Source organism: Acinetobacter oleivorans DR1, from assembly GCF_000196795.1.
GTDB classification, from domain to species: domain Bacteria; phylum Pseudomonadota; class Gammaproteobacteria; order Pseudomonadales; family Moraxellaceae; genus Acinetobacter; species Acinetobacter oleivorans.
This window is the reverse complement of the sequence record NC_014259.1, coordinates 4092821-4150491: the sequence shown is the minus strand read 5'-3', so window position 1 is coordinate 4150491 and position 57671 is coordinate 4092821. Positions and strand designations below refer to the sequence as shown.

Here is a 57671-nt window from a genome sequence, read left to right as displayed (position 1 = left end):
GCTAATTTCTCAGAAGAAAAAGTAAATACTGAAGCGAAAGGTGGATGGGTTGCGATTGTTCAGCATTATTTTGTAAGTGCTTGGATTCCTGGGAATCTTAAACTGACTCAAGCAAATGGTCAGCCTTATGTAGCTAAACTTGAATCTCGTCAATCTGCTGATCATATGAATATCATTGGTTTTACCTCACCAGTGATTAATGTTCCAGCAGGCACTTCAATGGAAGTGGACGCAAAACTTTATTCAGGCCCGAAAGTACAATCTGAATTAAAAGATTTAGCGGTTGGCTTAAATCAGACTGTCGATTATGGCTGGTTATGGCCGATTGCCAAGTTATTGTTCTTAGGTCTTCAATTCTTCCATAGCATTGTGGGCAACTGGGGATGGTCAATCATCTTACTTACCGTGATGGTGAAGATGATTTTATGGCCTTTATCTTCAAAAAGTTATCGTTCTATGGCGAAAATGCGTGTGATTGCACCAGAAATGCAACGCATGAAAGAAGAGTTCGGTGAAGACCGTATGCGCTTCTCGCAAGAAATGATGGCTTTATACAAACGTGAACAAGTGAATCCACTTTCAGGTTGTTTACCATTGTTGCTACAAATGCCAATTTTCCTTGCCTTGTATTGGGTACTCATGGAAAGTGTGGAATTACGTCACGCACCGTGGTTAGGCTGGATTCAAGACTTGTCAGCAATGGATCCTTGGTTCATCTTGCCGTTAATCATGGGTGCTACCATGTTTGCACAGCAAATGTTGAACCCGCAACCCGCTGATCCTATGCAGGCAAAAGTGTTCCGCATTATGCCGATTATGTTCACGGTATTTATGTTGTTCTTCCCAGCAGGTCTCGTGCTGTACTGGATTGTGAACAACAGTATTACCATTTTACAGCAGTCGTTTATTAATAAGAGCGTTGAAAAAAGTCGTATAAATAAGACTGAATCAGCTTCTTAATCGTTGAACTTTTGCTGAATAAATCCGCTTAAGATGGTAATCTTAGGCGGATTTTTCTTTGGCTGGATTTTAGGTTTTTAGGTGAATAATATGCAAAGTCAAACCACGATTGCCGCAATTGCAACGCCACCAGGGCGTGGTGGTGTGGGCGTGATTCGCTTATCGGGACCTAAAGCTTATGAGATTGCTCAAAACCTGACACAGAAAAACTTGCCTGAAGCACGTATGGCAGGTTTTCGTAAGTTTTATGATGCTGATGGCAGCATTATGGATGAAGGGATTGTTCTATGCTTTCCCAATCCCTACTCGTTTACAGGTGAAGATGTTGTAGAGCTACAAGGTCACGGTGGTCCAGTCATTCAAAATGCATTGCTTGGTCGTCTATTTGAGCTGGGTGCAATTGCTGCAAAAGCTGGTGAATTCTCCATGCGCGCTTTTGAAAATGGCAAGATGGACTTGGTACAAGCAGAAGCAATTGCCGACTTGATTGATGCGACTTCACAAGCTGCAGCACGTTCTGCCGTTCGTTCTTTACAAGGTGCTTTTTCAACAAAAATTAATACGGTTTTAGAAAAACTGATCCATTTACGCTTACATGTTGAAGCTGCAATTGATTTTCCTGAAGAAGAAATCGATTTCTTAGCAGACGGTAAGATTTTAGCTTTACTTGAAGATGTTCAGCAGTCAGTACATGCAGTTCAAACATCTGCACGACAAGGTCAATTACTACGTGAAGGATTACAAGTCGTTATTGCGGGTAAACCAAATGCAGGTAAGTCGAGCTTGTTGAATGCGCTAGCTGGCGTTGAGCGCGCAATTGTGACCGATATTGCTGGTACAACTCGCGATGTTTTACATGAAAAAATTAGCTTAAATGGCCTACCAATCACCTTAACAGACACAGCTGGCCTACGTGAAACAGGTGACATTGTTGAAAAAGAAGGGATTCGCAGAGCAATTAAAGAAATTGAACAAGCTGATTTGTTATTGCTGGTTTATGATTTAAATCAAGGTGATGACCCATTAAAACTTGCTCAAGAATATTTTGCTGAACACATCGAACCTCGTCGCCTAATGTTAATTGGCAATAAATGCGATTTAACAGGTCAATTAGCTGAAATAAACGATTTTCAAGGGTTCCGTCATATAACCGTTTCTGCAAAACAAGAGATGGGCGTACAAGGCCTCGTAGAGGCGATTACAGCGCATGCAGGCTTCCACCCTGAGGAAGACACCTTTATTGCAAGAACACGTCATTTAGACGCAATGAAGCGCACACAGCTCTATCTTTCAGAAGCACGCGAGCAACTTGTTGTGTTTAACGCAGGTGAACTGGTTGCTGAATCATTACGCCTTGCTCAAAATGCTTTAGGTGAAATTACCGGTGACTTTAGCGCCGATGACCTATTAGGCAAAATCTTTGGTTCGTTTTGTATTGGAAAATAATTAAAAAATTCTGAATGATGCACATGGCTGTGTCATTCAGTCACCTCGTTAACCGTATCTTTTTAGAACCTTTAAAAACTCATCTAACTCATTCTGATCAACTTGTGCTTCTTTGAGCACATGGTGATGTAAGTGTTGTTCCATCAATTCACTCATCAAACCGTTTATCGCACCTTTAATGGCAGCAACTTGTTGCAGTATTTCTATGCATGAAATATCAGGCTGTTCAACGGCATACTCAATACTATTAATTTGCCCTTTTAGTCGTTTTACACGATTAACTATTTTTTTATCCTGACCAATGTGACTCATCTGTGTTCTCTTGTATAATTCAATATACTGGTAGGGAGTATATTGGGTTTAAATTTTATGCAGGATTATAGTGTATCACGTCATCATCAACATCAGTTTGATGAAGGAAATCCACTTGCACAAAAACGTATTTTGATTGCAACGATTTTAACGGCATCCATGATGGTGTTAGAAATATTCGGTGGATGGTTTTTTAATTCGATGGCGCTTCTGGCTGATGGTTGGCATATGAGTTCACATATGTTGGCACTCGGTTTAGCCTATTTTGCTTATCGTGCAGCTCGTCATTATTCCAAAGATCATCGCTTTAGTTTTGGAACTTGGAAAATCGAGATTTTAGCGGGTTATAGCAGTGCAATTTTGCTAATGGTTGTTGCCATTTTTATGGCTTTTCAGTCGATACAACGTTTATTTAATCCAGTTGAGATTTTTTATAATGAAGCGATTCCTATTGCAATTTTAGGTTTGGTCATTAACTTGATTTGCGCATGGTTACTTCACGATGATGGGCACCATCACCATCACCATCACCATCACCATCACGAGCATGATCATGGGCATCATCACCACGATTTAAACCAAAAAGCTGCATTTTTACATGTGGTTGCAGATGCAGTAACTTCTGTTTTTGCAATTATTGCGCTTTTCGCAGGTAAGTATTTCGGTTGGGATTTTTTAGATGCGCTTTTAGGGATTTTAGGCGCTATTTTGGTTGCAAAATGGTCTCTTGGGTTAATGAAAGAGACAGGAAAAACCCTTTTAGATGCTGAAATGGATCATCCTGTGGTTGAAGAAATTCGTGAAGTGATTGCTAAATTTCCTAAAAATATTGAAATTACGGATATTCATGTCTGGAAAGTCGCAAAAGGTAAGTTTTCTTGTATTTTAGCGCTCGAAACTGATGATATTTCTTTAACCGCGGATCAGATTCGTCAGGCTTTATCAATTCATGATGAAATTGTGCATATATCGGTAGAAATTAATACTCTAAAACCTGCTTATGTTCCACGTGAAACATTGGCATAAATGAGTGGGAGTTTGGTTATAACTCGGTAATCAGTTCTGTTTTCAAAAGCTGAACTGATTAAAATGATCTCCTCTCCTACCTATGAGTTGGTTTTATGCTTAAAAAATTAGGAATATTGGCGTTATTTAGCTTAACTGCAAGTATGAGTTTCGCTAATGTGGATACTGTTAGGGAAAATATTAAGAAACAATATCCTAATTTGAAAATTAGCAATATTCAGAAAACCGAAATGTCAGGGCTATATAGCGCTAATCTCGATCAGCAAATCATTTATGTTGGCGAAGATGGGCAGCATATGCTTGTTGGTTCTATGATTCGATTAAAAGATCAGAAGAATTTGACCAAAGATCTGGTGTTAGGACAGAACTCAATTGATTGGAAACAATTACCTTTAAAAGATGCAATTAAAACGGTTAAAGGTAATGGACAGCATGTTCTAGCCGTATTTTCTGATCCAAACTGCCCTTATTGCAAACAACTTGAACCTGAACTCGATAAGCTGAAAGATGTGACCATTTACACGTTCATCTATCCTTTAAAACCTCAGTCTATTGTTGTTTCTAGACAGGTTTGGTGTGCACCAAATCAATCCTATTCATGGAAAAAACTGATTCAGCAAGGTGTTAAACCAACAGTTGCAAGCTGTGCTAATCCAATTGACCGTAATTTAGAGCTTGGAAAGAAACTAGGTTTTAATGGTACCCCTACCTTAATTTTTGCAAATGGATTTAAACTGGTAGGCGCTCGATCTGCCGAAGAAATTCAGGCAGTGTGGAAAGAATTAGGTCTATAAAATGAATTAAAAAAAGCACCATCAGGTGCTTTTTTATTGCCTAAAAGTCATTAACTTTTTCGTGCAATTAAATTGTAAATAAAGAGAATAATGACTGCACCAATTACAGATGCGATAAAGCCCGCAGCTGAATTTTCTCCATAAAGGCCAAGTAAACGTCCACCATAAGTGGCTAGAAGCGAACCTGCAATACCAATTAGGGTAGTTACAATGAAACCTGCTTTATCATCCCCTGGATGTAAGGCACGAGCGATTAAGCCAGCAAAGAAACCAACTACAATAGCGACAATGAGTGACCACATATTTGTTCTCCAGTTGTTTTTTTGATGAAGTTAATGATTTTGCTTCATATTCTATCGTGCGGCAGAGTCATCTATTTTGTCTGTAGCAGATTGCGACTTTTTGTGTCTTTTTTGTTCGAAGCTAAAGTTTTATATAAAAAAATAGCACCTCGCGGTGCTATTTTTTTGAAATTTATAAACCAATTTCGCCAATAAATGGTAAGTGGCGATATTTTTGATCGTAGTCTAATCCATAACCCACAATAAACTTGTCTTCAACTTCAAAACCTAAGAATTTCACTTCGAGATCAATTTCACGGCGAGATGGTTTACTCACTAACGTACACAATTGAATCGAATTTGGTTCGCGAGTTTGCAGCATTTCCATAACTTTGCTTAAGGTATTACCTGAGTCGATAATATCTTCAACGACCAGTACATCTTTACCGCGAATTTCACCATCAAGATCTTTTAAGATTTTAACATCTCGACTTGAAGTCGTACCGCCGCCGTAGCTAGACACTGTCATAAAGTCGAGTTCATGCGGTTTGGTAATCGTTCGGCACAAGTCTGCCATGAAAATAACAGAACCACGCAGTAGCCCAATCAGGACTAACTCTTTGTCGCTATTTGCATAGTGAGCGTTAATTTGCTCGCCGAGCTCTTTGACTTTTGCTTGAATTTCTTCGGTTGAAATCATGATGCTCATTGCAACAGTCATGTCAGATTCCTACAAGATATAAAAGAAAAAATAAAAAAGGTGTTGACCTGCAACACCTCTAAAATCTGAGTTAATGGTAAAATTTTAAAGCAAAATGATGTTTCATGCACCCTTTGATGACTCTGAAGTTTTATCATTTTGAGCAATATGTCGATCCCGCTTTAAAACAAGAGCACATATTCCAAATAATAACAAAAACTTAACGGCCCGATTTTTATTAGGCTGTTTCTTTTTGATAAGCACGGTTTCCATAAATATAAGTCGCCTCAATATTACGGTCATCACCTAAAGTGAATAATGCAAACAACGAATCTTCAACAGATTTGGATTTAGACTGACGAAGTTGCTGTAGTGCAGTTGGCTTAAGGTTGAGTACCACAAAGTCTGCTTCTTTACCGACATTGAAGTTGCCTAACTTGTCCTGCAAATCAAGCGCTTTTGCTCCGCCTAACGTCGCATGATAAAGTGCTTCATAAGCTGAAAGCTTATCACCCTGTAACTGTTGGACCTTATAAGCCTCGTTAACAGTTTGCAGCAAACTAAATGATGTACCAGCACCGATATCTGTCCCCAAACCTACTTTCACTTGTTTTTCCCAAGTTTTTTTCAATGGGAATAAACCACTACCTAAGAACAGGTTTGAAGTTGGGCAAAATGCGATAGCCGACTGCGTATCATGCATACATTGCCATTCTTCATCTTCTAAGTGAACACAATGAGCAAAAACAGAACGTTTACCAGTTAGGCCATAATGTTGATAAACATCTAAATAGCCCGCTTGTTCTGGAAATAAAGATTTCACCCAAGCAATTTCATCTTTGTTTTCGCTTAAATGGGTATGTACATACACATCTGGAAACTCTTGTTTTAACTGCCCTGCTCTTTCTAATTGTTCAGGTGTAGACGTTGGTGCGAAACGTGGTGTAATCGCATACAGAGCACGACCCTTGCCATGCCATTTTTCAATGAGTGCCTTGGTGTCACTGTAAGCCGTTTCAGGTGTGTCACAAAGCGCTTCAGGGGCATTGCGGTCCATGAGTACCTTACCAGCGATTAAACGCATCTGAACGTGTTCTGCGGCTTCAAATAAGGCATCAACAGACTCAGGATGAACCGTACAGAAAACGAGGGCCGTCGTTGTACCGTGCTTTAAGAGTTCCTGAACAAAGAACTGGGCAATTTCATTTGCATATGCTTTGTCTTGAAACTGGATTTCAGTGGGAAAAGTATAGGTATTGAGCCAGCTTAAAAGTTGTTCGCCGTAAGCTCCCACCATTTCAGTTTGCGGAAAATGAATATGGGTATCAATAAAGCCAGGTACAATCAATTGTTCTGGATAATGTTGAACCTCAACTCCAGTAGGAAGATGTGCTTGAGCTTCTTCCCATGCACCAAACCATTTGATTTTTCCATGTTCACTAATCAATACACCATCTTCTAAATAACGCACTTGATTTGGAATATCAGTTGGCTCAGAGACGGTTTGCTGGATATCTAAAAAACGACCACGCACAACGGTGGTATTTGCGATCAATGACATGGAAAGCCTTTATATTTTCACTTTTTTCGATTGATTGTACCCCACTTAGCCAATATTTAAACGGTATAACGTTTACTTAGTCCCCATTCAGCCAAAATCCGTCGATAAGTCGTTGATGAACGGTCTGCTTCAAAATGTGCTTCCATCATTAAATCAAGCGGAAGGTCTTCTGGTTTTTGTGATTCGACCATATCTTGGTCTTCAGCAAAAATTTGCGCATTGAATGCATATACTTTTTCTAAATCTCCTGTTTGGTCAAAGTTACGGGTGAGTGGAACAAATAAACGGGTTTTATTGCTTGAGATAGGACAGCAGGCATTTAAGATTTTTAAGACCCCATCTTCTGGGAAATTTACCGTAAGCACAGCTGAAAAAGGTGGATAAACATCAAAGGTGCGCTTCCACAAAAAGCCTTCTGGTTCGAGATGTTTTAGTTCGTGTGGATAGTTACTGACATTGCTGATATAGACTGTTTTGAGGCCATATTTGGTACGTTCAGTATGGTATTTAGGGACAATGGGATTATCGCGACTGGCAAAGGCATTGTGATGTACCCAGGCAAAATGTGCGACATCGATAAACCCTTCAAGTTGACGTCCGCTAGAACCGCCAATATCGACAAAAGGCGGTAAAATTGATTGATGTTCTGCATGCTCCCAAGTATCTAATACTGGAATATTAGCTCGAGTAACATCCCGACTGTGAATACTGGTCCAAATCAAGCCATATCGTTCAACAACTGGAAATTTGGTAAGAGAAAAACGATCAGAAATTTTGGTTAACTCAGGTTGAGCTGGTATTTGGGTGCACTTCCCTTCAGTGTTATAGCGTAGACCATGATAGGGACACACAATTTCCTCACCATCCACCCAACCTTTGGTTAAAGGAACCCCACGATGTGGGCAAATGTCTCGAACTAAGTGAATTTCGCCACTTTCTGTCTTATATAGGGCCATATTCACATCTAATAACGTCACTTTTTGTGGTGCAGTAGATACATCTTGAGTGCGTGCGACGGGATACCAGTGAGTAGATAAAATTTCCCAATCTTTTGCTTCAAAACTGCTGTTACATGGTATTGCTAGCGGCGTTAAAGTTGGAATCGCATTCATGGCATCACTCCTTAAAAAAATCAGGGCTCTCGCGAGCCCTTAAAATCTAGGCTTTTTTCTTTTTAGGAAATGCAAAGAGCTTGCCAAGATTGATTTTAAATAAAGAAGTTAAGAGTAAAATTATTAAAATACATAAACTTATTTAATTATATTTTTGAATTTTTGTTCTAATTTAGCTTTGAACATGAAAGCTTATTATTTATTAAGTACTTAAAATGCACTGATTGATCGCAAGCAAGACCCAATAAAAAAGCACTTTAAAAGTGCTTTTTTATGTAGATCCCTTTATAGGATGAATTAAGACTGCAATTGCTTTTTGTTGTGTCGTAAAGAGAGATAAGCGGTAATTGCTAACACTATTACGATAAAGCTTAACGAAATCCAGATTGGCATGTGGAATACATCAAGCAACAACATTTTTGCACCAATGAACAATAAAATGATGCCTAAGCCATACGGTAAGTAATGCAGTTTAGAAGCAGCGCCAGCAAGCAAGAAGAACATTGCGCGTAAGCCTAAAATTGCCATTAAGTTCGCTGTTAAAACAATAAATGGATCACTGGTTACCGCGAAAATAGCAGGAATAGAGTCTACTGCGAAAATCACGTCTGAAGCTTCAACCAAAATCAATACTAAAAATAACGGCGTTGCCCACAATAAACCATTTTGACGTACAAAGAATTTGTCACCTTCCAGTTGTGGCGTAATACGCATATGCTTACGTAACCATTTTAGAGCCTTAATATCTTCAATATTGGTTTCTTCTTCTTGGCCCTTTAAGAATTTGAAGCCTGTATATACCAAGAACGCACCAAAGATATAAAGCACCCATGAAAACTCTTGAACAAACCATGCGCCAATAAAGATAAACAGAGTACGCAGTACGATTGCACCTAATACGCCGTAGAGCAAAATTTTACGTTGTAGGGCAGCTGGAATAGCAAATGCCGCAAAAATCATTAACCAGACGAAAACGTTGTCAATTGCGAGGGACTTTTCAAGTAAGTAACCTGCGAAGTATTCCATGGTTTTTTGATTTGCTAAGGTCACACCAGCAGTTTGCTGTAGATATAGCCATAAACCACCACCAAATAAGACCGCGACACTTACCCACGCCACGCTCCAGTAAGCAGCTTGCTTAATTGAGACATCCTGACCTTGCTTTTGCTTAAAGCCTAAAAAGTCCACTAAAAGCATGACAATGACAATGCCAAAGAATGCTATGTACAGCCATAGATTGCCGATTGTTTCCATAAATCCTCCTCACATCCGGCAATTGGGCATAAAAAAACCTCGACCAGTTGCCAGATGAATTAAAACATCTGTATCAACATGATCAAGGTCTTGCCTACATCATGAATTTCACGATGCTCAGATACCGACTTTTTAATAAAAGTGTATTGACGATATCTGACACATAACATTGCTGTTATGTTTGGAGGAGGCTACTCCCCTTGTCAAACTAAATTCTGTTTTGGATAAAACATATCCAATTTCACATAGAATGGCAGATTTTTTTATATTACGCAACTGAACTTAATCTCGTGGTTTTAATATAAAAAAAGATCTACGGATTATTTAATCAAACCGCGGTCTAAAAGCGGTTTGCATATAATCTGGTAAAGGTGAATAAAGAATGCGGTCAAACTTGTACCGTAAGCATTCCAGAAGTAATAACCTGCTGTATTGACCAGAAGCGCAACAATAAAAGCCCCCAACATGTCTAAAGGGAAATGCACACCTAAATAAATACGTGACCATGCCACCACAAATGATAAGAATAAAAGAATGATTCCAATCATTTTGCGCTGAGCAAACAAATAAGACAGAGCAATGGTACTGAAAATCAGCATATGATTACTTGGAAAAGATGCTGTTGGCGCATGCTCAATAAACGTGGTGCCAACACCCATGACAAATGGTCTGGAGTGATGGTAAAACAGAGAAATAACGTAACCTACTAAAAGGGATATACAGGTTAAAAAGACAGACTTAATGACTCTATTTTTTAAATCTTGATCACCATAGAACCATAAAAATGTAAGGATGAATAAAAGAATATAGAGGAGATCATTAGCAAAAAAGATAGCAAGACGAATGATAAATTGACTCGCATCCTGAGCCCCATTAATCACATGGAATAAGCTAAGGTTGAGTGTTTCTAAAGACATTCATATTCCAAACAAGAACAAAAAACGTGGGCTATGATAAAGAATTAAGCCTGTTGTCTTGATAAAGAATTGTCACAAAAATGAAATATGGTTTGTTTGTGAGTAATGATTAAACAGCAGGTCTAGACATTTTTTAATGCGTGTTCTGGGCGTTAATATTAAAGTGTTAACGTGTTGGCACTTTATTCGAGAACGTTATTTTATGACTACTCAAGCAAAACAGAAAAAATTAAGTTTGAGGCCCCTATCTCCAAGAGATCCAAAACAGCCGCATAGAGCAGCAACTCCCCTCGAATTATTGTTCGATTTAATTTTTGTGGTCGCGATTGCAACAGCGGGTCAGCAGTTACATCACGCGATTATTGAAAATCACCTCTGGCATGCATTACCAAGCTACCTGATGGTATTTTTTGCGCTGTGGTGGGCATGGATGAATTTTTCGTGGTTTGCTTCAGCTTACGATAACGATGATGCATTGTATCGATGCCTTACCTTTGTACAGATTGTGGGGTCATTGGTGATGGCCGCCGGTATTCCTGATGTATTTCGTAGTCAGGATTTTGACATCATCATTATTGGTTATGTGATTATGCGCATGGCACTGGTTACCCAGTGGTTACGTGCAGCAAAACATGATCCAGAGCGGCGAATTACCGCTTACCGCTATGCGGTAGGTATTGTCTTGGTACAGGTGGGTTGGCTCGTTGCTAATTTTGCGCACATACTTTCAGTTCCTTTATTTTTATTTCTGGTTGCGATGGAGTTATTTATTCCTATCTATGCAGAAAAATATTCACCAACGCCATGGCATCCTCACCACATTGTAGAACGCTATGCCCTCCTCACCATTATTGTTTTGGGCGAATCAATCGTAGGTAGTTTTAATGCCATACGTGATGCGCTTGCGGCTCAATCTATCAATATTCCTGCCGTTTTCTTAATGATTGGTGGATTGATGTTGATGTTCGCAATGTGGTGGGCTTATTTTGACCGTAGTGAACAACATCATCATGTTAAAGGTGTACGCCCATTTGTTTGGGGATACGGCCATTATTTTGTTTTTGTCAGTATTGCTGCGGTGGGTGCAGCGCTTGCCGCCGCTGTGGATGTCACAACCCATCACGCGCATATTTCTGATTTATATATGGGAATAGTCGTTGCGGTGAGTGTGGTGCTCTATACCACCTGTATTTGGATACTTTACGAGTTCCAATGTTTATCTGGAATCACGAAATGGTTTTATCCGATCACCGCGCTCATTATTTTATGTATTCCGTTTATTTGTAATAACGTGGGATATAGCGTTTTTGCGATGGGCATTGTATATAGTTTACGTTTAATCGTTTCTAATAAATTTATGGCCAATATAGAGCCAGAAAAAGTTTAAAAATAATTGATATAAAAAAACGGGTTTCAAATTGAAACCCGTTTTTTTATTGAATCATCTAAAGCGGAAGTTAAGCAGCTTTCGCTTTTAATGCGCTCATGAGTTTTTGATGTAAGCCACCAAAGCCACCGTTAGACATAATCACAACGGCATCGCCCTCACCTGCTTCATTGACAATACGTTCAATAATTTCATCAAGAGAACGGCTTACTTGAGCACGGTTAGAAGCAGCTGCAATCACGGGTTGTAAATCCCAGTCTAAACCTTCTGGCTGGTACCAGATGACATCGTCTGCTAAGCGTGCTGAATGTGCCAAGCCATCTTTATGACTGCCCATACGCATTGTATTTGAACGTGGTTCAATAATGGCCCATAAACGGCGTTCACCTAAGCGTTTACGTGCACCATCTAAAGTGGTGTCAATTGCAGTTGGGTGGTGAGCAAAGTCATCATAAACCTCAATACCATTGACTGTACCGAGTAACTCCATACGACGTTTTACGCCGCCAAAGTTAGACAAAGCTTCACAAGCCGTTTCAAGTGTAACACCTACATGTTGAGCGGCTGCAATCGTTGCCAGAGCATTCGCTACGCTATGTTGTCCGGTCATGGTCCATTTAACTTCACCAGCGGCATTGCCATTTTCGAGTACTTTAAAATGGCTGCCATCAATTGAGATTAATTCGGCAGACAAAGCAGCTTTTTCATTCGCTTCTAGACTTGTACGAATCACTGGTGTCCAGCAACCCATTTCAAGCACTTCATCAATATGAGTTTCAGTAATTGGCGCAATAATACGGCCTTCACTTGGAATGGTACGAACAAGATGATGGAATTGCTTTTGAATCGCTGCTAGGTCATCAAAAATATCGGCATGGTCAAATTCAAGGTTATTTAAAATCGCCGTTTTTGGATGATAATGAACAAACTTAGAACGTTTATCAAAGAAAGCAGAGTCATATTCATCAGCTTCAACGCAGAAGTATTTTCCACCGCCTAAACGAGCGCTTTCACTAAAACCAAGTGGAACACCACCAATTAAAAAGCCCGGATTTAAACCCGCCTGATCAAGTACCCAAGCCAGCATGGTGGTAGTCGTGGTTTTACCATGAGTTCCTGCTACACCAAGCACATGTTTACCTTGTAAAACGTGATCGGCAAGGAACTGAGGACCAGAAATATATGGCAAACCTTCGTTCAGCATATATTCCACGGCATCAATACCACGTTTCATGGCATTTCCGACAATGACTAAGTCTGGATGAGGCTGTAAATGACTGCGGTCATAGCCTTGCATGAGAGTAATGCCTGCGTTTTCTAACTGGGTAGACATTGGTGGGTAAACGTTTGAATCGGAACCGGTTACCTTATGTCCTAAATCACGAGCTAAAAGTGCTAAAGAGCCCATAAAAGTGCCACAAATACCCAAGATATGCAGATGCATTGCTCGCCTTCTCCACTGCTTTTGTACACAATATTCGTATGAATGACTTTGTGTGCATTATTGATAAATTTGCCAGCAACGATAGCAAGGCTAAACTCGAAAAGATAGTCAAAAATCGTTGTTGTTCTATGTGTTTGAGGCCCTAACAAAAGCGCATCTTTATTTTTTCGATTTAAGCTGAATTACAGTTTTATCTTTTATAATGTTTTGTATCTTTAAAATACTTAAATCATCGTAAAGATGAAGGATGTGCCTTTGAGCCCAACGGTTTTAGCTTTTGCACTATTAATTATTTCTAACTGCTTTATGACACTTGCATGGTATGGGCATCTTAAATTTTTGCACCATGCTCCACTTTGGCAAGCGATTTTATTTGGTTGGATTATAGCCCTGCTTGAATATAGTTTTATGATCCCGGCAACTCGTATGCTGAGCGCGCAAGGCTGGTTACTCGGTGAAATGAAAATTACACAGGAAGTGGTCACACTGATTGTGTTCGTACCGTTTATGCTTTTTTTGTTTAAACAACCATTTAAACTGGATTATTTGTGGGCGATGGTATGTTTATTTGGCTGTGTCTACTTCGTATTTAGAAGCCAGTAAGCTGCAATGGCTTGTGAATTAAATGATTTATTCTACTTTGCAATAAGCCATTGCTCTTCCAAATGCCTGTTTATCTTGCAGGATGTTTAAATAATATTAATAAAAATTGAGAATGTGTCCTTGTTAAACCATGACATTTTTTGAAGAGATTAAAAATATTCGCAGAGCTGGTCAGTTAAATTTTCGTGAGATGAAAAATCAGTCTATAATAATGGGCTTCCGAACCATTTAAAACTTGGCTCTCGTCGAGATTTATCTTCTTTTACTTTTGTCTCTGGAACATTAGCAATGAATGCGGCCGCAGCACAAGACGCTCAACCTCTCGTTGGAATTATTATGGGTTCTCAATCCGATTGGGCAACTCTCGAAAACACAGCCAATATGCTTAAACAGCTTGGTGTCCCATTTGAAGCGGAAGTGGTATCTGCTCATCGTACTCCAGACCGTTTATTTGAATACGCAGAAACTGCGCGTGATCGTGGTATTCAAGTAATTATTGCTGGTGCTGGTGGTGCAGCGCATTTACCTGGAATGTGTGCTGCAAAAACTGATTTACCAGTTTTGGGTGTGCCAGTGAAATCATCAATTTTAAATGGCGTAGATTCTTTGCTTTCAATCGTACAAATGCCAGCTGGTATCGCAGTAGGTACTTTAGCGATTGGTCCAGCAGGTGCGACGAATGCTGCAATTATGGCGGCACAAATCTTAGGTTTAACTCGTCCTGAAATCGCAAAAAATGTTGCTGATTTCCGCGCTGCGCAAACTGATAAAGTTGCAAGCAAAAATATTCCGGGTCAGGTTTAAGAGGCTGAGATGGATAAAACTATCGGTATTTTTGGTGGTGGGCAACTGGGTCGAATGATGGCTCAAGCGGCGTTACCATTAAATATTCAGTGTACTTTTTTTGAAGCAAATAGAGATTGTCCAGCAGGTGTTTTAGGCCAAGTCTTTTCTAGCCAAGATGAGCAAGGCTTAAAGCAGTTTATTGAAAGTGCTGATGTTTTTAGTCTTGAGTTTGAAAATACGCCCGTTGAAGATGTAGATGTTTTAACACAAACCAAAGCATTGCACCCTCCCCGTGTTGCTTTAGCAACTGCGCAAAATCGTTTGTCAGAAAAAGCACTGTTTGATGAGCTTACTATTCCTGTTGCGCCGTATCGTGCTGTAGATAGTCTAGAAAGCTTGAAAAAGGCTGTTGCTGAGCTTGGTTTACCGATTGTGCTTAAGACTGCAACTGGTGGATATGACGGTAAAGGTCAGTTTGTACTTCGTTCAGAAGACCAGATTGATACGGCGTGGGCTGAACTTGGTCCTGCAAAAAGTTTAGTTGCCGAAAGCTTTGTTAAATTCTCTCGTGAAGTTTCAATTATTGCGGTGCGCGGCCAAAATGGTGAAGTAAAAACTTGGCCACTGGCTGAAAATCACCATCATAATGGCATTTTATCGCATTCAATTGTTCCAGCACCGAATAGCGAAGCTTTGCAACCTGTGGCTCAAGGCTACATTACTCGTTTGTTGAATCACCTCAACTATGTTGGTGTGTTAACTCTAGAGCTATTTGTGACAGAACAAGGCTTATGTGCAAATGAGATGGCACCACGTGTGCATAACTCAGGTCACTGGTCCATTGAAGGCGCTGTTTGTTCTCAGTTTGAAAACCATATTCGAGCTGTTGCAGGTCTACCATTGGGTTCAACAGACGTTGTTCGCCCAACGGTTATGATCAATATTATTGGTCAGCATCCTAAAACTGAAGATGTACTTGCCTTAAATGGTGCTCATCTACATCTTTATAACAAGTCTGAACGTGCTGGCCGTAAGTTAGGCCATATCACTTTAATGCCTGTGGATAGTAATGAATTGACGAATTTATGCCGTCAATTAGCAGAAATTTTGCCAGAACCACTCGCTTTAACAGCAGATATGACTCTCTAAAGCATTTCTAATTCTAAAAAAAAGCGATCTTCGGATCGCTTTTTTTATCTTTTAAATTTAAAAAATAATAAATCCTGAGTAATTTTTGTTTGTGGATAACTTTTTATAGGAATTTTTGAATTTAAATATTAATGGTATTTTTAAATTTAAAAAGTGAAGCTTGATTGTTTTGAATTTAAAGTTAGTTATCCACAATAGAGTTTGATTTGTAGCTGATGATAGAGTTCATGGTTTTTGAATTCAAAAATTAATGGTGTTTGTTGAAGTGTTTTAAATTTAAAATAACGCGGTAAGTTTGAATTTAAATTATTGCGTGATTTTTGAATTTAAAAAGATACATTGTTCGGTTGCTTAGACTTCTTATGTCGTAAAGAATAATGAAATATAGAATGGAATCAATAAATAGTGCTGTTTTTGCTCGATTGTGGATAAGTTTATCCACAGAAACGCCTGCATTATAGTTTAAATTTAAAGTAAGACTTTTGAATTTAAACTATGCGCTATTGTTTTGAATTCAAAACTGGTGATGCACATCGGGGAAGTTTTAAATTTAAAATAAAGTGGGAAATTTGAATTTAAAACACTGAAAATGAATTTAAAGAAGAGATTATGAATTCAAATTTACGTTTTCTCTCTGAAATTTTAGACTCATAATGGTATGGTACTTAAAAATTTAAATTCAAAAATTGAAACTGGGATAATATGCGACGTTTTTCTTGTATTGTTGGCTCTGTATTTTTAGCAATGACTCAGGCTCAAGCAGAGCTCGTAATTAATGGTTCTACAATATCTAGCAATGCTACTGTTCCAGTAGTAACTAGCGAAGATTATACGCCTAATAATAATTTCCAAAGTTGTTTGGCAAATTTACGTTCTCAAGCAATTGCTGCGGGAGTCTCGGGAGCAACTTATGACCGTTATACTCAAAACTTAACTCCAGATTATTCAGTTATTGATAAATTAAACTATCAACCAGAATTTTCGACACCAATTTGGGATTATCTTTCTGGCTTAGTCGATGAAGAGCGTGTTGAGCTTGGAAAACAAAAACTGGCGCAACATCGCGATGTTTTAAATCGTGCTTCTCAAACTTACGGCGTGCCACCAGAAACAATCGTGGCAGTGTGGGGGGTAGAAAGTAATTTTGGTGATATTTCTGGAAAATATCCTTTATTACAAGCGCTCGGAACTTTAAGTTGTGAAGGTCGTCGACAAAGTTATTTCCGTACTGAATTTTTTGCCACCATGCGTATTTTACAGCGCGGTGATTTAACCGAAGATCAACTGAAAGGTTCTTGGGCTGGGGCATTTGGACATACGCAATTTATGCCATCGACCTATGAACGTTTAGCTGTTGATTTTGATGGAGATGGTCGTCGCGATTTAGTATCAAGTACTGCAGATGCATTAGCATCAACGGCTAATTTCTTAAATAAAGCTGGTTGGCAAACAGGAATGCCATGGGGTTTTGAAGTAAAAGTTCCTCAAGGCATGTCAATTGATGGAGAAGGGCGACGCTCAAAGAAAGCATTAAGTAGCTGGAGTGCACGAGGGGTAACTCGAATTGACGGCTCTCCACTTGTTCAAGGGCCTTTATCTGGCAGTACGTCGGCAGGTTTAATGGCACCGGCAGGTGTAAATGGTCCAGTATTTTTAGTATTTAAGAATTTTGATGCTATCTACAGTTATAACGCAGCGGAAAGTTATGGTCTTGCCATTGCCCATCTATCTGATCGTTTAAAAGGCGCTCGTCCTTTTGCAACCTCTTGGCCAACTGATGATCCAGGAACTTCACGCGCTGAACGTCGTGAAATCCAACAGTTTTTGATTAATCGCGGCTACGATATTGGTGCAGTTGATGGTCTTATTGGGGATAAAACCCGTGTAGCTATTCGTCAGGAGCAAACTCGTTTAGGTTTAAATCCATCAGGACGAGCAGGGCAACAAATCTTACGCGCATTTCGCCAAGAACAAGCCCAAAAAATGATGCAATAAAATGAAGATATAAAAAAGGTCTGCATGTGCAGACCTTTTTTTATAAGTATTTGTATTAGATTGCTAATCTAATTTTACCGCTTCCAAAATATCAAAAATAACTGAAGTCACATCTTGGCTTAAATCTCGATCATTAAAGATTTCATACGCTGTGATCGTAACATCTGTATCACTTGGTAATTGCTTTTGTTCTTCTTCAATTAAATGTTCAATCGGTAATAGAGTCTGTTTCACTTCAAGATGTAGAATATCTTTATATTCGATATTTTCATCTTCAAGCTCGATTTCATGCTCATTGAAAAAGGGAATTAGAATAGAATGGAGGTATGGTTTAATTTCAATAATATCAAACAGTTCAATATCACGTGTTTGTTCAATTGTGCTGATATGATCATTTACTTCAATCAGGATATGATAGTAACTCATCTTGATCTCCATTCTATTTTAGTTAGCTCTTATGACCACAATAACATGACTTTGATATGAATTTCGATGTATCTACCTAGAAATAGATACATCATTTTATATCAAGTCCTTAATTATTGAGGTAAAGCACTTAATAGATCACGATCAGCATCTGTAAGACCAGTGACTTTTCTGTCACCATCTTTACGTACTGAGTACATTAATGCATTTGGTTGATCGCTATGTTTTAAACCAAGCGCATGTCCTAACTCATGAGCAATTGTTAAACGTAAATCATCAATAGACTTAAACTCATAAATCACAATTTGCTTGCCATTATAAATACCTTTTTTAAAGACATCAGCTTGGGCATTTTGCTTAAATTGGGTCAATGAATTGTTGAACTCATTGTTAATCTGATTAAAGTGAGTAACTTTGACATTTAAATCTTTAGCTTGCTCATTATATGCAGCAATTTCTTTCTTTAAAGCAACAGTTTGTTTTTGCAAATCTTTCTGAGTTTTAGCCAAAGATTTAGCACTGTATTCAGGTGCTAATTTGCCTTGGTTAAGCTGCATCATTTGCTCGTCAAGATTTTTCAATTTGCCATTCAAAATCTGCTTCTTATTTTCAAGATCAGATTGAGTTTGGCCAAGAGTTTGTTTCAATTGCTTAATTTGTTGCTGTTCATCAATTACACGTTGCTGTTCTTGCTGAAACTGAGCAGCAATTTTTTGACGCTGTTCAGAACGACTCTGGCTATTATCGTAAACTAAACGAATTTCTAACTTTGCATTTGGATCATAAGTAAAATAATCCTGTCCAGTACCTTGCTTCCAAATGTCCGCAGCTTGTTGGCTAATTTGAATTAATTGGTCTTGGCTTAAACCAAAACGTGGATCAATATCAGCAATTTTGTAAGTCAAATGTTGACCTGCTTTTTGCTGAATTTGAGTGTGAGCTGGAGTAGCAAGATTAGCATTAGCCTGAAAATTAGAAAAAGCAAAGGCTACGCCTAATAACAAAGATGTTAAACGCATAATTGAAGGGGGGAGATTTTAAAAAAAACGTATTATAAGAATATAAAGTGAAAAATCAATCAAAAAACGTACGATTCAAATAAATAAATGAGACTTTAGTCTCATTATTTTTTACCAAATGCCAAATTATTTTTTAGAAAAAATTCATTTAGTTTGGTTTTATTTAGTTTTTTTAATTATTTAACTTTAATGATTTTCCTTAATTGAACTATAAATTGAGCCTAATAACTCTAAATCTGAATTTGTTAATTTGAAATTATGGATATCTTGCTCTTTTAATCGTGGATACATTAATGATTTAGGATCAGTAGTATGTTTTAGTCCTAATGCATGGCCAAACTCATGAGCAAGGGTTAAACGTAAATCATTTAAAGAAGCGTAACCGTAAATTTGAATTTGGTTTTGGCTGAATAAGCCTTTATGGAAGGGTTGAATACTGGCTTTTTGTTCAAGTTTGAATCGTGTTTTTAGAGAGCTTAAATCATTTTGCTCTTGATTGAACTCCCTAATTTTTAGATTAAGTAGTTGAATTTTATAATTTAAACTATTTGATTCGTTTTGTAGATTTCTAGATTTTTGCTGGAGTTGATTTTGCTGCTCTTTTAGCTCATCGGCACGATAGTATCGATGTTCTCCTTGGTTAAAGCGTATTACGTCTTGTTCATATTGCTCAAACTCAGCTTTCAGATTGATCTTTCTTTTGTTTAAATCAGACGATAGCTGATCAATCTCTTGTTTATTTAAAATAATTTCTTCATTTTTAAGACGCCATACTTCCTGCTTTTGCAAAAGTGCATCCAAATTTACCTGTTGCTCGCTTTTCATCAGCTGATGATCATCATAAATTAAGTTAATTACCAACTGAGCTTCTGAATCATAGATAAAATAGGTTTTTCCAGTCTCTTTATGCCAGATTTCAGCAGCTTGTTGGCTAATCTCAACTAATTTTTCTCGAGTTAATTGAAACCGTGGATCAATAAAAGCAATTCGATACCTTAAAGGTTGATTAGAGGAACCCATTGCTAAATTATTTTGAGCAAAGCTCGTCGTTTGAAAGCCTATGCATAAACATAAGCTTAATCCCCACCATAGAAATGTTTTCATGGCAAAATAAAAATATAAATAAAATCTTATTGTTAGCTACTTAATTTAATTCGTCAAAATGATAAAAAGTACAGGAGAGTGGGAGAGCTTTGTGATCTTGGTAGAAAAATTTAAAAAGATGTTTTTAGACTTGGCAATAATGGAATAATTAATGTAATAAGTAACAATGTATTTTAGTTTAGAAAATCTTTTTTATAATGAATACATTAGTTTTTATAATTGACCTTTTTGACATTAAATAATTTAAAAATATATGAAAAAACGTATTGTTATTTTTTGTAAATAATAAAAAACCGCGCCTAAGCGCGGTTTTTTTATTAAAGAAACAAATTATTTTTTGTCATCTTTAACTTCAGTGAACTCAGCATCTACAACGCCATCATCAGCTTTTTGTTGACCAGCATCGCCACCTTGGAATGCATTTGGATCAAAGCCTTCTGCGCCACCAGCTTGTTGCGCTTGTTCATAAGCACGTTGAGTGATAGGCATCAAGATGTTTTGTAAAGCTTCAGTTTTAGCTTTGATATCTTCAACATCATTTTCTTTTGTTGCTGCTTCAAGTTCAGAAACGGCAGTGCTTACAGCTGTTTTTTCATCTTCAGTAACTTTGTCACCAAGATCTTTAACTGCTTTGTTCGAGCTTGAAATTAATGCATCAGCTTCGTTACGAGCTTTTGCAAGTTCTTCAAACTTACGATCTTCTTCAGCATTCGCTTCTGCATCTTTAATCATTGCTTCGATTTCAGCATCAGACAAACCTGAGTTTGCTTTAATCTGGATCGATTGCTCTTTACCAGTGCTCTTATCTTTAGCAGATACTTTCAAGATACCATCAGCATTGATGTCGAAAGATACTTCAATTTGTGGCACACCGCGTGGAGCAGGCGGAATGTCACCTAATTGGAAGTTACCCAACAATTTGTTTTGTTGAGCCATCTTACGTTCACCTTGGTAAACAGAAATATCTACAGCAGGCTGGTTGTCAGCAGCAGTAGAGAACACTTGTGATTTCTTCGCAGGAATCGTCGTGTTTTTCTCAATGATTGGTGTTAATACACCACCCATTGTTTCAATACCTAAAGTTAATGGTGTTACGTCTAATAAAAGAACGTCAGTTTTGTCACCAGACAATACTGCACCTTGAATCGCAGCACCGATTGCAACTGCTTCGTCAGGGTTCACGTCTTTACGTGGCTCTTTACCAAAGAATTCTTGTACTTTTTGTTGTACAAGTGGCATACGAGACTGACCACCAACCAAGATTACGTCAGAGATGTCAGAAGTCGAAAGACCAGCATCTTTAAGCGCGATACGGCAAGGCTCAATTGTACGAGCAACTAAATCAGCAACTAAACCTTCAAGTTTTGCACGTGTTACATTGATCACTAAGTGTTTAGGACCAGTTGCATCGGCAGTGATATATGGAAGGTTAATTTCAGTTGCATTTGATGAAGAAAGCTCAATTTTTGCTTTTTCAGCAGCTTCTTTCAAACGTTGTAACGCAAGTGGATCATTTTTCAAGTTCACACTTTGTTCTTTCTTAAATTCTTCAACCAAGAATTCAATCAATGCGTTATCAAAGTCTTCACCACCAAGGAAAGTATCACCGTTTGTTGATAACACTTCGATTTGTTGGTCACCATCAAGGTCTGCGATTTCAATGATTGATACGTCAAAAGTACCACCACCTAAGTCGTAAACTGCAACTTTACGATCGCCTTCTTTTTTGTCCATACCGAACGCAAGTGCAGCAGCAGTTGGTTCGTTAATGATACGTTTAACGTCTAAGCCAGCGATTTTACCAGCATCTTTAGTTGCTTGACGTTGAGCATCGTTAAAGTAAGCAGGAACGGTAATAACTGCTTCTGTAACTGTTTCACCTAAATAGTCTTCTGCAGTTTTTTTCATCTTTTTCAAGATTTCAGCAGAGATCTGTTGAGGTGCTAATTTTTTGTCGTTTACTTCAACCCAAGCATCACCATTGTCAGCTTTGATGATTTTGTAAGGTACAAGACCGATATCTTTTTGTACCGCTTGGTCTTCATAACGACGACCAATTAAACGCTTAATAGCGAATAATGTATTTTTCGGGTTAGTTACTGCCTGACGCTTAGCACTTTGACCTACTAAGATCTCGCCATCTTTATAAGCGATGATCGATGGAGTTGTACGTGCGCCTTCAGCGTTTTCGATTACTTTTACTTTATCGCCTTCAAGTACAGCAACGCATGAGTTGGTAGTACCTAAGTCAATACCAATAATTTTTGCCATGTGACGTTTTCCTCAAAAATTCTTTTGCAATGTTTTTGCTTGTTATCCGATATGAGAGTGAATCTATTTTTTTCAAGCGTTTTAGCTAAAAAAAATCTAAAAACTCTCAAAAATTTACTTATTGACCAACCATAACCATAGCAGGGCGCAATAAGCGGCCATTTAACGTATAGCCTTTTTGTAAAACAGTACCGATTTCATTTGCTTTAGCATTAGGATCAATACCTACTGCTTGATGTAAATCTGCATTGAAACCATTTTTAGTATCAGCTTCTACAACGCCAAATTTTTCAAGCGCAGTTAACAGTGACTTTAAGGTTAATTTGATACCTTCAAGTACTGGTGTTTCTTCATCACCCGCTGCTTGAATTGCGCGCTCTAGATTGTCTACAGAATCAAGTAATTCTTTGGCAAATTTTTCAAGCACAGTTTCTTTATGCTTGTCAGATTCACGTTGAATACGCTCTACACTTTTTTGTGCTTCGTAAACAGCATTTGCTGTACGTGCCTTTTCAAGTTTCAGGCTTTCTTCTAATTTGGTGATTTGCGCTTGTAAAGATTCAACGGTAACGTCGTTTGCTTGCTCTACACCTTCAGCCTGAGTTTGCTCATTAGATTGCTCTGCTTGCTCGTGTTGAATGTCTTGAGCTTGCTCGTTTTGCTCATTAGCCATTGATGATCTCCGTTTAAATGGGTTTTTAAACATGTACAGTCCTTATTGGCATCAGCATTTACTGGGTAAAACCTGAACTGCCATGCATATGCTGTAATTCATTAATAGGGATGAAGTATGGGCATTGCCTAAAAATTCAAGCGTACACGGCAATTTAAAACTTTTAATTTTGCGGTTTTAAGTAAAAATCTAAATTTTCGATCATAAAAGCAATAAATTCCTGCGTTATTTTGGGTAAATGTTGTCTCGATGCATATACCACTGACAAACTTAATTCAGGAGCTGAAAAGTTTTTAAATAAAGGAACTAATCTTTTTTCTTTTAAATCTTTTTTAATTAATAGTGAAGGCAACATTGCCACACCTTGGGCATGTACACACATATCATAAACAGCATTTACATCATTACTTTTAAAGGTCACGTTTAAAGGATAATTCTGGGGTTGTTGCTCTTCATCAAAAAGTGTCCAAAATTGATGTTGGCTATGGTGAGCTAAACATTCATGTTGAATAAGTTGCCTTGGATGGGAGAGGGGGCTGTGCTGTTTTAAATAATCAGGATGTGCACAGAAAACGGACTCGATTTGGCAAACAGGTCGTGCAATTAAACCATCTGCAACTTTTTGGGTTATACGTAAAGCTAGATCGACCTGAGCATCAATTAAGTCCATCGTATTTTCAGTCAGATATACATCAAATTGAATATGTGGATGTTGCTCTTTAAATTGGCGAATACATTCCCCAACCCCTAATTGAAATAAAAACAAACCGCAGGTAAAGCGAATCGTACCGTTATGTTGCTCAGGTGCGGCTAACTCTTGTAGAAGTTGCTGTTGTTGTAAAATATTTTCGCAGTAGAGGAGGGCTTTTTCACCTGCTGGCGTGAGAGATATTTTTCGTGTATTTCTTTGAAATAGTCGAGTCGAGAATGTGTGTTCAAGATGCTCAAGATAACGAGAAACCATCGCACGGGAATAATTCAGATGTTCTGCGGCTTTGGTTAAATTGCCATGCTGAGCAATAGAAACAAAGACTTGTATGGCTTTTAATGTGTCCATATGCATTATCATTATTACAATATATGCAACAGTTTATCTTAATTTAGTGCATTTACCTTACAGAAATTGCAATTTAAAGTATTTCTCATGAAATTGGAGAATACATAATGAAATTTTTTAAATTAACTGCTTCAGCCCTAGCAACTGCTACCGCTTTAATAGTAACTTCCTCAGCTTTTGCACAAGATCTAAAAATCCAAAGTTTTCTGGCTAAGCCCGAACATTTTGGTGTGACGTCTACTTTAATTGAAGGTGATAAAGAAGTTCTATTGGTTAATGCGCAATTCTCAAAATCTGAAGCATTACGTATTGCTGCCGATATTCTCGATAGCGGAAAAACGCTAAAAACAATTTTCGTAAGCTATGGCGATCCAGACTATTACTTTGGCTTAGACGTATTTAAACAATACTTCCCAAATGTACAAATCATCGCAACGCCAGAAACTGTTAAACATATTCAAGATACTCAAGCGCTCAAAGTGAAGTATTGGGGTCCACAAATGGGTGCAAATGCGCCTAGCCAAATTATTGTGCCTCAAGCTTATACTGCTAAAACTTTGAAGCTAGAGAATGAGTCAATCGAGATTAAAGGTAAGAAAGAACTCACTTATTTATGGATTCCTTCTTCTAAGGCAGTAGTAGGTGGTATTCCGGTATCTTCAGGTATTCATTTATGGATGGCAGATACACCAAAAGTTAAAGACCGCAATGAAGTAATTCAAACGCTAGAAAACATTAAAGCACTTCAACCTCAGACAGTTGTTCCTGCCCATATGGTTGAGGGAGCTCCACAAGGTTTGGATGCGGTTAACTTTTCGATCGACTATCTCAAGAGCTATGAGAAAGCCGTTAAAGTAAGTAAAAATGCGAGTGAGCTAAGTCAGCTCATGCAAAAACAATATCCAACATTAAAAAGTGTGGATAGCCTAGAGCTGGGTGCAAAAGTTGTAAAAGGCGAGATGCAGTGGCCGTAATTTAAATCGAAATAACGTAAATTTTTAGAGAAGCTGTGGTTTATACCCGGCTTTTTTTAATGGGAAGAGGAGTTTTTAAGCAAAAAACCTCTGTAACATTCTACGCACCTTATATAGCGTTTCTATAAAGAGAATTTTTTTGAGTAGAGCAAAAGGCTCAGATAAAAATTAAAAATTGATAAAATTAAACAAAAGCTTAAGTTGCTAGTTTTATATAAAAGATAGAGCTAAGAGTAAGGAAGCGAATTTAATAAAAAATTGCACAATTTGTACTTCTATTACTACAAAAGACAACCAATGATACGCACGCCAGAAAAAAAAATTGTGAATTATAGGCAGCGCGAAGATGATCTTTGCATTTAAGTGTTTGTCGTAATGAAAGGAAAGCGATTATGAAAAAATTAGGTCTTATCTCTGTAGTACTTGCTGGTGTTGCTTTTACAGCTGTTGGTTGTGCATCTGAAGCTGGTTTAAACGCATCAGGTTCTGCTCAAACAAGTGCTAGCCCATCTGGCGTACAAGCTGGTGTAGGTGTTGATGCGGGCGTTTCTGGCCAAGCACAACCAGGTCAAGTTGATGCTGGCGCTTCTGGTTCTGTTTCAGGTTCTGCAACAGCTCAGTAATTCTTAGTGATAAGAATAGTTAAAAGATTATAGAGTCATATATTTAAGATGCCGATTTATGTATGAAGTGAGCTGCTACTCATTACTCTATAATTAAGAGAGTTTAGAATTCTCAAAAAAGCCCCAAAAGACGTAGCTTATTGGGGCTTTTTATATAGTAATGAATTTAGTCATCATGACGAGAATCTCGACGATTATGGTCACGATCTTCTACCCGTTTTTTATCCCACTCGTGGCGTCTTTTATCGTCATCACGGTGTTTCTTATCTTCGTCATGGCGTCTTTTATCCCATTCATGACGATTTCGATCCTGTTCGCGAGCAACTCTTCGTTGTTGTTCATATATTCTTTGACGTTCTTCCCAGCGTCTTCGTTCCCAATCGTTATATCGACGTCCATCATTGCGATTATAGCGATTACTATCATGATTATGGTAACCATAACCACCACGATAAGAAGGGTCGTCCGTATAAGCCACACAGCCTACAGTTAAAAGACTGGTTGCTAATAAAGTAACAACTAGTTTTGTTGACATAATCGTACCTCTTTTTGTCTGTTAACAATAATTGGCAAAAAAGTCCTGTTTTAAGTGACAGATTTGTTAATGACATTTGCTTGAAATCAGATTAGCGTAATTTGGGTTTTACCTTTGTATCTTGATTACATGAGTTGTATGCGAATATAGTCAAATAACAACAGAATTCTGTAGAAAATATGAAGGATAAGAGGGATTCATGGAGATAGGCATGACAGCATTTAATCAAAAAATTCAAACATTGCTAGATAAGGGCCAAGGGCCTGCTGCTCGAGCTCTTGATAAGTTACCTCGATTAGCTCAAGAATCACTTGCTAAAATTCTTGGATATTCGTACCAATATCCAGATCTCGACTCATTTACTAAATGTATGATGGCTGTACAAATTAAACAGGGTCGTATCGGTTTCATTGGTTCAGACCCAATTGAATCTAGAAGGCAGTTCGATACGCAAATGCTGGCTATACGCCACAAGTCAACAGAGATTGACTTGGTAGAAGATATCCGTTTACCACTCCAAAGTGGAACCGTTTTTGCGAGACACTATCATCCAGCACCGAATAAAAAACTACCTCTTATTGTTTTCTATCATGGAGGAGGATTTGTTGTTGGTGGTTTAGATACTCATGATGAGGTTTGTCGTATATTGGCAAAATATGCAAAAGTCCAAGTACTCAGTATCGATTACCCTCTAGCACCTGAGGTTTCTCCTCAGCATTTAATCCAATCTTGTGAAGATGCTTTAGCTTGGGTATATCAAAATCGTAGACAGTTAAAAATATTAAAAGGTCGAATTGCGGTAGCGGGGGATAGTGCTGGTGGAAACATCAGTACAGTCGTGGCTCAAAGATCAGTAAATAAACCTTATGCTCCTCAAGCCCAACTTCTTATTTACCCTGCCGTCGATTTCAAGAGTCGACATCCTTCCTTCTATGCATATAACGAAGGATTGGTTTTAACGGATAACGATATCAATAATGTCACTCAATATTATGCAACCCAGCATAACGTAGAACTAGATGATCCAATTATTTCTCCAACTTATGGCAACTTGAAGAAGAATCCTCCGGCTTTTGTGATTACTGCTGGGCATGATGTATTACATGATGAAGGCAAAATTTATAGCTATAAGCTACGCCAAAATGGTGTCAAAATGCATTATGAAGAATATTCAGATCAAACTCATGGTTTTATAAATTTGACGCCTATTTCCAAAAAAGCCAAACGGTACACCATTGAGTTCAGTAAAAACTTTAGAAAATTTTGGGATAAAAATAGCTAAATAAAAGTTTGGTCCATGTTTCACGTGGAACATGGGCACATCCAAAATATTAGGCCTTAAATAAAAGATAATAAATACTCACTAGAATTCTTTTATATAGACGATTAAATTTAACCTCTATTAAGTTTTGCATTTTACTGTAGGAAGATATGAAAAAATTATTAATGCTATGTTGCTTAGGTCTAAGCAGTCATTCAGTTTGGGCTGACACTTTAGTTGAAATGCAAACAAATTTAGGCAACATAGAAATACAACTTTATGACGAGAAAGCCCCAATCAGCGTAAAGAATTTTAAAACCTATATAAAGTCGAACTTTTATAAAGATACGATCTTCCATCGCGTAATTCCTGGTTTCATGGTGCAGGGCGGTGGACTTACTGCAAATATGCAGGAAAAGACAACCCGAGCACCAATCAAAAACGAAGCTGGAAATGGAATTGCTAACACCCGCGGAACTTTAGCAATGGCTCGTACTGCAAATCCAGACTCTGCTACTAGTCAATTCTTTATTAATGTCGCAGATAACAGTTTTCTAAATCGCTCGGCTGGTAACCCAGGTTATGCAGTTTTCGGAAAAGTAATTAAAGGAATGGATGTGGTTGACCGTATTGTAAAGGTACCTACAACCAATGATGGCATGCATCAGAACATTCCTAAACAACCTATTAAGATACTAGAAGTGAAAATCAAAAAAGAATGAAAATAAATGATTTAATATTTGTTGTTAATTATCAATAGCTTGATTGATTATTTTGGTTTTTTTGATTTTTGGTTGGGTAAAAAAGAGTCGGTCAAACACATATATTTAGAAAAGTGCTTGCGTACCAGTTTTTTTCCCCTATAATGCACTCATCCCGACGCGATACACGAGAATATCTTAGCTTACAGGGTTAAGATGAAAACTTAGTATTGCGTTGAATTCTGTCTCTGACGAAGAGCAGAAAAATCATTAAGAGAATTGAAGAACAACTTGTGTGGATTTTTACTGATTGATTAATCGAAATATTATCATTGATTGATTGGTTTAAATTACTCGAAGTTTATTTGAGCGAAATTTAAGTCAGAAAATTGATGAGCCAGAATTGGCACCTTGTCTTTAATAAGGTGCAAAATGATTTTTAACTGAAGAGTTTGATCATGGCTCAGATTGAACGCTGGCGGCAGGCTTAACACATGCAAGTCGAGCGGAGAGAGGTAGCTTGCTACTGATCTTAGCGGCGGACGGGTGAGTAATGCTTAGGAATCTGCCTATTAGTGGGGGACAACATTTCGAAAGGAATGCTAATACCGCATACGTCCTACGGGAGAAAGCAGGGGATCTTCGGACCTTGCGCTAATAGATGAGCCTAAGTCGGATTAGCTAGTTGGTGGGGTAAAGGCCTACCAAGGCGACGATCTGTAGCGGGTCTGAGAGGATGATCCGCCACACTGGGACTGAGACACGGCCCAGACTCCTACGGGAGGCAGCAGTGGGGAATATTGGACAATGGGCGGAAGCCTGATCCAGCCATGCCGCGTGTGTGAAGAAGGCCTTATGGTTGTAAAGCACTTTAAGCGAGGAGGAGGCTACTTTAGTTAATACCTAGAGATAGTGGACGTTACTCGCAGAATAAGCACCGGCTAACTCTGTGCCAGCAGCCGCGGTAATACAGAGGGTGCAAGCGTTAATCGGATTTACTGGGCGTAAAGCGCGCGTAGGCGGGCTAATTAAGTCAAATGGTGAAATCCCCGAGCTTAACTTGGGAATTGCATTCGATACTGGTTTAGCTAGAGTGTGGGAGAGGATGGTAGAATTCCAGGTGGTAGCGGGTGAAATGGCGTAGAGAGATCTGGAGGAAATACCGATGGCGAAGGCAGCCATCTGGCCTAACACTGACGCTGAGGTGCGAAAGCATGGGGAGCAAACAGGATTAGATACCCTGGTAGTCCATGCCGTAAACGATGTCTACTAGCCGTTGGGGCCTTTGAGGCTTTAGTGGCGCAGCTAACGCGATAAGTAGACCGCCTGGGGAGTACGGTCGCAAGACTAAAACTCAAATGAATTGACGGGGGCCCGCACAAGCGGTGGAGCATGTGGTTTAATTCGATGCAACGCGAAGAACCTTACCTGGCCTTGACATAGTAAGAACTTTCCAGAGATGGATTGGTGCCTTCGGGAACTTACATACAGGTGCTGCATGGCTGTCGTCAGCTCGTGTCGTGAGATGTTGGGTTAAGTCCCGCAACGAGCGCAACCCTTTTCCTTATTTGCCAGCGAGTAATGTCGGGAACTTTAAGGATACTGCCAGTGACAAACTGGAGGAAGGCGGGGACGACGTCAAGTCATCATGGCCCTTACGGCCAGGGCTACACACGTGCTACAATGGTCGGTACAAAGGGTTGCTACCTAGCGATAGGATGCTAATCTCAAAAAGCCGATCGTAGTCCGGATTGGAGTCTGCAACTCGACTCCATGAAGTCGGAATCGCTAGTAATCGCGGATCAGAATGCCGCGGTGAATACGTTCCCGGGCCTTGTACACACCGCCCGTCACACCATGGGAGTTTGTTGCACCAGAAGTAGCTAGCCTAACTGCAAAGAGGGCGGTTACCACGGTGTGGCCGATGACTGGGGTGAAGTCGTAACAAGGTAGCCGTAGGGGAACCTGCGGCTGGATCACCTCCTTAACGAAAGATTGACGATTGGTAAGAATCCACAACAAGTTGTTCTTCATAGATGTATCTGAGGGTCTGTAGCTCAGTTGGTTAGAGCACACGCTTGATAAGCGTGGGGTCACAAGTTCAAGTCTTGTCAGACCCACCATGACTTTGACTGGTTGAAGTTATAGATAAAAGATACATGACTGATGATGTAAGCTGGGGACTTAGCTTAGTTGGTAGAGCGCCTGCTTTGCACGCAGGAGGTCAGGAGTTCGACTCTCCTAGTCTCCACCAGAACTTAAGAGAAGTTCGGATTACAGAAATTAGTAAATAGAGATTTAGATCTTAGTTTATTAACTTCTGTGATTTAAGTATCACGGTATTAAGCATGACCTGACGAAGGCGTGTTTATTCATTAACAGATTGGCAAAATTGAGTCTGAAATAAATTGTTCACTCAAGAGTTTAGATTAAGCAATTAATCTAGATGAATTGAGAACTAGCAAATTAACTGAATCAAGCGTTTTGGTATATGAATTTAGATTGAAGCTGTACAGTGTTTAAATACACAGGCAACAGATAGTAGCGATGAAGAATCGCACGGACAACACTCACTTGTAAGTGTTGACGACTGTTTGGGGTTGTATAGTCAAGTAATTAAGTGCATGTGGTGGATGCCTTGGCAGTCAGAGGCGATGAAAGACGTAATAGCCTGCGATAAGCTCCGGGGAGGCGGCAAATATCCTTTGATCCGGAGATTTCTGAATGGGGGAACCCACCTACTTTAAGGTAGGTATTGCAACATGAATACATAGTGTTGCAAGGCGAACGAGGGGAAGTGAAACATCTCAGTACCCTTAGGAAAAGAAATCAATTGAGATTCCCTTAGTAGCGGCGAGCGAACGGGGATCAGCCCATTAAGTTATGTGTGTTTTAGTGGAACGCTCTGGGAAGTGCGAACGTAGAGGGTGATATTCCCGTACACGAAAGGGCACACATAATGATGACGAGTAGGGCGAGGCACGTGAAACCTTGTCTGAATATGGGGGGACCATCCTCCAAGGCTAAATACTCCTGACTGACCGATAGTGAACCAGTACCGTGAGGGAAAGGCGAAAAGAACCCCTGTGAGGGGAGTGAAATAGATCCTGAAACCGCATGCATACAAGCAGTGGGAGCCGACTTGTTCGGTGACTGCGTACCTTTTGTATAATGGGTCAGCGACTTATATTCAGTAGCGAGGTTAACCGTATAGGGGAGCCGTAGAGAAATCGAGTCTTAATAGGGCGTTTAGTTGCTGGGTATAGACCCGAAACCAGGCGATCTATCCATGAGCAGGTTGAAGGTTGGGTAACACTAACTGGAGGACCGAACCCACTGTCGTTGAAAAGCCAGGGGATGACTTGTGGATAGGGGTGAAAGGCTAATCAAGCCTGGTGATAGCTGGTTCTCCCCGAAAGCTATTTAGGTAGCGCCTCGGACGAATACCATAGGGGGTAGAGCACTGTTTCGGCTAGGGGGTCATCCCGACTTACCAAACCGATGCAAACTCCGAATACCTATGAGTACTATCCGGGAGACAGACTGCGGGTGCTAACGTCCGTAGTCAAGAGGAAAACAATCCAGACCGCCAGCTAAGGCCCCAAAATCATAGTTAAGTGGGAAACGATGTGGGAAGGCATAGACAGCTAGGAGGTTGGCTTAGAAGCAGCCACCCTTTAAAGAAAGCGTAATAGCTCACTAGTCGAGTCGGCCTGCGCGGAAGATGTAACGGGGCTAAAACTATGTGCCGAAGCTGCGGATTTGACTTTTAGTCAAGTGGTAGGGGAGCGTTCTGTAAGCCGATGAAGGTGTATTGAGAAGTATGCTGGAGGTATCAGAAGTGCGAATGCTGACGTGAGTAACGACAAAACGGGTGAAAAACCCGTTCGCCGAAAGACCAAGGGTTCCAGTCCAACGTTAATCGGGGCTGGGTGAGTCGACCCCTAAGGCGAGGCCGAAAGGCGTAGTCGATGGGAAATTGGTTAATATTCCAATACTTCTGTGTAATGCGATGAGAGGACGGAGAAGGTTAAGTCAGCCTGGCGTTGGTTGTCCAGGTGGAAGGAAGTAGGCATGCATCTTAGGCAAATCCGGGGTGCTCTATGCTGAGATCTGATAGCAAGCTGTACTTGTACAGCGAAGTGGCTGATACCATGCTTCCAGGAAAAGTCTCTAAGCTTCAGTTACACAGGAATCGTACCCGAAACCGACACAGGTGGTCAGGTCGAGTAGACCAAGGCGCTTGAGAGAACTCTGCTGAAGGAACTAGGCAAAATGGTACCGTAACTTCGGGAGAAGGTACGCTGCTGACGGTGATGACCCTTGCGGTCTGAGCTATTGGCAGCCACAGAAACCAGGCCGCTGCAACTGTTTATTAAAAACATAGCACTCTGCAAACACGAAAGTGGACGTATAGGGTGTGATGCCTGCCCGGTGCTGGAAGGTTAATTGATGGGGTTAGCGTAAGCGAAGCTCTTGATCGAAGCCCCAGTAAACGGCGGCCGTAACTATAACGGTCCTAAGGTAGCGAAATTCCTTGTCGGGTAAGTTCCGACCTGCACGAATGGCATAATGATGGCGGCGCTGTCTCCAGCAGAGGCTCAGTGAAATCGAAATCGCTGTGAAGATGCAGTGTACCCGCGGCTAGACGGAAAGACCCCGTGAACCTTTACTGCAGCTTGACATTGAACTTTGACCTTACTTGTGTAGGATAGGTGGGAGGCTTTGAAGTTGGAACGCTAGTTCCAATGGAGCCGTCCTTGAAATACCACCCTGGTAATGTTGAGGTTCTAACTCTGCCCCGTAATCCGGGGCGAGGACCATGTCTGGTGGGTAGTTTGACTGGGGCGGTCTCCTCCTAAAGAGTAACGGAGGAGTACGAAGGTGCGCTCAGCGTGGTCGGAAATCACGCGTAGAGTATAAAGGCAAAAGCGCGCTTAACTGCGAGACCCACAAGTCGAGCAGGTACGAAAGTAGGTCTTAGTGATCCGGTGGTTCTGTATGGAAGGGCCATCGCTCAACGGATAAAAGGTACTCTGGGGATAACAGGCTGATACCGCCCAAGAGTTCATATCGACGGCGGTGTTTGGCACCTCGATGTCGGCTCATCTCATCCTGGGGCTGAAGCAGGTCCCAAGGGTATGGCTGTTCGCCATTTAAAGAGGTACGCGAGCTGGGTTTAGAACGTCGTGAGACAGTTCGGTCCCTATCTACCGTGGGCGCTGGAAATTTGAGAGGATCTGCTCCTAGTACGAGAGGACCAGAGTGGACGAACCTCTGGTGTACCGGTTGTGACGCCAGTCGCATCGCCGGGTAGCTATGTTCGGAAGGGATAACCGCTGAAAGCATCTAAGCGGGAAGCCTACCTCAAGATAAGATTTCCCTAGGACTTTATGTCCTCTAAAGAGCCGTTCGAGACTAGGACGTTGATAGGTTGGATGTGGAAGCATAGTGATATGTGAAGCTGACCAATACTAATTGCTCGTGAGGCTTGACTATACAACACCCAAGCAGTTGTATATAAAGCATCAATCGATTCATTAATATGCAAAGCAACTTGATTTAGTTATACGCTTAGCTAAAATGAACAAATAAAGTAAGATTCAATCAGCCCATCTGTAAAGATTTGGAAAACGCATCGGCACATTAAGACCAATGCAAGTATCCATACCAGTTGTGCTGGCGACCATAGCAAGAGTGAACCACCTGATCCCTTCCCGAACTCAGAAGTGAAACCTCTTAGCGCTGATGGTAGTGTGGGGTTTCCCATGTGAGAGTAAGTCATCGCCAGCTCATTATTCTAACACCCCGGTCTCGAAAGAAACCGGGGTGTTTACTTATGCAGGAATTAAATTGATTGAAGAGTTTAATTTTTTGGTAGTGCTTCAAAATCAGATATTGCATATTAAGCATGTTCTATGAATATAATAATGATGAAGTTTCTTATTTTTAGGTGTTTACGTGAAAATTAATTCTTTCTCTTCAATACCTGAAGATGATGAAGAACTCTCTCTTCCTGAATTAGTTTATTGGGCTTCTTTAGGGGACCTAGATCTGGTAGAGCAACTACTTTTAGAAGGGCAAGATCCCAATCAGGCAGATGATGAAGGCTATAGTGCTTTACAAGCAGCTGCTGAAAATGGTCATTTAGAGATAGTTAAACTCTTGGTAGGAAAAGGTGCTCAAATCGCTTATAAAAGCGAATATACAGCGTTACAGCTTGCAGAAATGGCTGGTAATATAGACGTAGTAAATTATTTAAAAAGCTTATAAAAATAAAAGGCCCCTATTTTGTTTATAGAGGCCTTTTTTAAATTTAAGATAAGTGATATTTCTGTAGTTTCTCAACAATAGATTGAAGCCCTTTTACTTCAAACTCATTAGCTTCGAATTTTTCATCTTTATTGCGTTTAAATATATCTCGTATCTCTATTACAGCATTGGGATCAATTATACTTAAACTTGAGGTGACTTGACGTATTTGGCTAATAGATCGAGAACCATTCGTTGAACCATAACCAATAAATGCAGCTGGTTTACCACTCCATTCTTTGCCTACATAGTCCAGAGCATTTTTTAGAGCTGGACTGTAACCATGGTTGTATTCTGGGCTAATAAAGATAAAAGCATCTGCTTGAGCAATTTTGTCTGCCCATTCTTGTTGTTTAGGTTGATCATAAATTCCGGTAGCGGGTGGATGAGATCCTGAAAATAGAGGTAAATCCCATTCTTTTAAATCGACTACTTCAGTTTGGAAATCGTTTAGACTCAATGTTGGAATTGTTGATTCTACCCAATTGGCAATTTTAATTGCTGTACGTCCTTCACGAACACTTCCCACGACAATATAGACCAGCATGTATTTTTCCCAAGGATTTTTATACTTATAACTTAATTCATTAAATGGGTAGCTGAGAATATAGAATTTGTAAGGATTCTTATGTTATGAAAAAAATTGGATAATAAAAAAGCCCTCATTGAGAGGGCTTTTTTATTTACATGAGTTTAATGCCTTGTTGGCCTTCAGGAGTAACCTTGAATATTTCTACTTCAAAGGTAATGTTTTTTCCAGCTAACGGGTGATTAAAATCAATTTCTGTAATGTCATCATTAACTGACTTCACTACACCGAATAAAGTTGTTTTTGCTTTATCTTCGAACTCAATCATATGACCAGGAATAGGGCGTTGTTCAAACTTAACTGTATCGAAAGTTTGAATATTTTCCGGATTCCATGGACCAAATGCATCTTCTGGTGGAAGATGTACTGTACGGCGGTCACCAGCACGTAAACCAAATAATGCTTTTTCAAAGCCAGGTAAAAGATTTCCGTCACCAATAGTCAAGGTAACAGGTTCTTCACGGTTACGTGTATTATCGATTTCTACACCATTTTCAATAGCGACAGAAAAGTGTAGATCGACTTTAGAGCCGTCTGTAATACGAATTTCTTCGTTAGGTTGGATAATTTCGGTCATATTATGCATCCGAATTTTGGTTGCGTTGCTTCTCAAGGAAGAATGTATCGATGAGTAGCAAGATGGTGCCTAAGGTAATGGCACTGTCCGCAATATTAAAAGCTGGAAAGTGATGATTTTGGTAATAAACATGAATGAAATCGACTACATAACCTAGGGTAATACGGTCAATTAAATTGCCTAAAGCTCCACCTAAAATTAAAGCGATGGCTACAGGTAGCACCACCATTTTTTTAGGCATACGAAGCAACCAAAATACAAAAAGGATTGAAACTAAGCCTGCTAAAGATGTGAAGAAATAGCGTTGCCATCCTCCTGCATCCGATAAAAAGCTAAAGGCTGCACCATAGTTATGTAAAAGTGTCCAGTTTAAAAATGGAAGTACAGGCACTGGATCTGCGTAGTTCAGATGTGTACTTGCAATCCATTTTGTCCATTGATCCAAAACAATGGCAAGGACAGAAAGTCCAAGCCAAATGAGATTGTGTGGATAAAACTGGAATAAGCCTTTTTTAGCTTGTGAATTAGGCATATTTTCTCACTTCGCCACGACCAGTGACGTTCACAATACAACGACCACATAAACCAGGATGATCAGCATGTGTATTTACATCTGGAAGGACGTGCCAGCAACGTGCACATTTTTCACCTTCAGCTGCAGATATTTGTACACGTAAGCCTTCCATTTCAGTTGCTTCACCTTGTTCAGCAAATGGATGTACTACTACTTGAGAAGTAATAAGAACAAAACGGAGTTCATCAGCCAGTTGGTTTAAAACTGTTTGTAATGATTCATTTGCCCAAAGTTCAACTTTGGCTGAAAGATTACTGCCGACAAGTTTAGCGTTACGTGCTGCTTCAATCTGTTTATTTACTGCAGATTTTACGCTAATCAATGTTTGCCAATCTTCTTCAGAAAGCAAGTTTGCTTTTGATGAAACAGGCAAGTCATACCATTCTGAAGTAAATACATACTTTTCAGTTTGTTCTGGAATCAGTGGCCAAGCTTCTTGAGCGGTAAAGCTTAAGATTGGGCTCATCCAGCGAACAAATGCTTGTACGATATGGTAAAGCGCTGTTTGTGCAGAACGACGTGCTTGTGAGTCAGCCTTAGTGGTGTATTGACGGTCTTTGATGATGTCTAGGTAGAAACCACCTAAGTCATTAATACAGAAGCTTGTTAACGCACTACACACCACATGGAAGTTCATTTCTTCATATGCAGTGATAATAGTTTGTTGTACTTCATTTGCACGTTGCAAGATGTATTGATCAAGAGCGATAAGATCATCTACTGCTAAAGCATCTGTACTTGGTTTGAAACCATTTAAGTTTGCAAGTAAGAAGCGTAGCGTATTACGAATACGACGGTAGCTATCACTTACACGGCTAAAGATTTCTTTAGACGCTGCAATTTCATAGCGATAGTCGCTAGAAGCTACATATAGACGTAAACCATCAGCACCAAGCTGTTTGATGATTTCTTCAAGTGGAATGTAGTTGCCTAAAGATTTTGACAACTTACGACCGTTTTCATCCACTGTAAAACCATGTGTTAACAAGGCTTTATATGGTGCGCGATTGTGAATTGCCATAGACGTTAATAAAGAAGACTGGAACCAGCCACGGTGTTGGTCTGAACCTTCTAAATATAAGTCAGCAGGGCTTTCTAATTCTTCACGTTGCTCAAGTACAGCATAATGCGTTGTACCAGAGTCGAACCATACATCGAGTGTATCGCGGACGGCGTTGTACTGTTCAGCATCTTCACCTATGAAGTCTTTTGCTTCACGTTTGAACCATGCTTCGATGCCTTCTTGTTCGATCAGTTGAGCAACTTCTTCGATGAGTTCAGGTGTACGAGGATGTAATTCGTTCGTATCTTTATGAACGAAGAAAGGAATTGGAACACCCCAAGTACGTTGACGTGAGATACACCAATCCGGACGACCTTCAATCATTGATTCAATACGGTTTTTACCCCAGTTCGGTACAAACTCGATATCGTTTTCAATTGCGTTAAGCGCGCCTTCACGTAAGCCTTTTTGATCCATGCTAATGAACCATTGTGGTGTAGCACGGAAAATAATAGGAGTCTTATGACGCCAGCAGTGTGGGTAACTGTGTTTAATTGGTTGATGAGCCCATAAACGGCCTACAGCACCCAAAGCTTCAATAATCTTTGGATTGGCTTTATAGATGTGTTCACCAGCATAGATTGGAGCAGTTGGTAAATAAACACCGTTACCACCGACTGGATTATCTACTTTAAGGTTGTATTGAAGACCTACTTTATAGTCGTCTGCACCATGGCCAGGCGCTGTATGTACTGCACCTGTACCGCTTGTTGCAATAACGTGTTCACCCAAAATCACTGGAACTTGACGATCGGTAAGTAAAGGGTGTTGTAAAGTAAGGTTTTCAAGAGCTGAACCTGTAAAGTCAGCTAAAACAACAGGATTTTCAAGCTTGTAACGCTCAATTGCTGAAGCAACTAAGTCTTTAGCAAGAATGAAGTTTTGCTTACCGCGCTCAGTAGTCACTTGTACCAATTGATATTCAATTTCGGCATGCAATGCAACAGCTTGGTTAGCTGGTAATGTCCACGGCGTAGTCGTCCAGATCACGATATCAGTTGGATCTTGAACTTCTACGTTTAAACGGGCACTTAAATCTTTAAGATCTACAACACCAAAACCAACATCAATTGCGTCAGATTTTTTATCTTCATATTCAACTTCAGCTTCGGCAAGTGCTGAACCACAGTCCATACACCAGTTCACTGGCTTTAAGCCCGGCTGGATATGGCCATTTTTCTGGATTAAGCCTAAAGTACGAACAATATCGGCTTCTTGTTTATAGTTCATGGTGAGATAAGGATTATCCCAATCACCTAAAATACCAAGACGTTTAAAGTCAGTACGCTGTAAATCAATTTGTTTTAGAGCATATTCACGGCAAAGCTTACGGAAAGTCGCTGCGTCAACTTTTTCGCCAACTTTACCTACTTTTTCTTCAACTTTTAGCTCGATTGGCAAGCCATGACAATCCCAACCAGGAACATAAGGTGCATCGAAACCTGCCAAAGTACGGCTTTTTACAATCACGTCTTTGAGTACTTTATTAACTGCGTGACCTAAGTGAATTGTACCGTTCGCATATGGAGGGCCATCGTGCAAAATATATTTTTTCTTGCCAATACGCGATGCACGAATCTGCTGATAAATGTTGTCGGTATACCACTCTTCTAACCATTTCACTTCACGTACTGCCAAATTTGCTTTCATTGCAAATTGAGTATCCGGCAGGTTTAGCGTGGCTTTGTAGTCCACTGCATTCTCAGGAGTTTGCTTATCGCTCATGCAAGTTTTCATCCAGTTTAATCAGCTTGGGAGCCGACATGTTTTACAATCAAAATTAGAATTAAAAAGGAAATTGTGTCGTGTCGTTACGGTATTGTCGTAACTGCTGCACGTCATTATCAATTCCTGCCTTAAGTGCCTCAAGCGAAGGGTAGTTCAATTCACCATGAAGATAGTGAAGGAAAGTCACCCGCATAAATAAGCCATACAGATTAGCAGAAACATCAGGGAAATGTACTTCTAATCTCCACTCTGGATGTTCTTGCTGAATGGCTGGACGTGTACCGACATGTCCTGCGCCATAGAGGCTGTTATCATGATATCCGGCAATTCCCGGTTTTTCGGGTGTATCTTGACGCACTTTTTGAGTAAGTGAGGTTGTTTCACAAATGACTTCAACACCATAAATCCCATTTAAACATGGCTTATGGCGGTTGAGGCGAACATTAATCGTTGGAAAATCCAGAGTTCGGCCAATTTGGTCGCCATATTGAACTCGTCCAGTAATACTGTAAGGACGACCTAATAATTTAGCAGCTAAGGCAAGATTTCCTACCTGAAGCACTTGGCGAATACGAGTTGAACTTACGCGTTCACCTTCAAGCTCAATCGTATGTAAATTTGTGACCCCAAATCCGTAATCTTTTAAAAATTCGCTGTTGCCTTGACGGTCCTTACCGAAATGAAAGTCATCTCCTAAAACCAAAGACTGCGCGTTTAATTTATCTTTTAATAAGTCTGCAAAAGCAGACGCGCTCATACTACGGAAATGCTGATCAAATTTAGCAACTGCAATGTAATCAACCCCAAGCTCAGCTAGGTATTCAACTTTTTCTCGTAGTGAATTAATACGAGGAGGGGCATCGTAGCCTTTAAAGAATTCAAGAGGTTGTGGCTCAAAAATCATAACCAATGTTTTTAAGCCTTGTGCTGCAGCAATTTTTTTGAGTTGAGCAATCATCGCTTGGTGACCTAAATGGACACCATCAAAATTACCAATAGTTACCGCTGTTTGAGGTAACTGAAAATTGGGCGATAACGCATTAAGACGAAGCAGTTTCATGAACTTAAAATATGGCTATTTTTGCAAGGGCTATATATTGCCATAATCTCACAGATTCGTCTTGTTGTTGTGTTTTTACTCAGTTATTTTTCAACATGAATATTTGTATATTTGAATTACTGATGAATTAAATAAAAATAAATCAATTTTTCTTATTAATAGTTTGCTCTACTATATCTTTATCCACTCTTTGATTAGAGAACTAAAATGAAAAAACCCTTTTACCAATTAAATCATAGCAAAGATGTTATACGACATTTTACTCCAAATTGGTTTACAGCGACTATGGGTACTGGCGTGGTCAGTATGATTTTAATTCAGCTTCCATTTGCTCAATCATTTTTATTCACGCTAGCAACTTTGTTATGGCAATTTAATATTATTTTATTCAGTGTTTTTTCAGGTCTTTATTTATTGCGGTGGTTTCTTTTCCCTCATGAAGCGAAGCAAATATTTAACCATCCCAATATGAGCTTGTTTTTAGGCGCTATTCCGATGGGGCTCGCTACAATACTAAATGGCTTTTTAAGCTTTGGTATAGGGCTTTACGGTGAAGTTGCGATACATATTGCTCAAGCTTTATGGTACATCGATGTCTTTTTAGCACTAGCAATTGCGTGGATCGTGCCGTTTTGTATGTTTAGTCGTCAGAACCATCAGCTACATACCGTGACTGCAATTTGGCTTTTACCTGTGGTTGCCTGTGAAGTAGCAGCAAGTTCTGCGGGTATGTTAGTTGCACATTTACCAGCAGATTTGCATAGCTTTCATTTATTAATGGCGGGCTACGTACTTTGGGGGATTTCTGTTTTACCCGCATTTGCTATTTTGACAATTTTAATGCTGCGTATGGCTTTACATCAGTTACCGGAAAAAGAAGTCGCAATTTCTAGCTGGTTGTCTTTAGGCCCTATTGGTACAGGTGCTTTAGGTCTCTTATTGCTAGGAGAGCAGGCACAAAGAGTGGCGCCAAACGTAGGATTTCATCAATTTGCAAATGTCTTTCAAGCTTTAGGAATTGTAGGCAGTCTCGTGCTTTTAGGCTTTGGGTTATGGTGGCTGGGTCTTGCAATTTTAACAACGCTTCGTCACGCAAAGACAGGTATTCCATTCAATTTGGGTTGGTGGGGCTTAACCTTTCCATTAGGCGTATTTATTCTTGCACTGTTTAATTTAGGGCATCAGGTTGAAATTGTATTTTTACAATACGTTGCTGTGGCATTGAGTCTTTTATTATTGACAATGTGGGGTGTGGTAATGAAGAAAACGCTAGCAGGCGCATATAGCGGCCAACTGTTCTTTTCTCCGTGTTTAATCGCCTTACAACAAAAAATGCAGTAATGATGAAAAGGTGCAAAAAGCTTTTGCACCTGATTTATACTTATTTTCTAATTTATTTAATTTTGATTTGAGCTTTTTGAATGAACACTGATATTGCTTTAATTATGGCACTTCCGAATGAATCTAAAGGTTTGTTTGAGCAGGCAGGTGTTGAAGTCCATTACAGCGGTATTGGTAAGATTAATGCTGCTTTTAAAGCATTTGAGGTTATTCAAAAAACTGGCTGTAAAACTTTAATTAATCTAGGTACAGCTGGAAGCTCTGCATTTAATCGACATGATTTAGTCGAGGTGAAGACTTTTGTACAACGTGATATGGATGTTTCACCCCTAGGGTTTGAAGTAGGTGTAACGCCGTTAGATGATCACTTGCCAGCTGAAATTCATCTTCAATCACATTTTGCTGATTTGCCAAAAGCAATTTGTGGAACTGGAGATTCATTTGAAACGGGTCAGCCAAAAGTAGCTTGTGATGTGGTGGATATGGAAGGATATGCCTTAGCCAAAGTCTGCCATAAGTTAGGTGTACGCCTGATTTCGGTGAAATATATTACTGATGGTGCAGATGACACAGCACATGTAGATTGGGAAGAAAATTTATTATTAGGTGCTCAAAAACTTTTAGCGCTTTATCAAAATCACTTCTAAAAAAAGATCGGCAAATTTGCCGATCTTTTTTTGGTTTTAACGAGGCAATACGCCGTAGAGCATCAGGTGGACTGTATGCTCAATTGAGCGTTGGAACATGCTTCGGTTACGCAGTGTTTTTCCAGTCACCATTTCCATTTGGGTTGCAAAATCTGCATAGTTTTGCGTAAGACCCCAAATGTTTAAGATTAATAATTCCGGGTCGATATCTGGTGAAATCTTTCCTTCTTCTTGCCACGTCTGAATGACTTTAGCTTTGCGCTTAAATAGTTTTTTTAATGGTCCTTTGAGTATAGGTAAAATATGAGGAGCGCCTTGAATGATTTCTAATGCAAACAATCTAGATGCTTTCGGTTGGCTACGAGACAGTTCGATTTTTTGTATTAAATAGTGGGATAAGGCTTCGGCTGGTTCTAATTCAGCTTCTAAAGTTTGTAAGGGAGCCAACCATTTTTGTAAAACGGTTGTGAGCACTTCTACGTATAAAGACTCTTTATTTTCGTAGTAATAGAAAATATTCGACTTATGCATGTCGGCGAGTTGGGCAATTTCATCCAGACTTGCGCCAGTGAACCCATAGACTGAAAATACGTCAAGGGCGGCAGCAAGAAGCTGATTGCGCTTTTGGGTACTCTTTTTTTGTTCCATCTGCTGCATAATTAAAAAAATAATACTCCCATTGTAAGGGAAATTGTTTGATTTGTGCACAGGTGTCTTGCTTTTTTAATCAAAAAACGGCTAGTTATTTGCGTAATAGATATACTATTGTGCAAAAAATAGAGAGATTCACTAGTTTATTGTTATTCTTAAAAATATTTTTTAAATTTCGCCCTAAAAAAGAGCAATAAAACAGCAGTTTTATTGCTCGTAAATTGGGCATTTTTCGGTTGAGCATTTCTGATTACTCATCGCAATCTTAAGTTGCCAAAACTGCATCGAGTACTTGTTGTTCAAGTTGTGCAAAAGTAATGCTCTTTTTACGCGGGCGTGGAAGATTAACTTGGAAACTTTGAGCAATCTGGCCCTTATCTAATAAGATAATACGGTCAGCTAATTGCACTGCTTCACTTACATCGTGTGTGACTAAAATGGCAGTAAAACCTTGTTCTTTCCACAAGCGCTCAATCAAGCTTTGCATCTCAAGCCGAGTTAGAGCATCTAATGCACCTAAAGGCTCATCAAGCAATAAAATGCGTGGCGTATGCGACAGTGCACGTGCTAAGGCTGTACGCTGACGTTGGCCACCTGAGAGTTGTGAAGGCCATTGTCCAGATTTTTCTTTTAAACCCACTTTTTCCAGTAATTCTTCTGCTAAAGCATGTTGGGCTTTAGGTAAACCCAGTTGAACATTTTGAAGGATATTCCTCCAAGGAAGTAGGCGTGGGTCTTGGAACATTACTCGAATATCATCGTTAGTAATGCCTTCACGCAAATGTCTAGCAGATTTGAATTTGATTTCTCCAAAACTGGCTTTTTCAAGTTGAGCAATTAAACGTAGTAACGTACTTTTGCCACAGCCACTTCGACCAACAATTGCTAAAAACTCACCAGGCTGGATGTGTAGGTCAAGATCTTCAAGGACCTTTACCTCGCCATAGAATTTATAAAGTTGCTCAATCAGAATCTCTGCACCTAATACAGGTTCTTGAGATTCTGTTGGTTCTTCCGGAATGAGCTGCACTTCATTCTGATTAATATTTAAATTCAGATTTGTCATGTTCTAAGCTCCCTTATTTCTGATATCCAGAGTGCCAACGTAGTAAATAGCGTTCTAAAAGCTGGGCTAAAACATCGGCTAGTTTGCCTAGTAAGGCGTAAAGAAGAATACCGACCAGAACTACATCTGTTTGTAAAAACTCACGTGCATTCATGGTCATATAACCAATACCTGCTTGAGCTGAAATGGTTTCAGCGACAATGAGCAACACCCAAACCAAACCTAAAGCAAAGCGTAGACCTACTAAAATAGAAGGCATTGCACCTGGCAGAATAATTTCTTTGTAAAGCTGCCAGCGAGAAAGGCCGTAACTTTTACCCATTTCGATCAATTGAGGGTCAACTGACCGAATACCGTGATAGGTATTAATATAAATCGGGAAGAACACACCTACTGCGACCAAGAATAATTTCGCTGTTTCATCAATACCGAACCACAAGATTACAAGTGGAATAAGTGCTAATGCTGGGATATTACGAATCATTTGCAGAGTCGTATCGAGCAGGGTAGAGGCGAAGCGTGAGGAACCATTAAGTAAACCTAAGAGCAGACCTAAGCCGCCACCAACCAAAAGACCAATCAAAGCGCGACCAGCACTTACCTTAACGTGATGCCATAATTCTCCACTAACGAGTAGATGCCAAAAAGCGGAAACCACAGCAGTCGGTGCAGGCAAAATACGGTTTTCTAAAAGACCCGAGCTTGAGGCAATTTGCCAAACAACCAATAGAACAATAGGGAAAATCCAAGGCAGCAAACGCTGCCCGATTTGTTTTGTTCCACGTGAAACAATACTTTCGTCTTTGCTCATGCAGGCTCCTTGACGGAACTATTTTGCTTCTTCTCGTCTGGAACATAGTTATTGGCAATGATCTCACCGAATGGACCGGTTAAATTGGGCTGAGCAAGTTTAGCGCGAGTTTCGATTGGTAATAACGGGAAGACCAACTCTGCAAAACGGATCGACTCTTCAAGATGTGGATAGCCCGAGAAAATAAAAGTATCGATACCTAAATCAGCATATTCCTGAATGCGGGCAGCAACTGTTTCTGGGTCACCTACAAGTGCTGTACCAGCACCGCCACGGACTAAACCAATACCTGCCCAAAGGTTTGGAGACACTTCAAGTTTATCTCGGTTACCGCCGTGGAGAGCTGCCATACGTTGTTGGCCTACAGAGTCCATTTGTGCAAATTTTTTCTGTGCTGCAGCAATAGTTGCATCATCAAGATATTGGATAAGCTCGTTCGCTGCTGCCCAAGCTTGTTCGTTGGTCTCACGAACAATCACGTGTAAGCGAATGCCATAAGTTAATTTACGACCTTTAGCCTCAGCTTTGGCACGAACATGTTCGACTTTTTGTTTAACTGCCTCTGGTGGTTCACCCCATGTAAGGTAAGTATCGACTTGCTCAGCTGCAAGATCGACAGCGACGTCTGAAGAGCCGCCGAACCAAAGTGGTGGATAAGGCTTTTGAACAGGTGGGTAAAGTAGTTTTGCATCATCTACTTGTAAGCGTTCACCATGGAATGTAAAAGCTTCACCCGTATGTGAACGCGTCAAAATTTCACGCCAGATTTTTACATATTCATTGGCAGTTTGATAACGCGTTGAGTGATCTTCATATAAACCATCGCCGCGGAGTTCAGCCTCATCACCACCAGTCACTAGGTTGAGTAACACTCGACCATTCGACAAGCGGTCAAATGTTGCAGCCATGCGAGCTGCCAAGGCTGGTGTTGTTACCCCTGGACGTAACGCAACTAAAAATTTAAGGTGTTGAGTTGCATCAATCAGGCTAGCTGCCGTAATCCAAGGATCTTCACATGAACGACCTGTTGGAATAAGTACACCTTCATAACCCAAATTATCTACCGCTACAGCAATTTGCTTCATATAGGCATGGTCAACCTGACGAGCGCCTTTACTTGTACCTAAATAGCGACTATCACCGTGGGTAGGAATAAACCAGAAAATTTTCATGTGCATTACCTATATGTCTATTGAAATTACTTGGCAATCCAAACAGCTTGTTTGATGCTGATTGGTTTTGGAATGATGCCTTGTTGAGTAAAGATGTCTGCGAGTTGCTGCTGCTCAGCAATCACTTTGCTGTTCAGCGGAGCGGCTGATGAAGGACGAGGACGGCGTTTAATAAATAAGTCACTGGTCGCAGGCTTCAGTCCTGTGCTTTGGCCAATGGCTGTTGCCGTTTCTGCTTGATGGCTTTGAACCCATTTGTCAGCTTGATTGATTTGTTTGATGAGTCCAGAAACAGCTTTCGGATGTTGTTTAACAAAGTCTGGAGCTGCTAAATAAAATGTATAGTTCGGGCTTAAGCCTTTACCTGATGCAAGAACACGAGCTTGATCTTCTAGTTGTGCTGAAGCGAAGTAAGGGTCCCAAATGGCCCATGCATCAACAGCACCTTTTTGAAATGCTGCGCGAGCATCGGCAGGTGTAAGCCAGATCGGAGTAATGTCACTCCAGTTTAGGCCGGCTTTACGTACAGCTTGTACAAGTAAGTAATGTGAGCTCGAACCTTTTTGCAGCGCAATACGTTTACCTTTAAGATCTTTAAGTTGTTTGAGCTGCGAGTTTTTAGGAACTAAAATTGCTGATGCTAGCGGTTTAGCTGCTTCATAAGCAATGTAATATAAAGGCTTTCCAGCTGCTTGTGCGTAGACTGGAGGAGTGTCCCCAGTAACTCCGACATCAAGGGAACCGACAGCCAAAGCTTCTAAAATTTGTGGTCCAGCAGGGAACTCATTCCAAGTCACTTTGGCATTTGGAAATTCTTGTTCAAATAGTTTTTGCTGTTTGGCAATCGCAAAGTTAATCGAGCTTTTTTGAAAACCAATACGAAGTTCTTTTACAGTTGGATCAATTGCCCAAGCTGGCGCTGCGATTGTTAAACCTAATACAGCGACTGCACTGATGCGTTTAGCTAATTGTGCCCACTGACTCGTATTAAATAATGACTGATGTTGCATATTGATATCCTTGTTCCCCTTGAGGTCAGGCACAGCATTTATATGATTATTTAAGCCGTGCCCAAGCTGGGTTTATTTCAGTTTTAAAATGGCGTCTTGAATGGTGAGCTTGTTAGGAATGAGCTTTTGCACATAAAAGGCATCAGCTACTTGTTGTTGTTCTTGTGCCACCTTGTCAGAGATTGGCTGAACTCCAAAACCCATACGTGAAATGGAAGTTTTGAGTACATCAAACTCAAGCGCTGTAGGTTTTTCGAGTAATTTGGCAGCTTCATCCTGATGTGAACTCACCCATTCAGTTGTCTGGTTAAGAGTTTGAACAACTGTATTGAGAACTTTTGGATTATTTTCTGCAAATTTACGGTCAGCTAGATAGAACTGATGATTGCTTACTAAATTTTCACCAGTCGCTAAAACTCGAGCTTGAATTTGATGTTCAGCTGCTGCAAAGAACGGATCCCAAATGACCCATGCATCTACTGCACCTTTTTCAAAGGCAGCACGAGCGTCTGATGGCGGTAAATAAACTGGTTGAATATCACTTAAGCTTAAGTTGTTGGCTTCTAGAACTTTTAATAATAGGTAATGAACATTCGAACCTTTATTAAGAGCTACACGTTTGCCTTTTAAATCTTTAATAGAGTGGATAGGAGAGTCTTTTTGTACCAATAATGCTTCGGCTTTTGGCGCAGCAGGTTGGTTTGCGACATAGACTAAATTTGGATTGGCCGCTTGAGCAAAAATAGGTGGTGCTTCACCTGCTTCACCGAGTGAAACGCTCCCTACATTTAAGCCTTCAAGCAATTGAGGGCCAGCAGGAAACTCGACCCATTTTACTTGTACGCCTTGTTCTTTTAATACTTTTTCTAGGTCACCACGAGCCTTTAAAATAGGAAGGATGCCATATTTTTGATAGCCAATATTTAAAGTTGTGGTGGCCTGTTCCTCTTTTTTGGCACAACCACTTAACATCATCACTCCTGCAAGGCTGGCTGCGATGACTGAATATTTTGCCCATGAAGTGGTGTTGAAAAGTGCCATGAGATTTCGTGCTCCCCGAAAGAGAAAAAGAAAAAATAATTGGATGAGCAGATACCCTAAAGGGATTTTTATTTCAGAAAAAATAAGTATTCGGTCTTTATTTATGCAAAAAAAAGCTAAAAACAATAGGCTATAAACTTATGCAAAAAAGTGATTTATCTAATAGAAATATATTTAATAAATTAGAAGTAAGTTGATGTAAATAAAATAAAAAAATATTAAAATATTAAAAATAGAGATTTAAAAAAAGTACAACCATAAATTAATAGCGTTTATGGTTGTACTTTTTTAACTAAGCTTATCTGAAATAAGAATATCTTAAAAAGAGCAAAGGCTAGGGAAGCAGTTTCTTAAAGACCAAAGAATTCCTTTGATAGTTATAGAGCGCCTGACGGGCATTAGGTAACTCATCAACGCTGACCTGGTGAAAGCCATGTTCCAAAAACCAGTGAGCGGTACGCGTTGTTAAAACGAATAACTGACGAATACCTTGTTCTTTGGCTTTTTCTTCAAGAAATTGCAGAATTTGGCTACCACGGTTTGATTTACGATAACTTGGATGTACTGCAACACAGGCAATTTCTGCAGAACGAGTTTCGTTAAACTCTGTTGGAATTGGATAAAGGGCAGCACACGCTAGAATCATACCGTCGCGTTCAATAACAGCGAACTGGCTGATTTCTTGCTCCAGACGTTCACGTGAACGATAAACCAAGATGCCTTCTTCTTCCAAGGGGCGCAATAAATTCATTAAACCACCCACATCTTTAATATGGGCTGTGCGAACTTCTTCATAATGCGCATCGGTAATCATGGTGCCTATACCATCTCGAGTAAATAACTCTTCGAGAAGGGCGCCATCATAGGCATATGAAATGAGATGAACGCGGTGTACACCTGATAAAGACGCTTTTTTTGCTTGTTGCAAATGCAGGGTTAGTGTTGGACTAATGGTTTGATATTGTTGAATATAGTAGTCCAGTTGATGTGGGCTTAATTCACGTAATATTTGTTCATCTTCATTCAGAAGCCCTTGTTGCTCCCCAAGAAAAATGAGTTTATCTGCTTTTAAATAAGTTGCAGTTTTGGTCGCAACTTCTTCTGCCCGCAAGTTAAAGACTTCGCCTGTAGTGGAATAACCTGTTGGCCCCAGTAGCACAATATTATGATTATCAAGGTGTCGTTCAATTGCATCGGTGTCTATTGAACGAACCTCACCTGTAAGCTGGAAATCCATGCCATCACGAATGCCATAAGGTTTAGCAGTCACAAAATTACCTGATACGACATCGATTCGAGCGCCGTACATGGGAGAGTTTGCTAAGCCCATAGAAAGCAATGCTTCAATTTCTAGGCGAATAGAGCCTACGGCACTCATGACACAGCTTAAAGATTCGCGTGTGGTAATACGGCTATTGTCATAAAAAGGAGTTTCAATTCCTTTCTCTTTAAGATTTTGATTAATTTGCGGACGGGCGCCGTGCACAAGAATTAAGCGAATACCAAGAGAATGAAGTAACGCGATATCATGAATGATATGTTCGAAATTAGGATGACGGACTGCTTCACCACCAAACATCAATACGAATGTTTTATCGCGGTGAGCATTAATGTAGGGTGCTGAATGTCGAAACCAGTGTACATAATGCTGGGGGTTATTATGCGACTTTTCTAAAGACTTGCTTGACATACCGATCTCGAATCAACAGCAAAAAGATATAAAGATGATTCTAAACAAAAAAGATTAAAGCCGCATGTTTTAGATAAAAAAACACCCAAATCTAAGTTTGGGTGTTTAAATTTTTTTTAAATTAGTGAACTACTCTAATGATTTTATGGCTTTGTTCATTTACCAGCACGTAATTTCCGTTCACTTTGTACCATTTTTGGTAGCGACCCGGTTTCGTTAATTTTTGATGCTGACGGTAGTCAATCACATAGCGTGAGTGTTGATATTCACGGGGTACAACTTGACCTGCTCGCCAAACATTACGATGGTCGTCTTTTTTAATTACTTTAACGCTTTTTACTTCATGGTTTTGGTAGTTGCCATGATGATTATGATCGGTTGGTGCTGCCATTGCTGTTGTTGCAACTAAACCACTAAGTGAAAGAACAATCGCTGTTGTTAATTTTTTCATTGTAAACCTCGAGTGATGAATTAAATTTCAATAACTGAAGATTAGTGAACAATTACAGATAAATCGTGGAGGCTACGAAGAATAAATGTGAAAACTAACGATGAAATAAGAAGAAATTAAGAAAATACGAAATATTAGAATATAAAAATCTATTTATTTTTTAAATATATAAGTAATAAAAAAAGGATAAAACCACAAGGCTTTATCCTTTTTGCTCAGCGATAGCGAGGTTCTATCACTTTAAAAACCGCGAATACTCACAATACTATTAGAATCAGTATCGACTAAAATATAGTCATTGTTGATTTTGTACCATTGCTGATTACGGTCTGGTTTTGGCAAGTTACTATCTTTATAGTCGACTTTATAGCCATTGCCACGATAGTGCTGTGGCATAACATAACCAGGCTGCCAGCGATGCTGTTTAAGTCGTTCGAAACCACGTTCTTCGCGCATACGGCGCTCGTCACGGACACGATCTTCATCATGATCACGTCCAAATCCTGGCCCACGATCATTCCATTCACCGCGTGGTCCTCCACCTTTAGGACCTTTGGGGCCATGGCCTCGGTCAAAAGGAGGATCAGCAAAGCTCGCCATACTTGTGGTGAGTACAGCTATGGAAAGGGTTAAGATTGTGAACAACTTTTTCATGATGCATCCTCGTTTACATCTGATGTCTCTCATGTTGAATACTCTACGCGCAAAATGCAGAGAAACTGTGAAGATCATTTAATGGTTCAATTAAAATTACGGATAGATCAAGAGTTTTTATCAATAATAAAAAAGGCTTGAATATATCTTTTCAGGTATAGGCAAGCCAGATTTGATGATCGGCTGTAATTTTCTTTAGCTTTTCATCTTTAACTTTTAATCCTGTGCATCAATACTTTGACCATTGAGCGCCAAGCTATCTTCACCCATTAAATAGAGATAAGCAGGCAAGATCGACTCTGGTGTAGGTAGTGTTTTCGGATCTTCTTGTGGATAGGCTTTAGCACGCATTGCAGTACGTGTTGCACCTGGATTAATGCAGTTAAAACGGATATTAGGATAAGTATGTTCTGCTGCAAAAATTTTGCTCACCGCTTCAATTGCAATTTTTGAGACAGAATATGCGCCCCATAAAGCACGTGCTTCACGGCCTACACCTGAACTGGTAAATACAACAGAGGCATTTTCTGATTTTTGCAAAAGTGGTAATAATGCTTGAGTTAAAGCAAAAGGCGCGCGTAGGTTAACCGCCATGACATCATCCCAAGTTTCGGTTGGATAATGTGCGAGCTCTACGCGTTCACCTAAAATACCTGCATTATGCAAAATACCGTCTAGACGCCCAAACTGCTTTTCGAGCGTATCGACTAAAAAATCATAGTCACGGTCAGAAGCACTCGAAAGTTGTAATGGCAAAATTGCTGGTTGCGGTGCACCCAGACTTTCAATTTCATCATAAATAACTTCAAGTTTATTTAAGGTTCTACCATGCAGTACAACGGTTGCACCATGTAGCGCATAAGTCAGAGCGGCAGCTCGCCCAATTCCATCGCCAGCACCGGTGATTAAAATAATTCGATCTTTGAGTAGATCCGGACGAGGTTGGTATTCTGAATATTTCATTGGTAAACCTCCTTCTTTTTATATTGATAAAACAAACAACTGTTAAAAAAGCCTATAAAACTCTTAGCTTAACTTATCATACGCTGATTTTCCTGTAGAGCAGGAAGCTTTTGACGTAACATATGGTGTAATTCTGTCACCGTATTTACAATCGAGTTGGCCTGCCATGCAGCGAGATCATCACGATGTTCGATTGGTAAATAGCCATATGCAGCCAAAATAGTATACATATTGGCATTGCGACCAGCATCAATATCACGTGGATGGTCACCCACATAGATAATTTCATTTGCTGGGATATTCAACTGTTTAGCCGCCAAATACATTGGTTCTGGATCTGGCTTGGTTTTACTGACATCTTCAGGACACACCAAAACTGCACAGCGTTCGGTCAGATTTAACTTTTCTAAAAGAGATTCACTTAATCCGCGTGGTTTATTGGTCACAATACCCCACGGAATTTGCTGAGCTTCTAACTCTTCTAAAAGTGGATACATACCTTCAAACAGGTCTGTATCAACCACAATATTATTGCCGTAAATATCTAAAAAGTTTTGACGATGTGCCAAGAAAATTGGATTGGCCACATCCAGCTCTGGATAGACCAATTTAACCATCGCACGTGCACCTTCAGAAACCTGAGTGCGAATGAGGTCGGCATCAACAATTGGGCGTCTTTCATCACGGCACATTTGCTGAATAATACGAATGAAGTCGGCAGCCGTATCGATAAGAGTACCGTCTAAATCAAATAAAACAGCTTTCATCATGCACCTGTATTTATCGTGTGAACCATATAATTAACGTCAACATTTGGCGCTAACCAGTAATGCTTGGTCAGTGGGTTGTAGTGCAGTCCTGTCATTTCTTTTAGAGTAAGATCTGCATTACGAATGTCATGTGCCATTTCAGATGGTCGAATAAATTTATGATAATCATGTGTACCTTTTGGCAACATGCGTAGTACGTATTCTGCGCCAATAATGGCAAATAAATAAGATTTTGGGTTACGGTTAATGGTTGAGAAGAACACATGGCCACCCGGTTTAACCAAAGCCTGACAAGCTCTTACAATAGATGCTGGATCTGGAACGTGTTCCATCATTTCCATGCAAGTGACCACATCGTATTGACCGGCTTGTTCTTGTGCTAATTCTTCTACAGGAATTTGGCGATATTCAATATTTTGAACATTGTCTTGCTGAGCATGCAAACGGCCAACAGCTAGCGGTGCCTCACCCATATCAATACCAAGTACATCTGCTCCACGACGTGCCATGCTCTCTGCCAAAATACCGCCACCACAACCGACATCAAGTACTTTTTTACCAGCAAGGCCGCCTACACGTTCATCAATCCAGTTTAAACGTAGTGGATTAATTTGATGAAGTGGGCGAAATTCAGAATGTTGATCCCACCATTTGGCAGCAAGTGCTTCAAACTTTGCGATTTCTTGTAAATCAACATTCAATTGCGACATGGTGCTACCTCTAAACTTGGGTTATCTTTTTGGATATAGTTCGCCGTTAGTGTAGCGATTATTGGGAAAAAAGCGATAAACCCAATAAAAAACTTCACAGAAGCAAAACGAATTTAGCATATTTGTTTTATATTTAGAGCATAAGCTAATGCATAACAACTTAGAGGAAAAGCTGTAGCAATGAAAAAATTGGTTTTGGGTGGTTTAAGCGCAGCAATTATGGCCGTATCGGGTAGTGCAATGGCAGCAGATTTTGTTGCTGGTAAAGACTACACCGTGATTGCCAATCCAGGCAAAGTGGAAGTTCCGGGGAAAATCGAAGTTCGAGAGTTCTTTTGGTATGGATGTCCACACTGTTTTAAACTTGAACCGCATATGCAAACGTGGTTAAAACAGATTCCTAACGATGTGCGTTTTGTACGTACCCCAGCTGCAATGAATAAAATGTGGGAGCAAGGGGCGCGTACCTATTATACATCTGAGGCGTTAGGTGTACGTAAACGCACGCATTTACCATTGTTCCATGCGATTCAGGTGAATGGTCAGCAAATTTTTGATCAGGCTTCTGCGGCGAAGTTCTTTACTCGTTATGGCGTGCCTGAACAGAAGTTTAATAGCACTTACAACTCATTTGCTGTGACTGCAAAAGTTGCCGAGTCAAATAAACTTGCTCAACAGTACCAATTAACAGGTGTTCCTGCGGTTGTCGTTAATGGTAAATATGTTGTACAGGGTGAAGATGGTAAAGTTACTCAAGTTCTTAATTATTTAATTGAGAAAGAACGTAAAGCAAAATAAGTTGTTTAGGCTTTACTTCAAAAATGGGCTTCATATGAAGCCCATTTTTATATTTAGTTAATTATCACGAAATATTTCAATTAATTTTGCTTATTTTCATCTTCAATTTGAAAATTTAAAACATCAAAATTAACAGTTTGAGTGGGCAGTGATAATGCCTGATTAATATATAAATTAATTAATTTTTGGCGAGAACCAATAGAGCGCTGATAATACGTAGAATTTAAGAGCAATGATGCGCCGTAAGTCAGCGACCAGATATAAGACAAATAATCACGAATCGACATGTCATAATTTAATGATTTTAAATAATTTTCTGTAATATCTTTAATTGCTAAAATACGCTGTTGGCGGATTTCATAAAGCTCTTCGAAAAGATGCTTCAACTTAGACTCTGTCATTGTCAGATTTTCTTCAAGTTGATGCAATAAAATGGTTTTTCCAGGGGTAAGCAAATGGTGAAGCATGTAATGAGGGGCATACTCTTTGAAATCTGTATTATATTTTTTAGAAATTTCTAAAATTTGCTTTTCATTTTGAATAATGAGCTCAAGTAGAAGCTCATTTTTGCTTCTAAAATGCTTATAAAGAGTGCCTTTAGCAATATCTAGCTCGGCCACTAACTCATCTAGAGTAATTTCCTGATTGTTTTCTAGTAACAACTTTTCTGCCACGCTTAGAATTTTTTCTTTGCGCATCAAAAACTGTGTATGACGATCAAGATTCATAGGTATTCCCACACCAGTTTGGCCTAACTAATAATTTACTTCCTGTAAAAAGAAAAAGACTTTTCTCGAAATTTTTAGCCTTTTTCTTTCTCTCTTTACGTATTACCACATAACCTGTTTTTTGTCATTTGCCGCTTCTACCGTTCCCAGTTTGCAATCCCTCTAAACAGTAAGCGAACTTGTGTAGAAGCATTTTCAATAAAGGCAGTTTGTTGCAGCTTGAGCTGTTCACCTTGATATTGTTTTGATAGGTTGAGCCACGTCATTGCCCATGTAAATGACATATTAGTCAAAATGGTAGATAAGACATTTAAATCTTGAGGGTTTTGAATATGTTTAAAATTTTCGAGCTTAGTCAGATCTGTTGTTAAGTCTTCAATCAGAAATTCGATTTCTCGAGCAATCGCTGCACGAACCGTTTCGGAACCTCCCCAACGTTCAGCAATCATAAATTGCCATTGCTTAGGGCTATGATTTACCGCCTGCACAAATAGCTCAATGCTGGTTTGGGTTTTAGCAGATTTATGTTGTAAATAACTTTGTCCAAGTTGATGCAAAACGCTTTTTAAATGCAGCGCGACTTGGTCAACCAATTCTTTCCCAAGTTCATCCATGTCTTGAAAATGGCGATAAAACGCTGTTGGTACCAAACCAACTTCACGTGCAACTTCACGCAAACTGATACTACTGAACGAACGCCCAGACGTACTTAAATGCAAGGCTGCATCGAGAAGTGCCTGACGACTTTGCTGTTTTCGTTCATCCCGTATCGACATTAAAAGAACCTATTTAAACCGTGAGCCAAAGTCTAACAAAAAAGAGCAAACTTTCATAAAAAAAATAGTGAACAAGTGTTGACTGAGTGAACGCTTATAAATATAGTGTACATATGTTCACTATACGAACATGTGTTCACTCAAATAAATAGCCAGATACAAAAGAGGAACGTATGAACGCAACACTTAGTTATCAGCCACATTTGGTTCGAGAAGATTTCGTTGATTTTGTTTTGCAGAAAATTAACGTGACTTGGGCTTGGAAACGCGTACTTGCAGAAGTTATCGCAGTTCAGTCTCTACATACCGATATGGTGCTTATTAAGCTTAAACCGAATCGAAATTTTAAGTTCGATCAGGTACGCGCTGGGCAAAGTATTTTATTAACGCTACTTATTGATGGAGTTTACCAACAGCGTAGTTATTCAATTATTGAAGTAACTTCTCAAGGTGAAATCTCTTTAGGTATTAAAGTACAAGGCTTGGTGTCTAGTGCAGCTCAACGCTTACATGTTGGAGAGTGCATTGAAATTTCACAGCCACAAGGCGATTTTACTTTGCACCAAAGCCAACAGCCTGCAATTTTAATTGCGTCAGGTAGTGGTATTACTGCAATTTATTCACTTTTGCAGCAAGCTTTGAAGCAGCAGCTTAAACAGATTCATATCATTTATTTTAATCGTGCAGAAATTTTTCATGCTGAATTAAAAGCTTTGGCAGAAAAGCATCCAGAGCTTCACTATCATTTTTTTAATACAGCCGAGCAAAAGCAGCATTTAACTGAAGACCTATTGCAAAAGTTGGTTCCTGATTACGCACAGACCGCAACGTATGTGTGTGGACACCACGGCATGATGCAACAGGCAAATGAAATTTATGCGCAGCAAAGTGCCCAGTCGCAACTTCATCAAGAGTTTTTCATGCCTGTTCAAATCGAACAGTCTAATGAAGCACAACCCATCGTATTTCGTCGCTCGCAACAAAACTTTCTTGCCACGACAACACTATTAAGCAGTGCAGAGCAAGCTGGCTTACGTCCACAGCATGGTTGTCGTATGGGTGTATGTAACCAATGTACGTGTACCAAAGTCAGTGGTGTCACCCAAAATATATTAACAGGCGAAATTGACGATCAACCAAATCGTGCAATTAAGTTATGTGTGAACCAGGCATTAAGCCCAGTCACTATTGATCTATAAAAACAAACATAAAAGAGATTTGAGGATACCATTATGAATATGGCAGTAGAACTTAAAGCAACATCAAAATCGGTACATTTAACCCCAGAGCAAACAGAAGCTTTTGGTCGCCGTATTGAAGAAATTCGTCTTGAAGTGATGAAAGATCTCGGTGAAAAAGATTCAAAATATATTTATAAAGTACGTAATTTTGTACGCTACACCGAAATTGCATCACGTGGCATGTTGATGTTTGGTGGCTGGATTCCACCAGTATGGTTGTTAGGTACGGCTATGCTAGGTGTATCTAAAATCGTTGAAAACATGGAACTTGGTCATAATGTGATGCATGGTCAGTTTGACTGGTTAAATGACCCAACGCTTAACGGTGCAACCTATGACTGGGATACGGTGTGTACTGGTGAAGACTGGAAATATACCCATAACTATAAGCATCATACCTATACCAATGTGTTTGGTATGGATCATGATATTAGCGGTTATGGTGTGATGCGCATGAGCCGTGAGCAAAAGTGGGAAACCCGTTTTTTATTCAACGTGCCAATGGGTTTTGTATTGTCAACGGGTTTTGAATGGCTACTGGCTTTACAACGTCTAGAGATGGAAAAAGTGTTGTTTGATGGCACCAAGACTTGGAAAGAAGTATATGTAGAATCTAAAAATCTACGTAAAAAAATGGTACGTCAGTTTGGTAAAGATTATGTGCTGTTCCCACTAATTGCAGGACCAATGTTCTTGCCAGTATTGGCTGGTAACTTTTTTGCTAACTTGATCCGTAACTACTGGGCATCGACCGTGATTTATTGTGGCCATTTCACAGAAGACTCTGAAATTATCACTGACAATATTGATAATGAAACCAAAGCAGAGTGGTACTTGCGTCAGATTCGTGGTTCAGCAAACTTTACTGGTGGTAAGA

At 39.7% G+C, this 57671-nt stretch carries 52 protein-coding genes, 2 tRNA genes, 3 rRNA genes and 1 pseudogene (2 of these 58 running past the window's edge); 24 read left to right on the top strand and 34 right to left on the bottom strand.

Features of this window, described 5'->3' with window-relative positions; genetic code table 11:
* Together yidC and mnmE are read left to right on the top strand one after the other, a co-directional pair.
* On the top strand, positions 1–960 hold the 3' portion of the coding sequence (gene yidC, locus AOLE_RS19535; RefSeq protein ID WP_013199309.1) for a membrane protein insertase YidC. Its footprint begins 801 nt before the window's first position; 960 of the gene's 1761 nt are visible here — the last part of the coding sequence; the start codon falls outside the window, past its left edge; the stop codon is at positions 958–960.
* A 90-nt stretch (positions 961–1050) separates the two neighbouring features.
* Positions 1051–2406 (top strand): tRNA uridine-5-carboxymethylaminomethyl(34) synthesis GTPase MnmE, encoded by a 1356-nt coding sequence (mnmE, locus tag AOLE_RS19530; RefSeq protein ID WP_013199308.1) that lies wholly within the window; start codon positions 1051–1053, stop codon positions 2404–2406.
* Between the two features lie 48 nt (positions 2407–2454).
* Here the strand turns inward: mnmE and AOLE_RS19525 are convergent, their stop codons facing one another.
* Positions 2455–2718 (bottom strand): metal/formaldehyde-sensitive transcriptional repressor, encoded by a 264-nt coding sequence (locus AOLE_RS19525; RefSeq protein ID WP_013199307.1) that lies wholly within the window; start codon positions 2716–2718, stop codon positions 2455–2457.
* A gap of 42 nt (positions 2719–2760) precedes the next feature.
* Here AOLE_RS19525 and dmeF point away from each other — a divergent pair, with 42 nt between their 5' ends.
* Complete coding sequence (gene dmeF, locus AOLE_RS19520) at positions 2761–3744, top strand: CDF family Co(II)/Ni(II) efflux transporter DmeF (RefSeq protein ID WP_081399232.1); 984 nt, start codon at positions 2761–2763, stop codon at positions 3742–3744.
* Between the two features lie 95 nt (positions 3745–3839).
* Positions 3840–4538 (top strand): DsbC family protein, encoded by a 699-nt coding sequence (locus AOLE_RS19515; protein ID WP_013199305.1) that lies wholly within the window; start codon positions 3840–3842, stop codon positions 4536–4538.
* Between the two features lie 50 nt (positions 4539–4588).
* Here AOLE_RS19515 and AOLE_RS19510 read toward each other — a convergent pair whose 3' ends face one another.
* The 6 genes from AOLE_RS19510 to AOLE_RS19485 form a co-directional block, all read right to left on the bottom strand.
* On the bottom strand, positions 4589–4840 hold the full coding sequence (locus AOLE_RS19510) for a GlsB/YeaQ/YmgE family stress response membrane protein (protein ID WP_000269732.1): 252 nt from the start codon (positions 4838–4840) through the stop codon (positions 4589–4591).
* Positions 4841–5012: 172 nt separating this feature from the next.
* Positions 5013–5540, bottom strand: coding sequence for a hypoxanthine phosphoribosyltransferase (gene hpt / locus AOLE_RS19505; protein ID WP_004795560.1), 528 nt, complete (start codon positions 5538–5540; stop codon positions 5013–5015).
* Positions 5541–5757: 217 nt separating this feature from the next.
* A complete protein-coding gene (guaD, locus tag AOLE_RS19500) occupies positions 5758–7080 on the bottom strand; it encodes a guanine deaminase (protein WP_013199304.1) in 1323 nt (440 codons plus the stop codon).
* 56 nt (positions 7081–7136) lie between these two features.
* On the bottom strand, positions 7137–8192 hold the full coding sequence (locus tag AOLE_RS19495) for an aromatic ring-hydroxylating oxygenase subunit alpha (RefSeq protein WP_013199303.1): 1056 nt from the start codon (positions 8190–8192) through the stop codon (positions 7137–7139).
* A gap of 297 nt (positions 8193–8489) precedes the next feature.
* Entirely contained in the window at positions 8490–9446 is a 957-nt protein-coding gene (locus AOLE_RS19490; RefSeq protein ID WP_013199302.1) for a TerC family protein, read from the bottom strand.
* 320 nt (positions 9447–9766) lie between these two features.
* A complete protein-coding gene (locus tag AOLE_RS19485) occupies positions 9767–10363 on the bottom strand; it encodes a phosphatase PAP2 family protein (protein ID WP_013199301.1) in 597 nt (198 codons plus the stop codon).
* Between the two features lie 136 nt (positions 10364–10499).
* On the opposite strand from AOLE_RS19485, the gene AOLE_RS19480 reads away from it, so the two are divergent.
* Positions 10500–11750: a low temperature requirement protein A gene (locus AOLE_RS19480; protein ID WP_013199300.1), complete on the top strand. Its 1251-nt coding sequence runs from the start codon at positions 10500–10502 to the stop codon at positions 11748–11750.
* A 70-nt stretch (positions 11751–11820) separates the two neighbouring features.
* On the opposite strand, the gene mpl is transcribed toward AOLE_RS19480, so the two are convergent.
* Positions 11821–13194 (bottom strand): UDP-N-acetylmuramate:L-alanyl-gamma-D-glutamyl-meso-diaminopimelate ligase, encoded by a 1374-nt coding sequence (gene mpl / locus AOLE_RS19475; protein ID WP_013199299.1) that lies wholly within the window; start codon positions 13192–13194, stop codon positions 11821–11823.
* A gap of 240 nt (positions 13195–13434) precedes the next feature.
* Between mpl and AOLE_RS19470 the strand changes: the two genes are divergently transcribed.
* The 4 genes from AOLE_RS19470 to AOLE_RS19455 all read left to right on the top strand — a co-directional run bounded on the left by AOLE_RS19470 (position 13435) and on the right by AOLE_RS19455 (position 17727).
* Positions 13435–13797, top strand: a complete 363-nt coding sequence (locus AOLE_RS19470; RefSeq protein ID WP_023274349.1) for a DMT family protein — start codon at positions 13435–13437, stop codon at positions 13795–13797.
* Between the two features lie 288 nt (positions 13798–14085).
* A complete protein-coding gene (gene purE, locus AOLE_RS19465; protein WP_002115451.1) occupies positions 14086–14601 on the top strand; it encodes a 5-(carboxyamino)imidazole ribonucleotide mutase in 516 nt (171 codons plus the stop codon).
* Positions 14602–14610: 9 nt separating this feature from the next.
* Positions 14611–15732, top strand: coding sequence for a 5-(carboxyamino)imidazole ribonucleotide synthase (locus AOLE_RS19460; RefSeq protein WP_013199297.1), 1122 nt, complete (start codon positions 14611–14613; stop codon positions 15730–15732).
* Positions 15733–16434: 702 nt separating this feature from the next.
* Positions 16435–17727 carry a lytic murein transglycosylase gene (locus AOLE_RS19455; RefSeq protein WP_013199296.1) on the top strand — a complete coding sequence of 431 codons (1293 nt, stop codon included), beginning with the start codon at positions 16435–16437 and terminating at the stop codon, positions 17725–17727.
* Between the two features lie 63 nt (positions 17728–17790).
* Here AOLE_RS19455 and AOLE_RS19450 read toward each other — a convergent pair whose 3' ends face one another.
* From AOLE_RS19450 to AOLE_RS19425, 6 genes and pseudogenes are all read right to left on the bottom strand, one after another.
* Positions 17791–18165, bottom strand: a complete 375-nt coding sequence (locus AOLE_RS19450; RefSeq protein ID WP_003656007.1) for a hypothetical protein — start codon at positions 18163–18165, stop codon at positions 17791–17793.
* A gap of 101 nt (positions 18166–18266) precedes the next feature.
* Positions 18267–19247 (bottom strand): annotated as a pseudogene (locus AOLE_RS19445) (M57 family metalloprotease).
* 111 nt (positions 19248–19358) lie between these two features.
* The gene (locus AOLE_RS19440) at positions 19359–20276 is read right to left on the bottom strand and encodes a matrixin family metalloprotease (RefSeq protein WP_023274348.1); all 918 of its coding nucleotides are present in this window, start codon (positions 20274–20276) and stop codon (positions 19359–19361) included.
* A 330-nt stretch (positions 20277–20606) separates the two neighbouring features.
* Positions 20607–22547 (bottom strand): molecular chaperone DnaK, encoded by a 1941-nt coding sequence (dnaK, locus tag AOLE_RS19435; RefSeq protein ID WP_004795542.1) that lies wholly within the window; start codon positions 22545–22547, stop codon positions 20607–20609.
* A 118-nt stretch (positions 22548–22665) separates the two neighbouring features.
* A complete protein-coding gene (gene grpE, locus AOLE_RS19430; RefSeq protein WP_004795539.1) occupies positions 22666–23220 on the bottom strand; it encodes a nucleotide exchange factor GrpE in 555 nt (184 codons plus the stop codon).
* A 163-nt stretch (positions 23221–23383) separates the two neighbouring features.
* Complete coding sequence (locus AOLE_RS19425; RefSeq protein WP_013199294.1) at positions 23384–24277, bottom strand: LysR family transcriptional regulator; 894 nt, start codon at positions 24275–24277, stop codon at positions 23384–23386.
* Positions 24278–24384: 107 nt separating this feature from the next.
* Here AOLE_RS19425 and AOLE_RS19420 point away from each other — a divergent pair, with 107 nt between their 5' ends.
* Together AOLE_RS19420 and AOLE_RS19415 are read left to right on the top strand one after the other, a co-directional pair.
* Positions 24385–25251, top strand: a complete 867-nt coding sequence (locus AOLE_RS19420) for an MBL fold metallo-hydrolase (RefSeq protein ID WP_013199293.1) — start codon at positions 24385–24387, stop codon at positions 25249–25251.
* A gap of 392 nt (positions 25252–25643) precedes the next feature.
* On the top strand, positions 25644–25874 hold the full coding sequence (locus AOLE_RS19415) for a hypothetical protein (RefSeq protein WP_000733015.1): 231 nt from the start codon (positions 25644–25646) through the stop codon (positions 25872–25874).
* A gap of 166 nt (positions 25875–26040) precedes the next feature.
* On the opposite strand, the gene AOLE_RS19410 is transcribed toward AOLE_RS19415, so the two are convergent.
* Complete coding sequence (locus AOLE_RS19410) at positions 26041–26409, bottom strand: hypothetical protein (protein ID WP_013199292.1); 369 nt, start codon at positions 26407–26409, stop codon at positions 26041–26043.
* A 211-nt stretch (positions 26410–26620) separates the two neighbouring features.
* Between AOLE_RS19410 and AOLE_RS19405 the strand changes: the two genes are divergently transcribed.
* The 8 genes from AOLE_RS19405 to AOLE_RS19370 all read left to right on the top strand — a co-directional run bounded on the left by AOLE_RS19405 (position 26621) and on the right by AOLE_RS19370 (position 34644).
* Positions 26621–27691, top strand: coding sequence for an alpha/beta hydrolase (locus AOLE_RS19405; protein ID WP_013199291.1), 1071 nt, complete (start codon positions 26621–26623; stop codon positions 27689–27691).
* A 149-nt stretch (positions 27692–27840) separates the two neighbouring features.
* Positions 27841–28392 carry a peptidylprolyl isomerase gene (locus AOLE_RS19400; RefSeq protein ID WP_013199290.1) on the top strand — a complete coding sequence of 184 codons (552 nt, stop codon included), beginning with the start codon at positions 27841–27843 and terminating at the stop codon, positions 28390–28392.
* A gap of 419 nt (positions 28393–28811) precedes the next feature.
* Positions 28812–30358: ribosomal RNA gene (locus AOLE_RS19395) — 16S ribosomal RNA — on the top strand.
* 59 nt (positions 30359–30417) lie between these two features.
* Positions 30418–30494: transfer RNA gene (locus tag AOLE_RS19390), tRNA-Ile, on the top strand.
* A gap of 55 nt (positions 30495–30549) precedes the next feature.
* Positions 30550–30625 (top strand) — tRNA-Ala (locus AOLE_RS19385).
* A gap of 352 nt (positions 30626–30977) precedes the next feature.
* Positions 30978–33870 (top strand): 23S ribosomal RNA (locus tag AOLE_RS19380).
* Between the two features lie 179 nt (positions 33871–34049).
* Positions 34050–34164 (top strand): 5S ribosomal RNA (gene rrf, locus AOLE_RS19375).
* The 16S, 23S and 5S rRNA genes sit together here with 2 tRNA genes alongside, the layout of an rRNA operon.
* 168 nt (positions 34165–34332) lie before the next feature.
* Positions 34333–34644 (top strand): ankyrin repeat domain-containing protein, encoded by a 312-nt coding sequence (locus AOLE_RS19370; RefSeq protein ID WP_013199289.1) that lies wholly within the window; start codon positions 34333–34335, stop codon positions 34642–34644.
* A 43-nt stretch (positions 34645–34687) separates the two neighbouring features.
* Here AOLE_RS19370 and AOLE_RS19365 read toward each other — a convergent pair whose 3' ends face one another.
* The 5 genes from AOLE_RS19365 to ribF all read right to left on the bottom strand — a co-directional run bounded on the left by AOLE_RS19365 (position 34688) and on the right by ribF (position 40274).
* Entirely contained in the window at positions 34688–35230 is a 543-nt protein-coding gene (locus AOLE_RS19365; RefSeq protein ID WP_005308885.1) for an NADPH-dependent FMN reductase, read from the bottom strand.
* 136 nt (positions 35231–35366) lie between these two features.
* Entirely contained in the window at positions 35367–35849 is a 483-nt protein-coding gene (locus tag AOLE_RS19360; RefSeq protein WP_004640310.1) for an FKBP-type peptidyl-prolyl cis-trans isomerase, read from the bottom strand.
* A 1-nt stretch (position 35850) separates the two neighbouring features.
* On the bottom strand, positions 35851–36381 hold the full coding sequence (gene lspA, locus AOLE_RS19355; protein WP_003655819.1) for a signal peptidase II: 531 nt from the start codon (positions 36379–36381) through the stop codon (positions 35851–35853).
* Positions 36374–39211, bottom strand: a complete 2838-nt coding sequence (gene ileS, locus AOLE_RS19350) for an isoleucine--tRNA ligase (protein ID WP_013199288.1) — start codon at positions 39209–39211, stop codon at positions 36374–36376. Before ileS ends, lspA begins: the two co-directional genes overlap by 8 nt.
* 61 nt (positions 39212–39272) lie before the next feature.
* Complete coding sequence (gene ribF, locus AOLE_RS19345) at positions 39273–40274, bottom strand: bifunctional riboflavin kinase/FAD synthetase (protein WP_013199287.1); 1002 nt, start codon at positions 40272–40274, stop codon at positions 39273–39275.
* Positions 40275–40481: 207 nt separating this feature from the next.
* Here ribF and AOLE_RS19340 point away from each other — a divergent pair, with 207 nt between their 5' ends.
* A complete protein-coding gene (locus tag AOLE_RS19340) occupies positions 40482–41615 on the top strand; it encodes a TDT family transporter (protein ID WP_013199286.1) in 1134 nt (377 codons plus the stop codon).
* 80 nt (positions 41616–41695) lie between these two features.
* Positions 41696–42262 carry a 5'-methylthioadenosine/S-adenosylhomocysteine nucleosidase family protein gene (locus AOLE_RS19335; RefSeq protein WP_013199285.1) on the top strand — a complete coding sequence of 189 codons (567 nt, stop codon included), beginning with the start codon at positions 41696–41698 and terminating at the stop codon, positions 42260–42262.
* A 36-nt stretch (positions 42263–42298) separates the two neighbouring features.
* Here the strand turns inward: AOLE_RS19335 and AOLE_RS19330 are convergent, their stop codons facing one another.
* The 12 genes from AOLE_RS19330 to ubiG all read right to left on the bottom strand — a co-directional run bounded on the left by AOLE_RS19330 (position 42299) and on the right by ubiG (position 53251).
* Positions 42299–42919, bottom strand: coding sequence for a TetR family transcriptional regulator C-terminal domain-containing protein (locus tag AOLE_RS19330; protein ID WP_013199284.1), 621 nt, complete (start codon positions 42917–42919; stop codon positions 42299–42301).
* A 259-nt stretch (positions 42920–43178) separates the two neighbouring features.
* Positions 43179–43979: an ABC transporter ATP-binding protein gene (locus tag AOLE_RS19325; RefSeq protein ID WP_005308903.1), complete on the bottom strand. Its 801-nt coding sequence runs from the start codon at positions 43977–43979 to the stop codon at positions 43179–43181.
* Positions 43980–43992: 13 nt separating this feature from the next.
* Positions 43993–44790 (bottom strand): aliphatic sulfonate ABC transporter permease SsuC, encoded by a 798-nt coding sequence (ssuC, locus tag AOLE_RS19320; protein ID WP_005308906.1) that lies wholly within the window; start codon positions 44788–44790, stop codon positions 43993–43995.
* Positions 44787–45962 carry an FMNH2-dependent alkanesulfonate monooxygenase gene (gene ssuD / locus AOLE_RS19315; RefSeq protein WP_005308909.1) on the bottom strand — a complete coding sequence of 392 codons (1176 nt, stop codon included), beginning with the start codon at positions 45960–45962 and terminating at the stop codon, positions 44787–44789. The genes ssuC and ssuD overlap by 4 nt, the downstream gene beginning before the upstream one ends.
* A 26-nt stretch (positions 45963–45988) precedes the next feature.
* Entirely contained in the window at positions 45989–46972 is a 984-nt protein-coding gene (locus AOLE_RS19310) for a sulfonate ABC transporter substrate-binding protein (RefSeq protein WP_013199283.1), read from the bottom strand.
* 72 nt (positions 46973–47044) lie between these two features.
* Complete coding sequence (locus AOLE_RS19305) at positions 47045–48013, bottom strand: sulfonate ABC transporter substrate-binding protein (RefSeq protein WP_013199282.1); 969 nt, start codon at positions 48011–48013, stop codon at positions 47045–47047.
* A 334-nt stretch (positions 48014–48347) separates the two neighbouring features.
* Positions 48348–49703, bottom strand: coding sequence for an amino-acid N-acetyltransferase (gene argA, locus AOLE_RS19300; protein WP_013199281.1), 1356 nt, complete (start codon positions 49701–49703; stop codon positions 48348–48350).
* A 121-nt stretch (positions 49704–49824) separates the two neighbouring features.
* Positions 49825–50154: an RcnB family protein gene (locus tag AOLE_RS19295; protein ID WP_013199280.1), complete on the bottom strand. Its 330-nt coding sequence runs from the start codon at positions 50152–50154 to the stop codon at positions 49825–49827.
* 240 nt (positions 50155–50394) lie between these two features.
* Positions 50395–50808 carry an RcnB family protein gene (locus AOLE_RS19290; RefSeq protein ID WP_004795500.1) on the bottom strand — a complete coding sequence of 138 codons (414 nt, stop codon included), beginning with the start codon at positions 50806–50808 and terminating at the stop codon, positions 50395–50397.
* 216 nt (positions 50809–51024) lie between these two features.
* Complete coding sequence (locus tag AOLE_RS19285) at positions 51025–51771, bottom strand: YciK family oxidoreductase (protein WP_004795498.1); 747 nt, start codon at positions 51769–51771, stop codon at positions 51025–51027.
* A gap of 68 nt (positions 51772–51839) precedes the next feature.
* The gene (locus AOLE_RS19280) at positions 51840–52541 is read right to left on the bottom strand and encodes an HAD family hydrolase (RefSeq protein ID WP_081399231.1); all 702 of its coding nucleotides are present in this window, start codon (positions 52539–52541) and stop codon (positions 51840–51842) included.
* Positions 52538–53251 carry a bifunctional 2-polyprenyl-6-hydroxyphenol methylase/3-demethylubiquinol 3-O-methyltransferase UbiG gene (gene ubiG / locus AOLE_RS19275; RefSeq protein WP_013199278.1) on the bottom strand — a complete coding sequence of 238 codons (714 nt, stop codon included), beginning with the start codon at positions 53249–53251 and terminating at the stop codon, positions 52538–52540. Before ubiG ends, AOLE_RS19280 begins: the two co-directional genes overlap by 4 nt.
* 180 nt (positions 53252–53431) lie before the next feature.
* Between ubiG and AOLE_RS19270 the strand changes: the two genes are divergently transcribed.
* A complete protein-coding gene (locus tag AOLE_RS19270) occupies positions 53432–54049 on the top strand; it encodes a thiol:disulfide interchange protein DsbA/DsbL (protein ID WP_013199277.1) in 618 nt (205 codons plus the stop codon).
* An 80-nt stretch (positions 54050–54129) separates the two neighbouring features.
* Here the strand turns inward: AOLE_RS19270 and AOLE_RS19265 are convergent, their stop codons facing one another.
* Entirely contained in the window at positions 54130–54777 is a 648-nt protein-coding gene (locus AOLE_RS19265) for a TetR/AcrR family transcriptional regulator (protein WP_005308928.1), read from the bottom strand.
* Between the two features lie 137 nt (positions 54778–54914).
* Positions 54915–55553, bottom strand: a complete 639-nt coding sequence (locus AOLE_RS19260) for a TetR family transcriptional regulator (protein WP_002120796.1) — start codon at positions 55551–55553, stop codon at positions 54915–54917.
* A 173-nt stretch (positions 55554–55726) separates the two neighbouring features.
* Between AOLE_RS19260 and AOLE_RS19255 the strand changes: the two genes are divergently transcribed.
* Positions 55727–56752, top strand: coding sequence for a ferredoxin reductase (locus AOLE_RS19255; protein WP_013199276.1), 1026 nt, complete (start codon positions 55727–55729; stop codon positions 56750–56752).
* Positions 56753–56785: 33 nt separating this feature from the next.
* Positions 56786–57671, top strand: partial view of a fatty acid desaturase family protein gene (locus AOLE_RS19250; protein ID WP_013199275.1) — the 5' portion only. The gene runs 278 nt beyond the window's last position; the window shows 886 of its 1164 coding nt (coding positions 1–886); its start codon is at positions 56786–56788; the stop codon falls past the right edge of the window.

Bases quoted from the DNA above. Each gene is read 5' to 3' on its own strand.
- mnmE (WP_013199308.1), top strand. From the start codon at position 1,051: ATGCAAAGTCAAACCACGATTGCCGCAATTGCAACGCCACCAGGGCGT.
- AOLE_RS19525 (WP_013199307.1), bottom strand. From the start codon at position 2,718: ATGAGTCACATTGGTCAGGATAAAAAAATAGTTAATCGTGTAAAACGA.
- AOLE_RS19515 (WP_013199305.1), top strand. From the start codon at position 3,840: ATGCTTAAAAAATTAGGAATATTGGCGTTATTTAGCTTAACTGCAAGT.
- AOLE_RS19510 (WP_000269732.1), bottom strand. From the start codon at position 4,840: ATGTGGTCACTCATTGTCGCTATTGTAGTTGGTTTCTTTGCTGGCTTA.
- hpt (WP_004795560.1), bottom strand. From the start codon at position 5,540: ATGACTGTTGCAATGAGCATCATGATTTCAACCGAAGAAATTCAAGCA.
- guaD (WP_013199304.1), bottom strand. From the start codon at position 7,080: ATGTCATTGATCGCAAATACCACCGTTGTGCGTGGTCGTTTTTTAGAT.
- AOLE_RS19495 (WP_013199303.1), bottom strand. From the start codon at position 8,192: ATGAATGCGATTCCAACTTTAACGCCGCTAGCAATACCATGTAACAGC.
- AOLE_RS19490 (WP_013199302.1), bottom strand. From the start codon at position 9,446: ATGGAAACAATCGGCAATCTATGGCTGTACATAGCATTCTTTGGCATT.
- AOLE_RS19485 (WP_013199301.1), bottom strand. From the start codon at position 10,363: ATGTCTTTAGAAACACTCAACCTTAGCTTATTCCATGTGATTAATGGG.
- AOLE_RS19480 (WP_013199300.1), top strand. From the start codon at position 10,500: ATGCGTGTTCTGGGCGTTAATATTAAAGTGTTAACGTGTTGGCACTTT.
- mpl (WP_013199299.1), bottom strand. From the start codon at position 13,194: ATGCATCTGCATATCTTGGGTATTTGTGGCACTTTTATGGGCTCTTTA.
- AOLE_RS19470 (WP_023274349.1), top strand. From the start codon at position 13,435: ATGAAGGATGTGCCTTTGAGCCCAACGGTTTTAGCTTTTGCACTATTA.
- purE (WP_002115451.1), top strand. From the start codon at position 14,086: ATGAATGCGGCCGCAGCACAAGACGCTCAACCTCTCGTTGGAATTATT.
- AOLE_RS19460 (WP_013199297.1), top strand. From the start codon at position 14,611: ATGGATAAAACTATCGGTATTTTTGGTGGTGGGCAACTGGGTCGAATG.
- AOLE_RS19455 (WP_013199296.1), top strand. From the start codon at position 16,435: ATGCGACGTTTTTCTTGTATTGTTGGCTCTGTATTTTTAGCAATGACT.
- AOLE_RS19450 (WP_003656007.1), bottom strand. From the start codon at position 18,165: ATGGAGATCAAGATGAGTTACTATCATATCCTGATTGAAGTAAATGAT.
- AOLE_RS19440 (WP_023274348.1), bottom strand. From the start codon at position 20,276: ATGAAAACATTTCTATGGTGGGGATTAAGCTTATGTTTATGCATAGGC.
- dnaK (WP_004795542.1), bottom strand. From the start codon at position 22,547: ATGGCAAAAATTATTGGTATTGACTTAGGTACTACCAACTCATGCGTT.
- grpE (WP_004795539.1), bottom strand. From the start codon at position 23,220: ATGGCTAATGAGCAAAACGAGCAAGCTCAAGACATTCAACACGAGCAA.
- AOLE_RS19425 (WP_013199294.1), bottom strand. From the start codon at position 24,277: ATGGACACATTAAAAGCCATACAAGTCTTTGTTTCTATTGCTCAGCAT.
- AOLE_RS19420 (WP_013199293.1), top strand. From the start codon at position 24,385: ATGAAATTTTTTAAATTAACTGCTTCAGCCCTAGCAACTGCTACCGCT.
- AOLE_RS19415 (WP_000733015.1), top strand. From the start codon at position 25,644: ATGAAAAAATTAGGTCTTATCTCTGTAGTACTTGCTGGTGTTGCTTTT.
- AOLE_RS19410 (WP_013199292.1), bottom strand. From the start codon at position 26,409: ATGTCAACAAAACTAGTTGTTACTTTATTAGCAACCAGTCTTTTAACT.
- AOLE_RS19405 (WP_013199291.1), top strand. From the start codon at position 26,621: ATGACAGCATTTAATCAAAAAATTCAAACATTGCTAGATAAGGGCCAA.
- AOLE_RS19400 (WP_013199290.1), top strand. From the start codon at position 27,841: ATGAAAAAATTATTAATGCTATGTTGCTTAGGTCTAAGCAGTCATTCA.
- AOLE_RS19365 (WP_005308885.1), bottom strand. From the start codon at position 35,230: ATGCTGGTCTATATTGTCGTGGGAAGTGTTCGTGAAGGACGTACAGCA.
- AOLE_RS19360 (WP_004640310.1), bottom strand. From the start codon at position 35,849: ATGACCGAAATTATCCAACCTAACGAAGAAATTCGTATTACAGACGGC.
- lspA (WP_003655819.1), bottom strand. From the start codon at position 36,381: ATGCCTAATTCACAAGCTAAAAAAGGCTTATTCCAGTTTTATCCACAC.
- ileS (WP_013199288.1), bottom strand. From the start codon at position 39,211: ATGAGCGATAAGCAAACTCCTGAGAATGCAGTGGACTACAAAGCCACG.
- ribF (WP_013199287.1), bottom strand. From the start codon at position 40,274: ATGAAACTGCTTCGTCTTAATGCGTTATCGCCCAATTTTCAGTTACCT.
- AOLE_RS19340 (WP_013199286.1), top strand. From the start codon at position 40,482: ATGAAAAAACCCTTTTACCAATTAAATCATAGCAAAGATGTTATACGA.
- AOLE_RS19335 (WP_013199285.1), top strand. From the start codon at position 41,696: ATGAACACTGATATTGCTTTAATTATGGCACTTCCGAATGAATCTAAA.
- AOLE_RS19330 (WP_013199284.1), bottom strand. From the start codon at position 42,919: ATGCAGCAGATGGAACAAAAAAAGAGTACCCAAAAGCGCAATCAGCTT.
- AOLE_RS19325 (WP_005308903.1), bottom strand. From the start codon at position 43,979: ATGACAAATCTGAATTTAAATATTAATCAGAATGAAGTGCAGCTCATT.
- ssuC (WP_005308906.1), bottom strand. From the start codon at position 44,790: ATGAGCAAAGACGAAAGTATTGTTTCACGTGGAACAAAACAAATCGGG.
- ssuD (WP_005308909.1), bottom strand. From the start codon at position 45,962: ATGAAAATTTTCTGGTTTATTCCTACCCACGGTGATAGTCGCTATTTA.
- AOLE_RS19310 (WP_013199283.1), bottom strand. From the start codon at position 46,972: ATGCAACATCAGTCATTATTTAATACGAGTCAGTGGGCACAATTAGCT.
- AOLE_RS19305 (WP_013199282.1), bottom strand. From the start codon at position 48,013: ATGGCACTTTTCAACACCACTTCATGGGCAAAATATTCAGTCATCGCA.
- argA (WP_013199281.1), bottom strand. From the start codon at position 49,703: ATGTCAAGCAAGTCTTTAGAAAAGTCGCATAATAACCCCCAGCATTAT.
- AOLE_RS19295 (WP_013199280.1), bottom strand. From the start codon at position 50,154: ATGAAAAAATTAACAACAGCGATTGTTCTTTCACTTAGTGGTTTAGTT.
- AOLE_RS19290 (WP_004795500.1), bottom strand. From the start codon at position 50,808: ATGAAAAAGTTGTTCACAATCTTAACCCTTTCCATAGCTGTACTCACC.
- AOLE_RS19285 (WP_004795498.1), bottom strand. From the start codon at position 51,771: ATGAAATATTCAGAATACCAACCTCGTCCGGATCTACTCAAAGATCGA.
- AOLE_RS19280 (WP_081399231.1), bottom strand. From the start codon at position 52,541: ATGATGAAAGCTGTTTTATTTGATTTAGACGGTACTCTTATCGATACG.
- ubiG (WP_013199278.1), bottom strand. From the start codon at position 53,251: ATGTCGCAATTGAATGTTGATTTACAAGAAATCGCAAAGTTTGAAGCA.
- AOLE_RS19270 (WP_013199277.1), top strand. From the start codon at position 53,432: ATGAAAAAATTGGTTTTGGGTGGTTTAAGCGCAGCAATTATGGCCGTA.
- AOLE_RS19265 (WP_005308928.1), bottom strand. From the start codon at position 54,777: ATGAATCTTGATCGTCATACACAGTTTTTGATGCGCAAAGAAAAAATT.
- AOLE_RS19260 (WP_002120796.1), bottom strand. From the start codon at position 55,553: ATGTCGATACGGGATGAACGAAAACAGCAAAGTCGTCAGGCACTTCTC.
- AOLE_RS19255 (WP_013199276.1), top strand. From the start codon at position 55,727: ATGAACGCAACACTTAGTTATCAGCCACATTTGGTTCGAGAAGATTTC.